Raw genomic sequence first — 57,671 nt, forward strand, 5'->3', positions numbered from 1 at the left:
GAACGGCTATTTGGCACAGCCAAGGAATACCATAATCTGCGCTACACGAGGGAAAAAGGCAAGTCCAAAATGGAGGATAAGATTGGACTGACTTTGGCGTGCTTAAATCTCAAAAAACTAGTTAAAAGGATGGCAAGAAGGCCTTTTTATTTTGTCCAGATGGGGTGGTTTCAGCATTAAAACAGCCATTTTTCTCTAAAAACAGTAAAAAAGACAAACACCAAAACGATGTTTGTCTGCAATCTGAAGAAGAGTTAAATGACTCTTCTTTTTTACATTTATTTGGAAATTATATTATAATAGTTCTATATGTTTTTGAGGTGACAGTATGGACTTATTAAATCGTTTCAATAAAAATTTAAATCGAATTGAGGTATCAATGATTCGTCAATTTGATCAGTCAATTTCTGATGTGCCTGGGATTTTAAAACTGACCTTGGGAGAGCCCGATTTTACAACACCGGATCATGTAAAAGAGGCAGCAAAAGCGGCAATTGATGCGAACCAAAGTCACTATACAGGTATGGCTGGACTGCTGGATTTGCGTGAAGCTGCGGCGGAATTTGTAGCTGAAAAATACAATTTAACTTACAATCCAAATACTGAGGTTTTATCAACGATCGGTGCGACCGAGGCTTTATCAGCTAGTTTAGTGGCCATTTTGGAGGCTGGTGATACTGTTCTCCTGCCTGCTCCTGCCTACCCTGGTTATGAACCTATTGTCAATATGGTAGGAGCAGACATCGTTGAAATCGATACGACTGCTAATGATTTTGTATTGACACCTGAGATGTTGGAAGAGGCGATACTTGAGCAAGGAGATAAGCTAAAAGCTGTCATTCTCAACTATCCTGCCAATCCAACAGGAGTGACTTACTCACGGGAGCAAATTCAGGCTTTTGCGGATGTCATTCGGAAGTCTCCAATTTTTGTCTTGTCTGATGAGGTTTATGCAGAGTTGACATATACTGGTCAGCCTCATACTTCGATTGCGGAGTTCTTGCCAGAACAGACCATTTTGATTCAGGGATTGTCCAAGTCTCATGCTATGACAGGATGGCGGATTGGCTTGATTATGAGTCAGGCTCCGATTATTGCTCAAATAATTAAAAGTCACCAATATCTAGTAACAGCCGCAGCGACAGCTATGCAATATGGTGCAGTGGAGGCCTTAAAAAACGGTAAGGATGATGCCCTACCGATGCGGGCGGAATATGTCAAGCGACGGGATTATATCATCGAAAAGATGACTGACTTGGGCTTTAAGATTATCAAACCTGATGGTGCTTTTTATATCTTTGCCAAAATACCTGCGGAATACAATCAGGATTCATTTAGTTTTTTACAGGATTTTGCTAAGAAAAAAGCAGTTGCCTTTATTCCAGGTGCAGCTTTCGGTAAATACGGGGAAGGGTATGTACGTATTTCTTATGCGGCAAGTATGGAAACAATTCAAACAGCCATGGCTCGTTTGAAGAAATATCTAGAAGAAAATGGAACGAATTGAAACTAGGGGATTAGTCCTTTATAATCGGAATTTTCGAGAAGATGACAAGCTGGTCAAGATTTTTACGGAGAAGGCTGGCAAGCGAATGTTTTTCGTGAAACATGCCTCTAAGTCCAAGCTGGTAGCCTCTATTCAGCCGTTGACACATGCGGATTATATTGTCAAAATTAATGATGATGGTTTGTCTTATATTGAAGATTTTCATCAGGTACAGCCATTTAAATCAATTAACGGTGATATTTTCAAGCTCAGCTATGCTACCTATATCTTGGCCTTGGCCGATGCGGCCTTGCAGGACAAGGTCTATGACCCAGCTCTTTTTGCTTTTTTGGTCAAAACCTTGGACTTGATGGAGTCAGGTCTGGATTATGAAATTTTAACCAATATCTTTGAAATTCAGCTATTGGGTCGATTTGGTGTTAGTTTGAATTTTCATGAGTGTGCTTTCTGTCATCGAGTAGGTCAGCCTTTTGACTATTCCTACAAGTACAGCGGGGTCTTATGTCCGCAACACTATCAACAAGATGAACGACGGGCTTATCTGGATCCTAATGTTCCCTATTTACTTGATCAATTTCAGGCTATTTCCTTTGATGAGCTGGAAACCATCTCCATCAAGCCTGAGATGAAACGAAAATTACGTCTTTTTATTGACCAGTTGTATGAAGAATATGTGGGGATTCACTTGAAATCAAAGAAATTTATAGATGATTTGTCTTCTTGGGGGCAGATTATGAAACCAAGAACAGAAAATGAGGAAACAGAATGAAACGTATTGCAGTAGATGCTATGGGTGGTGACCACGCCCCTCAGGCAGTGGTAGAAGGTGTCAATCAAGCTTTGGCTACCTTTCCAGATATTGAAATTCAGCTCTATGGCGATGAGGCAAAAATCAAGCAGTATTTGACAGCGACAGAACGTGTCAGCATCGTCCATACGACTGAGAAAATCAATTCAGATGATGAGCCTGTCAAGGCCATTCGTCGGAAGAAAGAGGCTTCTATGGTCCTAGCGACCAAGGCTGTCAAGGATGGCCAAGCAGATGCGGTCTTGTCAGCTGGAAATACAGGTGCTCTTTTGGCGGCAGGCGTCTTTGTGGTCGGTCGCATCAAGCACATTGACCGTCCTGGTCTAATGTCTACCTTGCCGACTATGGACGGTAAGGGATTTGATATGATGGACTTGGGGGCAAATGCTGAAAATACAGCTCATCACCTCTATCAGTATGGTATTCTTGGCTCATTTTACGCGGAGCACGTGCGTGGTGTCAAACAACCTCGTGTGGGACTTTTGAACAACGGTACGGAAGATACCAAGGGAACGCCAGTTCACCAAGAAGCCTATAAACTCTTGGCGGAAGACAAGTCGATTAATTTTATTGGCAATGTGGAAGCGCGTGAGTTGCTCAACAGTGTGGCGGATGTGGTCGTGACGGATGGTTTCACGGGAAACGCTGTGCTGAAAACAGTTGAAGGGACTGCAAAATCCATCGTTGGCCAGTTGACTGGCTCAATCAAGACTGGTGGTCTGCGTGCTAAAATTGGTGGTCTACTTGTTAAGCCAACCTTAAAAAAGGCGCTTGGTGCTATGGATTACAAAACAGCTGGTGGGGCAGTTTTGCTAGGTCTAAAAGCTCCAGTTATCAAGGCCCATGGATCCAGCGATGCTCAATCAATTTTCTACACTCTTAAACAGACGCGTTCGATTTTGGAGGCCGGTATTGTGGATAAATCAGTTGCCAAATTTTCTGTAGTGGAGGAAGACAATGAATAGAGAACAAGTCTATCAGCGGGTTGTTGAATTGATTCAAGATGAAAAAGGTGAGGATTTCAATGTTCAACCTGAGTCGACTTTGGCTGATAATATTGCTGCAGATTCTGTTGAAATTATGGAATTTGTGCTAAATTTGGAGGATGAGTTTGGAATTGATATTCCAGATGCTGCAATTGAGCGCTTTGAAACCCTTTCTGATATTATTGATTTTGTTTATGAAGAAACACAAAAACGTTCGTAGTTTACGGGCGTTTTTCTTTACTTTTACAGGAAGATTAAGGTATTTCTTGAATATACGAACAAGCTGTGATAAAATAAACAAAAAGGTTAGAATAATTTGTGAAAGGCGAACATTTTTATGAAAACAGACCTTATCTATTCAGGAAAAGCTAAAGATATTTTTGCTACAAGTGATGATGATCAAATTGTTGCAGTGTATAAGGATCAGGCAACGGCTTTTAATGGTGGTAAGAAAGAACAGATTGCTGGGAAGGGTCGGCTTAATAATCTGATTTCTTCACTTATTTTTGAAAAGTTGAATGAGGCTGGTGTAAAAACGCATTATATCAAGCGTTTATCAGATACGGAACAATTAAATGCGAAGGTGGATATCATTCCTCTCGAAGTTGTATTGCGTAATATTACAGCTGGATCATTTTCAAAACGATTTGGTGTGGAAGAAGGTATTGAGTTAACTCACCCTATTGTTGAGTTTTACTATAAAAAAGATGAGCTAGATGATCCTTTTATTAATGATGAACATGTTGCGTTTCTCAATATAGCTAGCCAAGAGGATATTGCTTATATTAAAGAAGAAACTCGCCGAATCAACGTTTTCTTGAAAGAGCTGTTTGCTCAGATTGGTTTAATGTTGGTAGATTTCAAATTGGAATTTGGATTTGATAAAACAGGACAAATTATATTGGCTGATGAATTTTCACCAGATAACTGTCGTCTGTGGGATGTGGATGGAAACCATCTTGATAAAGATGTGTTCCGTCGTGGTCTTGGAGAGTTGACCGATGTTTATGAGGTTGTTTTAGAAAAATTGCAGAGCGTGAAATAGGGGATTTTAGAAAGGGATTGAAACCGTCCGGAAAATATGATTAGACTGGGAATCCACTAAATGTATTTGGTGATTTCTAAGAATAAGACAGCTTTTCTTGTCGGACTTGGTATCTTGAATATGGCAAAACGTATTTTTGTTGAAAAAAAAGCAGATTTTCAAATTAAGGCAGAAGCTCTTCTCGAAGAATTGGTTCACAATTTGCAGTTGACTAGTCTATCCAATCTTCGATTAGTACAGGTATATGATATTTTCAATTTAGAGGAAGAATTGCTTGAACAAGCGATTAAGCATATCTTCATGGAACAGGTAACAGATAAGGCGTTGTTGGAAGAAGAACTGGGTTTAGAAAGCTCAGTCTATTTTGCCATTGAGGCTCTCCCTGGTCAATTTGATCAACGTGCTGCTAGTAGCCAAGAGGCTCTCCTTTTATTGGGTAGCCGTCAAAATGTACGTGTTCATACTGGTCAGCTTTTTATCTTAAATGGAAATGTACTAGAAGAAGAATTGGCTGCAATTAAGAATTATCTTCTTAATCCTGTTGATTCTCGTTTCAAAGATATGGAATCACCTTTGCTGGAACAGGAATTTTCTGTTTCAGACAGCTCTATTCCAAATTTGGAATTTTTTGCAAACTATAGTGCTGAAGACTTTGCGATGTACAAGCGTGAAGTTGGTTTGGCCATGGAAGTGGAGGATTTATTATTTATCCAAGACTATTTCAAATCAATCGGTCGAGTGCCAACTGAAACAGAGCTCAAAGTCTTAGATACTTATTGGAGTGACCACTGTCGTCATACGACATTTGAAACAGAACTCAGAACGATTGACTTTTCAGCTTCAAAATTCCAAAAGCAATTGCAGGCGACATATGACAAATACATTGCGATGCGTTCAGAACTAGGTCGATCAGACAAGCCTCAAACTTTAATGGATATGGCTACTATTTTTGGTCGCTATGAGCGTGTGAATGGTCGTTTGGATGATATGGAAGTTTCTGATGAGATTAATGCTTGTTCAGTAGAAATTGAAGTGGACGTGGATGGAGTGAAGGAACCTTGGCTTCTCATGTTCAAAAACGAAACACATAATCACCCAACAGAAATTGAACCTTTTGGTGGGGCAGCAACTTGTATTGGTGGTGCTATCCGTGATCCGTTGTCAGGTCGGTCTTATGTCTATCAAGCAATGCGGATTTCAGGTGCAGGAGATATCACTCAACCATTAACTGCAACACGTGATGGGAAATTACCACAACAAATCATTTCAAAAACAGCTGCACATGGCTATTCTTCTTACGGCAACCAAATTGGTCTTGCGACGACCTATGTCCGTGAATACTTCCACCCAGGTTTCGTTGCCAAACGTATGGAACTTGGAGCGGTGATTGGAGCTGCTCCGAAAGAAAATGTAGTCCGTGAAAAACCGGTGGCTGGTGATGTGGTCATCTTACTTGGTGGTAAAACAGGACGAGATGGTATCGGTGGAGCAACAGGTTCATCTAAGGTTCAGACTGTCGAATCGGTCGAAACAGCTGGTGCAGAAGTTCAAAAGGGAAATGCTATTGAAGAACGTAAAATTCAGCGTTTATTCCGAAATGGACAAGTGACACGTCTGATTAAAAAGTCGAATGACTTTGGTGCAGGTGGTGTCTGTGTAGCGATTGGTGAGTTAGCAGATGGTTTGGAAATAGATTTAGATAAGGTTCCACTCAAGTATGCAGGCTTGAATGGAACTGAGATTGCTATTTCAGAATCACAAGAGCGGATGAGTGTAGTCGTTCGTCCAGAGGATGTAGAAACTTTTATCGAAGCCTGTCGTGAAGAAAATATCTATGCTGTTGTAGTAGCTAAAGTGACGGATAAACCAAATCTAGTCATGACTTGGAATGGCCAAATGATTGTTGATTTGGAACGTTCTTTCCTTGATACAAATGGTGTTCGTGTAGTAGTTGATGCAAAAGTAGTTGACAATGCTGTCAACCTTCCCGAATTACGTCAGACATCACCTGAAACCCTAGAAGAGGATTTGAAGACAATTCTTTCAGACCTCAACCATGCTAGCCAAAAAGGATTGCAGACTATTTTTGACTCTTCAGTTGGTCGTTCAACAGTGAATCATCCACTTGGTGGGCGCTATCAGTTGACGCCGACAGAAAGTTCCGTTCAAAAGTTACCTGTCCAAGATGGTGTGACGACAACAGCTTCGGTTATGGCGCAAGGGTACCATCCATATTTAGCAGAGTGGTCTCCATATCATGGTGCAGCGTATGCGGTGATTGAAGCGACAGCTCGTTTGGTTGCAACAGGTGCAAACTGGTCTAAGGCCCGTTTCTCTTATCAAGAGTATTTCCAAAGAATGGATAAACAGGCGGAACGGTTTGGACAGCCTGTAGCGGCTTTACTTGGCTCAATTGAGGCTCAAATTCAGCTAGGTTTACCATCTATTGGGGGTAAGGACTCTATGTCTGGTACCTTTGAAGAACTAACGGTTCCTCCGACTCTAGTTGCTTTTGGTGTAACCACTGCAGATAGTCGCAAGGTTCTTTCTCCTGAGTTCAAAACAGCCAGTGAGAATATCTATTATCTTCCAGGTCAAATTTTATCGGAAGATATAGATTTTACATTCATCAAGTCAAACTTTGAGACTTTTGAAAAATGGCAGAATACTTATTCGATTACAGCAGCGAGTGCTGTTAAGTATGGTGGTGTTTTAGAAAGTATTGCCTTGATGACCTTTGGAAATCAGATTGGTGCGACAATTGAATTAGAAACCGTGGAAACATGTCTGACAGGTCAATTAGGTGGTTTTGTCTTTACTTCTACTGAAGAAATTTCAGGAGCAGTGAAAATTGGACAGACAACAGAAGAGTTTGCACTTGTTGTCAATGGTGTCAAGTTGTTTGGACAAGATGTACAAGCTGCTTTTGAAGGAAAACTTGAAGAGGTCTATCCGACAGAATTTAAACAAAACACTTCTATAGAGGATGTCCCAGCCATTGCGAAAACAACGGTTCGTAGAGCCAAGAAAAAAGTTGATGTTCCACTGGTGTACATTCCAGTTTTCCCAGGAACTAACTCTGAGTATGACTCAGCCAAGGCGTTTGAACAAGCTGGTGCCCAGGTAAATCTAGTACCATTTGTAACCTTAGATGGAAAGAGTATCGAACATTCCGTTGACACAATGGTGGACAATATTGACAAGGCTAATATTCTTTTCTTTGCAGGTGGTTTTTCAGCAGCAGATGAGCCAGATGGTTCTGCTAAATTTATCGTGACTATCTTGCGAAATGCCAAGGTCCGTTCAGCTATCGACAAGTTTATCGAAAAAGGTGGTCTCATTATCGGGATCTGTAATGGTTTCCAAGCCCTTGTTAAATCAGGTTTATTACCTTATGGGAATTTTGAAGAAGTAGTGGAAACCAGTCCAACTCTCTTCTATAACGATGCTAACCAGCACGTTGCAAAAATGGTTGAGACACGCATTGCTAATGTAAATTCTCCATGGTTATCAGGGGTTCAAGTTGGAGATATTCACGCCATTCCAGTTTCTCATGGTGAAGGGAAATTTGTAGTTACAGATGAAGAATTTGAAGTTTTGCGCAACAATGGCCAAATTTTCAGTCAATACGTGGATTTCACTGGTCAACCAAGTATGGATTCAAAATACAATCCAAATGGCTCATATCATGCGATAGAAGGAATTACTAGTGCCAATGGTCAAATCATTGGGAAAATGGGACATTCAGAGCGTTATGAAACTGGTCTCTTCCAAAATATTCCGGGGAATAAAGATCAGGGCTTATTTGCATCAGCGGTTCGCTATTTTACAGAATAAGAAAGTTCAGTCATCATTCTGGTTGAATAAACATAATAAAGGGAATAACATGTACGAAGTTAAATCACTTAATGAAGAATGCGGAGTCTTCGGGATTTGGGGTCATCCGCAAGCTGCTCAGGTCACATATTTTGGACTCCATAGTTTGCAGCACCGAGGTCAAGAAGGCGCAGGGATTTTAGCAAATGATGAAGGACATTTACGTCGTCATCGGGATACAGGGTTGATTGCGGATGTTTTTAAAAAGTCAGAAGACCTAGAACGTCTCACTGGGAGAGCAGCGATAGGTCATGTTCGCTATGCTACGTCAGGTTCAGCTTCTATCCATAACATTCAACCTTTTCTCTTTGATTTTTCAGATATGCAAGTCGGACTAGCTCATAATGGCAATTTGACTAATGCAGTTAGTTTAAAGGCAGAATTAGAAAAAAATGGTTCGATTTTTTCAAGTTCATCTGATACTGAAATTCTGATGCATTTGATTCGTCGCAGTCATAATCCAGACCTGATGGGTAAAATCAAGGAAGCTCTTAATACTGTCAAGGGTGGATTTGCCTACTTGATTATGTTAGAGGATAAAATGGTTGCAGCCTTGGATCCAAACGGTTTTCGTCCATTATCTATTGGAAAGATGAAGAACGGGGCTTGGGTCGTTGCCAGCGAGACATGTGCATTTGAAGTCGTTGGAGCAGAATGGGTTCGTGATGTTGAGCCGGGAGAGATGGTCATTATTGATGATTCAGGAATTTGCTATGATACCTATACGACGGATACACAACTTGCAGTTTGTTCGATGGAATATATCTACTTTGCGCGTCCAGATTCTGTCATTCATGGGATAAATGTTCATACCGCCCGAAAAAATATGGGGCGCCGTTTAGCTCAAGAATTTCAACACGAAGCAGATATTGTTGTTGGTGTGCCTAATTCATCACTTTCAGCTGCAATGGGTTTTGCAGAGGAGTCCGGTTTGCCAAATGAGATGGGGCTGATTAAAAATCAGTACATTCAAAGGACCTTTATCCAGCCTACACAGGAATTGCGGGAACAGGGTGTACGCATGAAGTTATCAGCTGTTTCCAGTGTTGTTAAGGATAAGCGCGTGGTTATGATTGACGATTCAATTGTTCGAGGAACAACGAGTCGTCGTATTGTCCAACTGTTACGTGATGCTGGTGCGAAAGAAGTCCATGTTGCTATCGGTAGTCCAGAACTGAAGTATCCATGTTTTTATGGAATTGACATTCAAACACGTAGAGAACTGATTTCAGCCAATCATTCTGTAGATGAGGTTTGTGAAATTATAGGAGCTGATAGCCTTACCTATCTGTCATTAGATGGTTTGATAGACTCGATTGGTATAAAAACAGATGCACCTAAGGGTGGGCTCTGCGTGGCGTATTTTGATGGAGAATTTCCAACGCCCCTTTATGACTATGAGGAAGAATATCTTCGAAGCTTAGAAGAGAAAACTAGTTTCTACATAGAGAATGTCAAAAGAGATAAATAAGTGTCAATCAATATTGACAACCTTGTAAACCTTGTCAATCAACTGTAAAGTTTTTAGAGGAAAGGAAATAGAATGACGAATAAAAATGCTTATGCTCAGTCAGGAGTGGATGTCGAAGCGGGTTATGAAGTAGTTGAACGTATCAAAAAACACGTTGCTCGGACAGAACGATTGGGTGTCATGGGGGCGCTAGGTGGTTTTGGTGGTATGTTTGACTTAACCAAATTAGATGTGAAAGAGCCTGTTTTAGTATCAGGAACTGATGGTGTTGGTACTAAGCTTATGCTTGCAATTCAATATGACAAACATGACACAATTGGTCAAGATTGTGTTGCAATGTGTGTCAACGATATTATCGCAGCAGGTGCAGAACCGCTTTATTTCCTTGACTATATTGCGATAGGGAAAAATGAGCCAGCTAAATTGGAACAAGTAGTGGCAGGTGTTGCAGAAGGCTGTGTCCAAGCAGGTTGCGGGTTGATTGGTGGTGAAACTGCTGAAATGCCTGGCATGTACGGCGAAGATGATTATGATTTAGCCGGTTTTGCAGTCGGAATCGCTGAGAAATCACAAATTATTGACGGAAGTAAGGTCAAAGAGGGTGATATCTTACTCGGCTTAGCTTCAAGTGGCATCCACTCTAACGGTTATTCATTGGTTCGCCGTGTTTTTGCGGATGTTGATGGTGACGCTCTGTTGCCAGAGCTCAATGGCAAAGCTCTTAAGGATGTCTTACTAGAACCGACACGTATTTATGTCCAACAAGTACTACCATTGGTAAAAAATGAACTTGTAAATGGTATCGCTCATATCACTGGTGGTGGATTTGTTGAAAATATCCCTCGTATGTTTTCAGATGATTTAGCAGCAGAGATTGAAGAAGATAAGATTCCAGTCCTTCCTATCTTCACCGCCCTTGAAACATATGGCAAAATCAAACACGAAGAAATGTTTGAAATCTTCAACATGGGGATTGGTTTGGTGTTAGCAGTCAGTCCTGAAAAGGTTGACAAGGTTCGAGAATCAGTCAATGAAGAAGTTTATGAAATTGGTCGTATTGTAATCAAAGAAGACAAGAGTGTGATAATTAAATGAAGCGAATAGCAATTTTTGCCTCTGGTAATGGTTCCAATTTTCAAGTTATAGCTGAACAATTCAAGGTACATTTTGTTTTTTCAGATCATAGAGATGCTTTCGTTTTAAAGAGAGCTGAAACATTAGGAGTTCCAGCCTATGCTTTTGAACTGAAGGAGTTTGCTGATAAACAGGCATATGAAAAAGCACTCATTGACTTATTGGACAAACACCAGATTGATCTGGTTGTTTTAGCTGGCTATATGAAGATTGTTGGCCCTACATTGCTTGCTAAGTATGAGGGACGGATTATCAATATTCATCCGGCTTATCTGCCAGAATTTCCAGGAGCCCATGGGATTGAAGATGCTTGGAAAGCTGACGTTCCAGAGAGTGGTGTGACGGTTCACTGGGTCGACAGTGGTGTTGATACAGGTCAAATTATTAAACAAGTCCGTGTACCTAGGTTGGCTGATGATCATTTGGAGCAGTTTGAGGAACGGATTCACGCCGCAGAATATCAGCTTTATCCAACAGTTTTAGAAGAGCTGGGGGTGGAAAGGATAGAGTTATGATAAAGAAAATAATCTCATTCGTTTTGGTATTTGTTTTAGCGGCTCTGCTATTTAATAGCTTTATTTTTGCAAACTTAGAAAATCCAGCACGTTTGATATTGGCCTATGGATTATCCTTGATTTTATCAGGATTTTTAATGACTCAAATCAAATAGTAAAAGTGTAGAAGAAGGAGTAAACATGACAAAGCGTGCGTTAATTAGCGTATCTGATAAAAATGGTATCGTTGAATTTGCTAAGGAATTAAACAGTTTTGGCTGGGAGGTTATCTCAACTGGCGGTACAAAAGTAATATTGGATCAGGCGGGTATTCCCACTATTGCCATTGATGATGTGACAGGTTTTCCAGAGATGATGGATGGTCGTGTCAAGACTCTTCATCCGAAAATTCACGGTGGTTTGTTAGCACGTCGGGATTTGGACAGCCATTTGCAAGCTGCCAGCGACCATGAAATTGACTTGATTGATTTGGTGGTAGTCAACCTTTATCCATTTAAAGAAACAATTCTTCGCCCGGATGTAACCTATGATTTGGCAGTGGAGAACATTGACATTGGTGGTCCATCTATGTTGCGCTCAGCGGCCAAGAACCATGCCAGTGTGACAGTTGTGGTAGACCCGGCAGATTATCCAACAGTTTTAGGAGAAATAGCAGAGCAGGGGGAAACTAGCTACTCAACGCGTCAGCGATTAGCAGCGAAGGTCTTTCGTCATACCGCAGCTTACGACGCTTTAATAGCTGATTATTTCACTAAGCAAGTAGGAGAAGAGAAACCTGAGAAACTTACTCTTACTTATGACCTTAATCAGCCAATGCGCTATGGAGAAAATCCACAACAAAATGCGGATTTCTACCAAAACGCACTTCCGACTGCATATTCCATTGCATCTGCTAAGCAGTTAAACGGGAAGGAACTATCCTTCAATAACATTCGTGATGCGGATGCCGCTATTCGTATTATCCGTGATTTCAAGGACCGTCCAACTGTTGTAGCTCTTAAACATATGAATCCATGTGGTATCGGACAAGCTGATACTATTGAAAAGGCGTGGGATTATGCTTATGAGGCTGATCCAGTATCGATTTTCGGAGGAATCGTTGTACTTAACAGAGAAGTAGACGCTGCGACTGCTGAAAAGATGCATCCGATTTTCTTAGAGATCATCATCGCACCGAGCTACTCGGCAGAAGCGTTAGCAATTTTGACCAATAAAAAGAAAAATCTTCGCATTTTAGAATTGGCTTTTGATGCTCAAGATGCTAGTGAAGTAGAAAAGGAATTCACAGGCGTTGTTGGTGGTCTCTTGGTGCAGAATCAGGACGTGGTGGTGGAAAACCCAGCGGACTGGCAAGTTGTGACTGAGCGTCAACCGTCCGAGCAAGAGTGGGCGGCTATGGAGTTCGCCTGGAAGTCTTCTAAGTATGTCAAATCCAACGGAATCATCATCACCAATGACAAGATGACCTTGGGAGTGGGACCGGGGCAAACCAACCGTGTAGCTTCCGTCCGCATTGCTATCGAGCAAGCTAAGGACCGTTTGGAAGGAGCCGTTTTGGCGTCGGACGCCTTCTTCCCATTTGCAGATAACGTGGAAGAGATTGCTGCAGCAGGTATTAAGGCCATCATTCAGCCTGGTGGATCTGTCCGTGACCAGGATTCCATTGACATGGCCAACAAGTACGGCTTGACCATGGTCTTTACAGGAGTCAGACATTTTAGACATTGAGAAATTTGGAGAAAGAGGAACACCCCAGCTGGAGAAGTTGGGGTGGATTTTGGTATAATTTTGATATATTCGCTGAAATTAGGAGGTAGTTTATGGAATTTACAGCTGACAAAATTTTGATTAAGGATTTCTTTTCAGGTAATAAGCAATACACAATACCAAGATACCAGAGAGAATATTCTTGGGAAGAAAAACAATTAGATGATTTCTATAGGGATATTGTAGATAATATTAATTTTTCTGAGGAAAGTAAGAATACAGATTACTTTTTTGGGACAGTAATGCTAGTTGGAGACATGATACAACATAAAGAGCCTTTGCAAATTGTGGATGGCCAACAAAGAATAACTACTATGACTATATTTTTTTCAGCTCTTGCAAAAGTCGCAGAAAAATTTGATAAAAAAATATCCAATAACATATGGAGATATATTATTGGGTTCGATGAAGATGGTGAAGATTATAAAGTATTAGAAAATTTGACGGCCTCCCCATATTTTGAAGATAAGATACAGAGTCGAAATTCAGAAGGTATTTATAGTGATAGTATATTAGAGGGAACAGAGCAGTATAAAATTCAATATGCATATGATTTCTTTTTAAAGAAATTAAGTACAGATGTAAATAATTTTTCTCAACAATATGGTTTGGCTGAAATTGAAATAATCAAAATAATACGAAGTCAGTTAACTGGGAGCCAGGTGATATATATATGTTCTCATACAGAAGAAGATGTTAATAAGATTTTTGAAAATATTAATTCAAAAGGTCAAAAACTTTATACACTAGATTTGATAAAAAATGAAATATTTTCAGTTGAAAATGAGTTAGTACCGATAGATAAAGCCAAAGAAATCTGGAGCCAAATTAAGAATAATTTAATAAGTGACAGAGAGGCAATATCTGTCGATACGTTTTATAGACATTTTTGGATTTCAAACTATGGGCAAAGTAAGATGAGTGATTTATATGATAACTTCTTATCAACTATTAAGCCAGAAGATTACTATAAATATTTAAAGAAATTGAGAGATAGCTCTAGAAACTATATGTTAGTGGTATCGCCAACAGATAATATGTTTCAGGGGCATAGTATTTCAAAAAAAGATATTGCAAGGGTAAAAAATATACTGAATAATATTACTGTCAATTTCAGAATAACTCAAGCAAGAATTTTTATTCTAGTTGCATATGAAAAATATATGAACAATCAAATTAAATTTAAAGATTTTCAAAATATAATTGAGTTTATAGAGGAATTTCATTATGTGCATAATGCGATTTGCAAACAAAGAAATAATAAACTTGAGAACAAATATGGATCTTATGCAAGAAAGCTGAGGAAAGCAGCTGATAGGGGTGACTGGAATAGGGTAATTAATGGTTTTAAAGACGATTTTAAATCTTTGTTGCCAGATAAAAAGACATTTATAGATCATTTTGTTTCTCTAACATATAAGAAAAAATCGTCAACAGCAAAACAAAACCAACTAAATGTTGTAGCTAAGTATAGTATAAAAAAATATGAAGAGATTTTGCATGGTAGTGCAGACTATGATTATCTCAATGAATCAATAGAGCATATAGTATCTGAATCAGAGAATCCAAATATTTGTTGTCATATTGGGAACTTAACGCTTTTAGAAGAAAATTTAAATAAAAAATCGGATGATGAAAAACTTAGTAAAAAAATTGAATTATATGGTGAGTCCAAATATTGTTCCACAAGGAAATTTTTAGAAGAATATTCGGACAAATTTAGTCAGACTGATTTTGATAATAGAGCTAGAACAATAGGAGAAGTAATATACAATGGAATAATTGTGACGGATTAGACATTATTTAATATAAAGGGACTGGAAATGGATATTGTCAGTATCCAATCCAGTCTTTTTTCCATTCCCGAACATTCTCCTGTTTTTTCTATTAAAATCCGTCTGTTTTTGCTATACTGTTTATAGAAAATCCGTTTTTGAGGTATAATAAATGAAACTTTTGGTTGTTGGGTCTGGTGGTCGTGAACACGCGATTGCAAAGAAGTTGTTGGCATCTGAACAGGTAGAACAGGTCTTTGTTGCTCCTGGAAATGATGGCATGACTTTAGATGGGATTGAATTAGTGAATATCGGTATTTCCGAACATTCTGCATTAATTAACTTTGCAAAGGAAAATGATATTGCATGGACTTTTGTTGGTCCAGATGATGCTCTGGCAGCAGGTATCGTTGATGATTTTGAGCAGGCTGGGTTAAAGGCATTTGGTCCGAGTCGTCTCGCCGCGGAGCTAGAGTGGTCAAAAGACTTTGCTAAGCAAATCATGGTCAAATACGGCATTCCTACAGCAGCCTTTGGCACATTTTCCAACTTCGAAGAAGCCAAAGCCTACATCGAAGAGCAGGGCGCACCCATCGTGGTCAAGGCGGACGGCTTGGCACTGGGCAAGGGCGTGGTCGTAGCGGAAACCGTCGAACAGGCGATCGAAGCGGCACGGGAGATGCTCTTAGACAACAAGTTCGGTAACTCGGGTGCCCGCGTAGTCATCGAGGAGTTTTTGGAGGGTGAGGAGTTCTCGCTCTTTGCCTTGGTCAACGGCGACCAGTTCTATATCCTGCCGACAGCCCAGGACCACAAGCGTGCCTTTGACGGCGACCAAGGTCCTAATACAGGTGGCATGGGTGCCTACGCTCCAGTGCCTCACCTATCTCAAAGTGTGGTGGACACAGCAGTTGACACCATTGTCAAGCCTATTCTTGCGGGCATGATTGCTGAAGAGCGACCTTATCTTGGCGTGCTCTATGCTGGCTTGATTCTGACCGATCAAGGTCCTAAAGTCATTGAGTTCAACGCTCGGTTTGGCGACCCAGAAACTCAGATTATCCTACCTCGCTTGACCTCTGATTTTGCTCAGAACATTGACGACATCCTCCACAAACGCACGACACAGCTGACTTGGCTAGATAGTGGCGTGACGCTTGGGGTAGTGGTGGCATCAAATGGCTATCCTTTGGATTATGAAAAAGGTGTGGTCTTGCCAGCAAAGACCGAGGGAGACATCACGACTTACTATGCAGGGGCTCGTTTTGCGGAAAATAGCAGAGCACTGCTTTCAAACGGCGGTCGGGTCTATATGCTGGTTACCACAGCAGACACCGTCCAAGAAGCCCAAGAAAAAATTTACTCGGAGCTGAAAAGTCAAGATACCACAGGCCTCTTTTATCGGACAGATATTGGAAGCAAGGCCGTGAAATAAGGGATAAAGAAAAGGAAGTACAAGCATGAACATTCCAATTTCCATCATCATGGGCTCTAGTTCCGACTGGAAAACCATGAAAAAAGCAGCCGATGTGCTGGACAAATTTGGCGTAGCCTATGAAAAGAAAGTGGTCTCTGCCCACCGCACACCCGACCTCATGTTCCGTCATGCCGAAGAGGCGCGTGGCCGTGGCATCAAGGTCATCATCGCAGGAGCGGGTGGTGCGGCTCATTTGCCGGGTATGGTGGCAGCAAAGACAACCCTGCCTGTCATCGGTGTCCCTGTCCAATCTCGTGCCCTAAGTGGTGTGGATTCGCTCTATTCTATCGTTCAGATGCCGGGCGGTGTGCCTGTTGCGACCATGGCAATCGGTGAAGCAGGTGCGACCAATGCAGCTCTGACAGCTCTTCGCATTCTCTCCATTGAAGACCAAACCATTGCAGCTCAGCTGGCAGACTTTGCCAAGGAACAGGAAAAAATTGCGGAGGCGATGACAGATGACCTCATCTAAAACAATCGGAATTATCGGCGGCGGTCAGCTGGGGCAGATGATGGCTATTTCCGCTATTTACATGGGTCACAAGGTGATCACGTTGGATCCTGCGGCGGACTGCCCAGCCTCCAAGGTCAGCGAGGTTATCGTCGCTCCCTATCATGATGTGGCGGCCCTCAAACAGTTGGCGGAGCGGTGCGATGTCCTGACCTACGAGTTTGAAAATGTCGATGCCGACGGACTGGACGCGGTCATCAAAGACGGCCAGCTCCCTCAAGGGACAGACCTCCTTCGTATTTCCCAAAACCGCATTTTTGAGAAGGATTTTTTGGCCAAAAAAGCTGGCGTGCAAGTCGCCCCCTACAAAGTCGTCACTTCTAGCCTAGACCTAGAAGGTTTGGATCTCAGCAAAAACTACGTCTTGAAAACAGCCACTGGGGGCTATGATGGACATGGTCAGAAGGTTATTCGAGAAGAGGCGGACTTGGTAGAGGCTAGTCAGTTAGCTAACTCTGCCGAGTGTGTGCTGGAAGAGTTTGTGAATTTCGACCTGGAAATCTCCGTCCTTGTGTCTGGGAATGGCTCCGACTACACAGTCTTTCCTGTGCAGGAAAATATCCATCGCAATAATATTCTTTACAAAACTATCGTGCCAGCCCGTATTTCAGATGAACTAGCTGAAAAAGCCAAAACAATGGCCTTGCAAATAGCAGATAAACTTCAATTAGCAGGCACCCTTTGTGTTGAAATGTTTGTGGGAGGGCAGGAAATTCTTGTGAATGAGATTGCCCCTCGACCACACAATTCAGGACACTATTCTATTGAAGCTTGTAATTTTTCACAGTTTGATACCCATATACAGGGTATCCTTGGTCAACCCCTACCTCCTATCCGCCTGCTCTCTCCAGCCGTTATGATCAACGTCCTCGGACAAGACATGGAAGCAGCACAAGCCTTTTCTCAAGAAAATCCTAACGCATATCTTCATTTTTATGGTAAACTAGAAGCGAAGCACAATCGCAAAATGGGACATGTGACGGTGTTGACGGATGATGTTGAGGTAGAGTTGTAGGGGATTTCGAAATTCAAGTAAAACCCAATACATTTAAAGATAGAAAGGAGAGAGGGCAAGTTCGAGTATTTTAACTCGGTCTAAAAGTGTCGGAAAAAAGATAAACGGTCTTGTGTGCTAGCACACAGTGGCAGTTTCCTATTTTTCTCTTGCTTTCTTAAAGCCCTCTGTATCATATAATGATCAATCGTTATTCCCGCCCGGAGATGGCGGCTATTTGGAGTGAAGAGAACAAGTACAAGGCTTGGTTGGAGGTGGAAATCCTCGCTGATGAGGCCTGGGCTGAGTTGGGTGAGATTCCCAAGGAAGATGTGGCCTTGATTCGTGAGAAGGCGACTTTTGACATCGACCGCATTTTAGAGATTGAAGAGGAAACTCGTCACGATGTGGTGGCTTTCACGCGTGCGGTGTCGGAAAGTCTTGGTGAGGAACGCAAGTGGGTCCACTACGGTCTGACGTCGACTGACGTGGTGGATACGGCTTACGGCTACCTCTACAAGCAGGCCAACGACATTATCCGTCGCGACCTTGAAAACTTTACCCATATCATCGCCGACAAGGCGCGTGAACACAAGTACACCATTATGATGGGGCGGACTCACGGTGTCCATGCGGAGCCAACGACCTTCGGTCTGAAGTTGGCGACTTGGTATAGTGAAATGAAACGCAATATGGAGCGTTTTGATGTGGCGGCTAAGGGCGTTGAGGCTGGTAAAATTTCAGGTGCGGTTGGTAACTTTGCCAACATTCCTCCATTTGTGGAAGAGTATGTTTGTGCCAAATTGGGCATTCGTCCGCAAGAAATTTCGACCCAGGTCCTTCCTCGTGACCTCCACGCAGAATATTTCTCAGCCCTAGCCTTGATTGCAACGTCTATCGAGCGTATGGCGACAGAAATCCGTGGACTACAAAAATCTGAACAACGCGAAGTCGAAGAGTTCTTTGCCAAAGGCCAAAAAGGTAGCTCTGCTATGCCCCATAAACGCAACCCTATCGGCTCTGAAAATATGACTGGTCTGGCTCGTGTGGTGCGTGGTCACTTGGTGACGGCTTTTGAGAATGTGGCTCTCTGGCACGAACGCGATATTTCCCACTCGTCAGCGGAGCGGATTATCACGCCGGATACGACTATTCTTATTAACTACATGCTCAATCGTTTTGGCAATATTGTTAAGAATTTGACGGTCTTCCCTGAGAATATGAAACGCAATATGGAGTCGACTTTTGGCTTGATTTACAGCCAGCGTGTCATGCTTAGTTTGATTGAAAAAGGTATGACCCGTGAGGAAGCCTATGACTTGGTGCAACCAAAAACGGCACAATCTTGGGATAATCAAGTGGACTTCAAGCCCCTTCTTGAAGCGGATGAGCGCGTGACAGCCAAACTCAGCCAGGACGAAATCGATGAACTCTTCAACCCAGACTACTATGCTAAGCGGGTGGATGATATCTTTGCTCGACTTGGATTATAAAAAAATCAAAATTCTTTGGATTTTCCAGAGAATTTTTTGTTTACTTACGAATAAACAAGTGTAGGAAAAATGAAAGGAGAAAGAATATGAAGAACCTTTTTCGTCAAACATTGGGGCGTTGTGAATTAAACCTAGGTTTTTTGAAATTTGGTTATCGTGGTAAAGTCTTCCATTGGTAATAATACCTGAAATACATATATTTTCTAAAATAGTTATGAATCTGATGCTACCGAATAAGAATATAAGTATTGGTTGACTAGAATGGAAAGATTGATTTTGTCTTATTAAATAATAATTATAATAGATAGGAGATAAATATGCATAAATTGTTTGGAAAAATTGCTTCTCGTTTTGAACTTAATTTTGGTTTCTTAAAATTTGGGTACAAAGGCAAGAGATTCTATTGGTAATCATATAAAATAAAGTGAAAATTTGGAAACAAAAGAAGTTAGACGTGTATCTATTTACGCGTCTAGCTTAGTTTATAAAAACAGAGGAAAAGAAATGAAGGAATTATTAAAACCTGTTTTTCGTTCAATTTTAAGTAAGAGAGAAATAGTATTATTTTTAATTTGTATGACATATCCGTTGATAACTGCTTTAGTCAGTATTTTTCAAGCTGGTATTGCAAGTTACGCTGAAGGAGAACAGATTTCGTTTATCATGTTTTGGCAGATAATCGTGCATACTCAGTGGCAACTCACAATTCCAACATTATTGTTAAGTTACAGTGTGATGAGTGTCTTTAGAAATGAAATTTCTTCAAAACGTCTGTTTTTATTTAAAGATATCGAAAAACCACTCATATTTAAAGCGAAGATCTATAACCTGATGAAAATTTTAGGAATTTTTATTATTGGTACATTTATCACATCATTTATTTGTTATTATGTGTTCATGTTGCCTCATAACTATATTTCAGGACATTTCTTCCCAAGTTCCCCACAATCACTATCACATCATTTATTGATTATTTTAGCCCGAATAGCAGTATATGTTATTGTTATTCTTTTAGTAGCTAATCTTTCTATACGGTATAATGTTGCAGCATCAGTGCTTGGAGGAGTACTCTTTATGCTATTTTCAAATGTAGCTCCTCAATTATCGTTAGGTAAATTCTTATTTCCAACAGGGTATGCTGAGTTGGGTGGCTCAACCTTATTTGCTGTATTTGGATTAATTTTTATTAGTGGTATCTATTGTTGCGCTTTCTATTATTTAGGAATGAGGGCATTTGAAAAAATAGAATATTAGGAGATAGTTTGTGAATACACATGCTAAAAATAATAAAATATTTTATTTGATAATAGTTGTTGCACTTATTATGTTAGCTGGTTTAATAGCAAATATTGGCAATGTTGCATTAATAATGTTGGAAAATCTACAGAATGATAGTGGTCATTTATTTGTTAAGTTAGTAGGAATGAGTACAGGATTTATTTTAATTCCCACTTTTATTTCAAAGAAAATCGGAATCGAGTTTGAAGAGGAATTGGTTCCGTTTAGCAAAAATCAGTCTATTTTGATACTCGTTATCATTCTTCTGATGAATTCAATTTTTATTAAATCAGATGAAATTTTTACAGCACTGATTGTTGCAATCTGTGAGGAATACTTATTTCGATATGTCGCGTTTCATATTTTATTTAAGGAATATCATACTTTTTTCACTATTATAGTGACCTCATTGCTTTTTGGGTTATTACTTCATATAAATGGAGATTTTTGGTTAAATGCGATGATTAAAGTACCTGCAGGTTATCTGTTGTCTAGGGTAGGTCTGAAATTTGGTTTACAATATTCTATTGCCATTCATTGGTTACACAATGTAGTGGTTGGGAAAATTATTTAAGGAGAAGAATATTTATGTTGTTTGTTGTTTCCATGTTATATGCTGCTTTAGTATTTATATCCATAACATTTTTGAGCGATATGCCCCTAATTATTTTAGCTGGTCTTCTATATGTGTTACCACTTATCGTTAGTGTTGTTGTTACGAATAAATTGATAAAACAATCTAAGAATACAGGCATAGCGAAACTGATCATGGTACCACTATTATCACTACTATTTTATATTTCTTTTGGTATTTTTGCTGAACAAAGTGGAGAATGGCAACAATATATTTTACAAAACACAGTACAGACAAGTAATTTTACAGTGGAGGTAAGTAATTCTCTACTTAATCCTTCTCAATTAATTTTTGCCACAATTCTATATTTTAGTATATTTGGATTAAATTACTATTATCAGATGCATAGAAATACAACACTAGTGGAGGCATAGTATGTTAAAAATAGAGAATCTATCAAAAAGGTTTTCAGGAAATGATTTCTACTCTTTAAAAGATGTGAATCTAACGATTAATCAAGGAGATATTGTAGGATTAATCGGGAAAAACGGAGCAGGAAAGTCCACTTTATTGAAATTAATTGCAAAATCTCTAAGACCTACGGATGGGAGCATTGAGTATTTTGGATATAATATTCATCAGACAAAGCATATTCTGTCAAATTTTGGAATCATGATTGAACCAGTTTTTTATCCAGAAATGACAGTAATGGATAATTTGAAATTTTATCTAGATATTCATGGAAAAAAAGAACAATATTCTAATATTGAGAAAACACTTCGTTTAGTTGATTTATGGGAAGCAAGAAATAGGAAACCGAAAGGCTTTTCATTTGGAATGAAACAAAGGACAGCCTTGGCTATAGCCCTGGTATCGGAGCCAGAATTTTTGTTGCTTGATGAACCATTTGTTGGACTAGATCCATTAGGAGTAAATCAATTAATTTCGATACTAAAACAGTGGTCACAAGAACGAAATATTTCAATGATTATCTCTAGTCACCAATTAGGAGAATTAGAGGCTTTATGCAATCGTTATGTATACATTGAAGGAGGCAGGCTTGAAACGGAAATGCAGATTCAATCTGCTCCAAGTGTTATTATTCAATTGAAAGATGATTTATCAGAAGTCCAATTACCTCTTGAACTGTTTGAAAGTATCCAAGATGGTAAAATTGAGGTTACAATCGATTCGGAGGCGGATTATTTGAATCAATTAATGTATACACTATCCAGTCAAAAAGCCATTAAAAAAATTGAAATAAAAGAAAACCATTTGAAAGATTATTTTGAGATGGGAGACTAAAGATATGATGTTTTTTCCAGAATTACGCTCAACTTTAAGTCGTAAAGAAACCAAGATATTTCTGTCACTTTGTTTAACGCCAGTTTTATATTTGATATCAACATTGTTGAATTCTAGAATGTTCTCTTTTGCGGGCCCTGAAAATATTAAAATCGCATTTTTTGATTTTTATTATGGCCAATTTAATCTACAGTTCAACTCGATCATCCCATCTATTGCATTAGCTTTTGTTTCAATCAGTATGATGCGTCAAGAGGTTCAATCAAAAAGACTGTTATTATATAAGGATATAAATAGATTTAAAATTCTACTGATGAAATTATTAAGTATGCTTACAGTAATTTTGATTTATAGTATAGGGTACTTTATCATTTCGCTCGGTGTGTACTATCTTCAAGTTGCACATCTGCCGTATGGGAGTTTAAATTTTTGGAGTCAAGATTTTAATTATTCTATTCTTTCAGTAATCTCAGTAATTTCGTCATATGTTATTGTTGGGGTTGTGACAAGTGTGTGTGCGCTATATTTCAGGAACGGTATTACATTAATCATTGCGTTAATCCTTAATACATTAATGAGTATCGCAATATTCTTTCCATCATTGGCCCCATTCTTTCCGAGTGGTTATGTCACTGTCTTTGAAAAATCAAATATTACCATAGGCTGTTTAATGTTATTGGGCGTAGGCATTATTTATTGTCTATTCTCTTATGTTGCAGGTGCATTTCGTATGAAAAATTTGGAATTTTAGTACTATGAAAAAAATAGTCAGGCTAATATATCGTCATCTGAAAAAGAATCTATTCATTTTAGGTATTTTATTAAGTATAACAGGTGTAATTTTGGGACTATTTGTACCAAAAGTTATCGGACAGTTCCTAGATCGGCACTTCCTTGTTGATTTATTAGAACATCCTATCAAACTGATTGGTTATCTTTCACTTTTTATCTTAATTAATGTAATAAAAGTTTTTGGAAACTATTTGATTTGTAGGGTTGGAAATTTGGCGATAAAGGAGGTACAAGTAACAATATATTCTGATTTGTTACACTCGGAAGTTTCTGCATTGGATCACTTTCAATCAGGGGACATTGCCAGTCGTCTAACCAATGATATGTCTGCTGTTTTAAATTTTATAACGGTAGTTCTTCCGAATTTATTCATGAATGTTCTTATTCTACTAGGCTCTATTTATTTTCTTTGGACTATTAGTTCCTCTCTCACTCTCATGAGTCTACTGCTGATGCCTCTTATAGCTTTAGTAATGGTGCCAATGAGCCACAAATTAGAGAACAGCTATTCAAATTATCAAAAGGGTTTGGGTGAGATTTCTAGCCGTATCAGTCATAAATTTACTCATTTCCGTTTGATGAAGGCTTTTCAAGGAGAAGAATCTGAATTACATAGTATGACAGGAGCTTTTGACCGTTTAGCTCTCAGTTTTGAAAACATAATAAAATATTCAGTTGTGCAACATTCGTTAGTTAGTAGCTTAATGATGGGATTAATTATCTTGATGTTACTTGTTGCGGGAATGGAAGTAACAGAGGGAGTGATGACAGTAGCAACACTAACAACCTTTGTTTTATACATGATGCAACTGATTGAACCTGTGATTGATATGGTTTCATCTTTGAATGAATTGACAGAATTTAAAGCAATTTCTAAGAGACTGGTAGAATTATTAGAACAGAGTAAGGAAGAACAACCATTAACTGAATTGATGATTCAAGATGCTTCCATTCAATTGAAAGATGTTCATTTCTCATACAATGAAGATCAAGTATTGAATGGTCTTTCCGTGGAAATCCCTGCGGGCTCGCATGTGGCTGTTGTTGGTCCAAGTGGTGCTGGGAAATCAACGATTTTTTCTTTGTTGATGAAGTTTTATGAAGATTACCAGGGAGATATTTTGATTGGTGGTCACTCGCTATCGTCAATTTCTGCAAAACAAGTGAGAAGCATGATTTCTTATATTCCACAGGACAATACGCTTTTCCATGGAACGATTAGGGAAAATCTTATATATGGTAAAAATGAAGCTGTATCGGAGGAACGAATTTGCTTTATTTTAAAAGAGTTAGGTCTCAATAAGTTAGTTTCGGAGATGGAACAAGGCTTAGATACACAGATTCTAGAAAATGGTGCAGGTCTGTCAGAGGGTCAAAAACAACGCTTAAATATTGCGAGAGCGTTGTTACTAGAGCACCCTATCTATCTTCTAGACGAAGTAACAGCAAGCTTAGATAATGTGACGGAACACATCATTAGCAAAGCGATTGATCGTCTAACAGTTGGAAAGACACGCTTGACTATTGCTCACCGCCTACATACTGTAAAAGGAGCTGACGCTATTCTCGTCTTGGATAAAAATGGGCAGGTTTCTGATTATGGGAACCATCAACAGCTAATGACTCGTAGCCATTTGTACAATGATTTTCTAAGAAACTTACCAAATGCAAGTTAATAAAGCGGGAGTTGATAGCTCCTGTTCTTATTTTTTTTTCAGTTAAGTCTTGACTCAACCCTAGGGGAATAGTGTATGCTTTATGTATTAACAAATATGGAGAATTAAGATGCGAGTAAAAGATGTGGAAAGGTTGACAGGGCTGTCAACTAAGGCAATACGTCTCTATGAGGAGAAGGGATTGATTTCTGTGGAGAGAAATCCGGTCAACGATTATCGTGACTATTCAGTGGAAAATGTGCGGCAACTTCGTTTGATTAAGTTGCTCCGCTATTTCGATTTTTCTTTATCAGAGTTAGAAGAATCTTTTACATGGTCAGAAGAAGAGTTGAAATCGGCTTTGTTGAGAAAAAAGCAAACCATCATTCAGAAGCAAGAAAGATTGACGAATAAGATTGATTTGCTAGACCAAGTGGTCAAAGACTTGGGGAAGAATGATGGTTGGCTTGAAGAAATACAGAATTCTATTACTTATGTGGAAAGCGATGATTTCCAAGAGTTGAAAAAAGACATAGAATATGCCATGCTACCGAGTATTTGGATGACTCTTTTGCAGACGTTCATATTATCCGGTCCGATTCTTTGGTTGTTTACAAGAATTCAACAAGGCCGCCAAGAAAACCTACTCTTACTATCTATTCTCTCGCTTTTTGCTTCCGCCTGGATAACACTCCTGTGGAGAGATTATCTTGTGAATTGGTGGAAGAATCGGGACAAGGTTTGTAAGAAAAACCGCAGTCAAGTTTGGTGGATTCCCATAGCACTAGTTTCCCTTGTGGTCGGGATTGCCTGCTTTATCTTTGTTAGCTGGTTGATAGAAACTTTTTTTCTACCAAGTGATTGGCTCTTTTATGAGTATTCGATTGGTCTGAGTAAGGTTTTTATATTATTTGTCATGACTTCTCTTATATTACTTTTTGGAAAACTGGTGAGACTGTTGAGGCTGTCATGGAAATATCTACTTGCTCTGATAGGAAGTTGTATCTTGTTGATGGCTCTGCTAATTAGTACAACAACAGCTGTCACTAATAATCGTATCATTGAAATTAATCTGATTGTTCCGTCCAAAGAATTTGTTTACAGCGATGTCAAGTCGGTCTGGACAGGATTTGGGACAAAGTTGTTTACACTAGATGAGACTAAACGACAGGGAACATTTAGCTACTGTATTGATTTAGATGGGGAAGAAAAAATGTTCATGCAACCGACTGTCAATCAGAAATTAGTGTCAGATGACACCTATATTGAGCTAGAAGAATTTGATCAGCGACTGATGGAATTGGGAATTTCCAAAGAAAGTTCGGCAGAAGGTAGTCAGTACAATGATTTGGATCCACATTATGTAGAGCGATTTTTACGGATTATTGAAAATAAATAGTATTGAGGGATCATTCTGATTCATCTCTCTGCAGTTTGAAAAGCTTATTCCTCATCATTGTGAAGATAGCGAAACTTCAAGGAAGGGGCTGGGAAAATTCGAAATCCAACTAATATTTTTTAACTTTTTAAAAATTTCTATTGCACAATAATAAGAAAGAGGATCTAGACATTAATTTAGCTAGATTCTTTTTTTTTTAAAGAGTGTAGTTTGATTTATATTTGGAAAAGATTGTAACAATATGTTTAAGGATTAAATACTTTATATAAAATACCTAAGCAAGTTTCAATGTTACAAAAGGTACATCTGGTTTAATTTAGTATACTTTTGACTACGAATAACACGAATAGTATTAATATTTTTTAAATTTTTGATAGTTTGTCTTTTTCTTACGAATAAATAGGTGAGGGGGAATTAAAACTCTTACTTATTTAAAAAATGTAAAACATCTAAAAAAAAATAAAATAGTTTACGAATAAGTAAGTGAGAGGAAGAATTCCCTCAAGGAGATGCGCACTTGAAAACAAATCAAATAGTACTGATTTATGAAAAGACAAGTGTAAGAAAATGAAAGGAGGAAATTTGATGATTAGTTACATGTTTCCGCTTGTATGGCTCAGAACCTTGTTTAAAAACTACTAATACTAATGAAAAATAATATTTTTCATTAATTATGCAATGATATATCAGGGAGGTGAATATGAGTATAGAAACATACAAGAGCATTGATAAAATTGATTATCAAGATTTGGAGAACAAAGATTTAGTTGAGTGTTGCGGCGGGATGATCATTTTTCCATATTTTATAAGACGGAGATCACAGCCAGTCACACCAAGGAAAAATCATTACTTAACTATAATTTTATAACAGAATAAATAGTTATTGAAAGATATTCCGCCCTAGTTTGTCTAGAAATATTGAAGGTGATATTTTTCAGGAGATAATTCAAAGAAGAATTAAAGTTGACTACTAAAAATTAATGGTGGAATTATCGCAATTACAACATCAGTAGTTTGACCTTAAAAAGGTTGCAACATAGATTTCTAAAAATTGAAAATAAAGAATATATATAAGGAGAAAATAATATGACTAAATTTGAAACATTAGATAACTTGAATACAAACTTTGTAACATTATCAGAAAATGAATTGATGGAATTGGAAGGTGGTATTGCTCCCGCAATTATTTACGGTGGAGCAGTTGCAGGAGGATTATTGCTGGGCTGGCTTCTAGGTTAAGTTTTTAGGTATTATTATGAAAAGATACTTACATTTAGTTATATTTTGCATCATTTTTTTTATGGTAGTACTATATGATGCAAATTTAATAAATTATGGCATTGGAATATCATTACCAATAGCTACAGCAATTTTCTTAATGGTAGATGAGTCAGTAAATAATAATCAAAAGAAAGAGGATAATAAATGAATAATATTGAATTAACAAATAATCTTGCTACAAACTTTTCAACACTTACAGAAGATGAGTTAATTGGAACAGAAGGCGGGAGTGTATTAGCAGTAGCTATTGGACTTGCAGGTTTTGCATATACAATTGGAAAAGATCTGAAGAGAAAGTACGGTTAATTGATTTATGGATTCCTTATGAAAAGTAAGAAGTTCTTCTTAATCAGCATCATTTTTGATAATATAGTTATCTTTTTGAATTGAAGTAAGTACTAATAGAGAAAAACATCAGATTGGTGATTGTCTCATATTGATTTGGAAGATGAGTTCAGAACTCAAATTTATCAATAAAATTGGAAGTTTTTAAATGCATGAAATCGTATTACTAAAATATGATTTTATGCTTTTTTTATACAGATTCTTTGGTAAAGTAGTTTTGTTATTTATTTAAATAATAAGTTACTTATACAATGTATTATCTTAACTACCCTGTTTATCGTAAAAATTAATTGTTAATGTAGGAAGTTATTGTCTATTTCTATCTGCTAGTGGCTACTTTGAATTGAAATATTTTAGTAATTTTTTTCTTTTTTACGAATAAATTAATTGAGGAGGCTCTTCTCAAAAATTGTGGTGAAAAAGGGAATAGGTATGAAATTTGGAAAACGTCATTATAGAGCACAAGTAGATACACGAGACTGTGGTGTAGCAGCGCTTGCTATGATCTTGGAATATTATCGTTCTCATCATTCTTTAGCAAGTTTGCGAGAAATGGCAAAGACAACTATGGAAGGCACGACAGCATTTGGTTTAGTAAAGGTTGCTGAAGAGCTAGGGTTTGAGACGCGTGCGATTAAGGCAGATATGTCTTTGTTTTCGATGAGGGAAGCGGTCTATCCTTTCATTGCCCATGTGGTAAAAGATGGCACGTTACTACATTATTATGTTGTCATTGGGGCAGATAAGAAATATATCTATATTGCAGACCCGGATCCATCAGTGAAATTAACAAAGTTATCCCATGAACAATTTGAAAAGGAGTGGACAGGAGTTTCGCTATTCATGGCTCCCAAACCGGAGTATCAACCTCATAAAGAGAAGAGTCATGGGTTACTTTCTTTCATTCCATTGTTGACTAAACAAAAGGGATTGATTACAAATATTGTTCTCGCAACGCTTTTGGTTACTTTCATCAACATTGTGGGCTCCTATTATTTACAATCCATTATTGACACTTATGTTCCAAATCAGATGAAAACAACATTAGGTGTCATTTCAGTCGGTTTGGTGGTTGTTTATGCCCTGCAACAATTGTTATCTTATGCCCAAGAGTATTTATTAATCATTCTTGGCCAACGACTCTCTATTGATGTGATTTTGTCTTATATTAGACATGTTTTTCATCTACCAATGTCATTTTTTGCTACTCGGCGAACTGGGGAAATTGTTTCACGATTTATAGATGCCAATTCTATTATTGATGCTTTAGCTAGTACCATTCTATCAATATTTTTGGATGTATCGATTGTTGTGGTTGTTTCGGTAGTGCTGTTTAGTCAGAATGTCTATCTTTTCTTTATTTCCTTATTGGCATTGCCAATCTATACTCTAATCATTTTTGCGTTTATGAAGCCATTTGAAAAGATGAATCAAGAAGTGATGGAAAGTAATGCAATTCTTTCTTCGTCTATTATTGAAGATATCAATGGTATTGAAACCATAAAATCATTGACAAGTGAGAAACAACGTTATCAGAAAATTGATAGAGAATTTGTAGATTATTTACAAAAATCATTTGCATACAACAAGGCCGAAGGGCAGCAAAAAGTGTTAAAGCGCTTGGCCCAACTCGTATTAAATGTAGCTATTCTTTGGTTAGGAGCCTGTCTAGTTATGGATCAGAAAATGACTTTGGGGCAGCTAATCACCTTCAATACCTTATTGGTCTATTTCACGAATCCATTGGAAAATATAATCAATTTACAAACAAAACTACAGACAGCTCAAGTTGCCAATACCCGATTGAACGAGGTCTATTTGGTTGAATCGGAATTTGCTGAAAAGAAATCCGTGACGGACCTTTCGTTACTTTCGGGGGATATTGAATGCAACAAAGTGCATTATAAATATGGCTATGGTAGGGATGTTTTGACAGATATTAATTTGAAAATTAAACGAGGGGAAAAGGTCTCCTTTGTTGGAGTTTCTGGTTCTGGGAAGACGACGTTGGCTAAAATGATGGTGGATTTTTATGATCCTTATAAGGGTGAGATTCGATTAAATAATGTCAACATTAATCAAATCGATAAGCAAACACTTCGTCAGCATATCAATTATCTTCCACAGCAACCCTATGTTTTTAATGGGACAATTCTCGAAAATCTATTGCTAGGTGCAAAAGAGGGAACAAGTCAAGAAGATATTTTGTGGGCTGTTGAAATGGCATGTATTAGAGAAGATATTGAAAAAATGCCACTGAATTACCAAACGGAATTGACTTCTGATGGAGCTGGAATTTCCGGTGGACAACGGCAGCGAATTGCCTTGGCGCGTGCCCTTCTTACGGATGCCCCTATTATGATTTTGGATGAGGCAACCAGTAGTCTGGATATTTTGACAGAGAAGCGTATTGTGGACAACCTATTGTCATTGGACAAAACTCTAATTTTTATTGCACATCGGTTAACCATTGCAGAGCGTACTGAACATATTGTTGTGCTAGATAAGGGAAGAATTGTAGAACAAGGGAGTCATAAGGAATTGTTGGACAAGCAAGGGTTCTATGAATATTTAGTAAATAGTTAGGAGAGTGAGATATGGACCATCATCTGTTAGAAAGTGCAGAATTTTACAACAGACGTTATCATAATGCAGCCAGTAGAGTGATTGTTCCTAGTTGTGTATTGTTTTTGTTTCTCATTCTTTTTTCAATCCTTGCTAAAAAAGAAATAACCATTTCAACAAGAGCAACGGTAGAACCTGTACAACGATTAGCACAGATTCACTCAACCAGTAATCATCAGATTCTGAGGAATCATTTATTCGAAAATCAAGAGATTTCAGTTGGAGATTTATTAGTAGAATATCAATCAGAGAATGAACAAATCCAAGAAGACAAGGTCAAAGAAAACATAGCTGTTTTGAAAAATCAGATTTTTCAACTCAATGTCTTGAAGAAAAGTTTAGAATCGGGAAGTAATCAATTTGAGAAAGAAGATCAATATGGTTATTCTCAAATGTTTAAGGATTATTGCAATCAATTAGAAACATTGGCAAGTACAATTGACCAACAAAATGCAACGATTGCATCTCAAAATCAAGCCGCAAAACAATCACAATTGGAATTGGAAAAAGTAATGCATCAAACGGAGAAAGCCTTAGCAGATTATAGAGAATTGAAATGGGCCATTCAGTCTGATGGTGTCATTGATGAGGAGAATGTTGGCTATTCAATCTATGCACAGTATCAGCTAGCACAATCAGAGGATGCAGTTGCCAGTCAAGAATCATTCGTCGCTCAAATCGATAGTCAAATCAGTCAAGTAGAGACTCAACTGGCCAGTTATAAATTGCAATATGCTGGTGCAGGAGTGCAACAATCGTATACGAATAGCTTGGATAGTCAGTCGGCATCATTGGAAGCTCAATATTTAACCAAGGTTGGTCAGGAAATGACCTTGTTGTCCTCTCAATTAAGAGAACTAGAAGCGACACTTACGGTTCAAAAACAAGCAATGGATAAGACAAAAATTATTGCTGATCAGGCAGGGGTCGTTCATTTAAATACAGAAGTTGAGGGCTCAATGATGATTCCAGAAGGAACAATTATTGCATATGTTTATCCAGTTCTAACGGAAGCTAAGAAAATGAAGATTACAGCATATATTCCTTCGAAAGATATTGCAAGCATCTCATTAAAGGATAATATCCAGTTTTCAATACAAGGGAAGGGAGTTAAGCAACTAGCACTGCAGTCCAACATATCAGAAATTGCAAGTACTGCCATTCAAACGGAAGCTGGTAATTTTTTCAAAGTTGAAGCAGAAACCAGAATATCAACAGAAATGGCTGAACAATTGAGGTATGGAATGGAAGGCCAATTTGTCGTAATTACAGGTAAGAAGACTTATTTTCAATATTTCATAGATGAATTTTTAGGTAAGGAATAGAAGAAGGGGCATGTCTATCAGATTGATAGACAAGTCCTTTTTTATACTAGTCGTGAAAGTTTCCGCGCTTTGAAGTTAGTGAATTTCATTCTCATAGTAATAAATGATATTAAGGAAAAATTGTGGATTGTTTACGAATAAGTAAAGTGAGGGAGCTATCCTTCACATGTCACAATGAATGGAAAGGAGGGGAAGGATATACTGAGGTATGTATGTAATGTGCAAGGGCGTAACATACCAAATATTTGCTTGAAAATACAATTCATCAATTCAATGTCAATTAACGGGCCTCCAGTTGTTGAGTAAGATAGTTCAGAGAGCAAATTGTAATCTGATTGAAAACTAACACAGATATATTACAAATAATAAGGAGGAAAAAATAGATGTTTGGTGAATTAGAAATGAAGTACCCATTGGTAATGGATGAACAACTACAAGATTCTTCAGGAGGTAGCATCTTTTTAGGAGTTGCAATAGCAAGTGGTGTTGCAATTGCTGGAACCTATATTTTTGGAGCATTAGATGGTGCTTTTGAAGCGAAAGCGAAACGAAGAGGCTACTAGATGGGGAATATGCTACAGTCGATTGATTTAGGGTTTCAAAAGCTGAATCAGCTTTATGATCAACAATCTCCTGTTGTAAAAATAGTTACTTTTGTTGCTGGGGTTATTCTTGTATATTGCCTAGCAACACTGGTGTTAGGACCTGTTTATTCTGCTGGGAAAGACTTTGGTCGCTATGTTTACAATGCACTGTTTAGGTAAGAAAGGAAAATAAGCAATGAATAATTTTGGAAAACTGGAAAATCAGTTCCTGTGTCTAAGTGATACTGATTTACAATATGTAAGTGGCGGTAGTTATAATTTTAAAGTTGATGTTGATAAGTTAGTAGATTATGCAACTCGTGCTTTTGGTAGTATTTATAATGCAGGAAAAAGCTTTGGTCGCAATTGGTATAATGCATTTTACTAATCGTGTATTGATTCAAAAATGGAAAAGTGAAGAGTAGCAGACTGTATCTTAAAATAAAAAACTAGAAAAAGGATATAAGACAGGAGCGTAAATAAAAAAAATAAGCTCAACTATTCATTTTTAGTTTCCCTTAAGCTTGGCGAGTTATACTAAATCCAAGCTAGAAATAGCTCATCACTTTCAGTATTGTCATCCGTAAGAGCTAAAGCTCAAACGGCTGGCATATCTTTTCACCTAAAGGTGTCCCTAGCTCTAAGTCGTAAGCGACAAGGGCTAGGTATCATATAATCTCCGAGATAGCTGACGGTCTCCCGTCAGCTGTTTTTGTCCTTTAAAAGCATAATGAAGGAAGGAGATAAGAGGATTGGATAAACTAAAAAGGGCGCATTTGCGCCTTTTTGTGTAAAAAATTATTTAATAACTCCACCTTCTACAACAAGATCATCAGCTTGAGCAGCATCACCATATACTGGTTGAAGAGTTTCTTGGTAGGCTTTATGGAAGAATTCTTCCTCACCAAGTTTTTCAATTGTTTGGTTGATGAAATTAAGCAATTCGGTGTTTCCTTTTTGGACGGCAGGGGCGATAGTGTCTACATCTCCTAGCGCTTTTACACCAACTTCAAAACCTTTATTTTCCAAGGCCCATGCGAGAACTTCAGTGTTGTCTGTACTCATGGCATCGCCACGTCCGTCTAAGAGGGCAGCATAGGCTTCGCTGTATTGGTTGTATTTTTGAAGTTTGACTTCTGGATAATTCTCTTCGAAATAAAGTTCAGCTGTGGTACCTTTGCTGACGATAAGCGTTTTACCATTGAGTTGTTCTGGATCAGTAATGACAGCAGAGCTTGGAGATACGATACCGAGGGATACTTTCATGTAAGGAAGGGCGAAGTCAACCTGTTCTTTTCGCTCATCTGTTACTGTAAAATTGGCTAGGATGATGTCAACCTTGGCAGAAGTGAGATACTCCACACGGTTTGCGGCTTCGACAGGAACGTATTCTACTTCAACGCCCAATTCTTTTGCCAAACGGTTGCCTAGATAGACGTCATATCCTTGGTATTCACCATTTGCATCCACATAGCCGAATGGTTTCTTGTCACTGAAAACACCGATTTTGACTGTTCCACTTTCTTTGATTTCTTCAAGTGTACGTGCGGTTGCCCCACTTGTGGAACTGCTGGAATTAGTTGAAGAACTGCTTGCGTTACTGCAGGCAACTAAAATAACTGCAGCTAAGACACTAAAAATAGCAAAAATAGGTTTAAAGATTTTCATAAAATTCTCCTTTTAAAAATGATTAAAGTCAAAAGTTGTTAGAAAGGCTTGAGCCCGTTGCGTTTGTGGATGTTGGAAGAAATTCTGAGCGGTATTTTCTTCGATAATTTCTCCTTTGTCCATGAAAATGATGCGGTCAGCAATGGCGCGTGCGAATTCCATTTCATGCGTCACAATCAGCATGGTCCGTCCTTCTTTTGCCAAATCATTGATGAGAACCAAGACTTCCCGAACCATTTCTGGGTCAAGAGAAGCAGTGACCTCATCAAATAATATTATTTCAGGATGCATCAGGAGGGAACGAATGATAGCTACCCGTTGCTTTTGCCCGCCAGATAATTCTCTGGCATAGCTATGTTTTTTATGCTCTAGTCCTACCCGTTTTAGCAAGGTCTCGGCTTCTACTTCAACCTCTTCTTTTTTTCGTTTTAAGGCTTTGACAGGAGCAAGGGTCAGATTTTGTAAGACATCCATGTGTGGGAATAATTCATAATCTTGAAAAACCATACCGATTTTTTGCCGAATATCCTGTAGAGAAAGTGTTCCAGACAGAATAGATTGGCCATCTAGTAAAATATCGCCCTCTTGAATGCTTTCCAGCTTGTTAATACAGCGTAGTAGTGTACTCTTCCCACAACCAGAGGGGCCTAAGATGACGACGACTTCCCCTTCCTTGACCGATAAGGAAAGATGATTGAGAATGGTTTGCTGACCAAAATTTTTAGTAATATTTTGTAATTCTAAGACAGGTTGACTCACGACTTCACTCCTTCCAAATCGATTCAAGATAGCGAGAAAATGCAGATATTGGGAAACAAATCATAAAGTAAATACAGAAAATCACTCCGTAAATCCATAAGGACACGCTTGGAGAGCTAGTCCTGTAAAAATCAATAATCTGTTGCCCGATTTTATTGACCTCAACCACGCCAATGAGGATAGTCAAGGAGCTGGTCTTAATCATGCGGGTGACCAAGTTAATTGCCTGTGGGAGTAGTCTGCGTAGAACTTGAGGAATGATGACATAGCGATAAAGACTCCCTTTACTCAAACCAAGTGCTAGCCCACTGTCGAATTGGTGTTTAGGTAGAGAAGTGATGGCTCCTCGAACTAAATCTCCCATTTCAGCTGTCCCCCAAAGCGAGAATACTATAATCGCGGCCAATTCACCTGAAATATTGATATTGAATCCCCGTGCTAATCCAAAGTAGAAAAGGAAGAGTAGAACCAGCTGTGGAACAATTCGAATGGTTTCTAAGTAAATTCTGAATATCCATACTATCAGTCTATTTTTTGATGTCATGATGATTCCTACTAATAGCCCTGCAACGCTTGAAATGCCAATGGAGAGAAAGGAAATCCAGAGTGTGACACTCAGTCCGACTAATAGTCGTTGTAAATTATTCCCCTCCAGTAAGACTTTAATGCCCATATCCTGCATGGCGAATCCTCCTTTCAAGATAATAGAAGAAGAGCGAAAGCGGTAGCAAGATGATTAAATAGGAACTCACTAGGAGAAAGAGCGCTTCGTCAGTTTCGTATTGTAGTCCGATCAAATCTTGAGCGACGTACATGAGGTCGGCTAAGGCAATAATGGAGAAGACGGAAGTTTCTTTTATTAGAAAGATAATATTAGCACTAAATGAAGGCAAGGCGATAGCTAGTGATTGAGGTAGCAAAATATATAGGAAAATTTGCCAGTTTGTTAGCCCCAAACTAGCTCCGATTTCTATCTGACTTTTCTTGATAGCTTCAAAGCCACTGCGGAAAGATTCTGCCATGTAAGAACCACCAAGAAAAATCAAACCAGCAATTGCACAAACTTCTGCATCAAGTACAATTCCCAATCGCGGTAAACCATAGTAGAGGAAGAAAAGTTGAATGACCAAAGGGGTATTTCGTGACAATTCAACATAAGCTGTAGAAATCTGTTGAAAAACTGGAATACGGTAATAACGGATGATACTAATAATCAAACCCAAGCCCAAAGCTCCTATAATTCCGAGGAATGCGAGTCTGACCGTTAGAATGAATGCCTCTTGATAGAGTGGGACAGATTCTCGAATAAAGGTCCAATCCAGAATGTGCACCTCCTTTGTGAAGTATTTCGTTAATAGTAACATAGAAACCTCTGCTTGAAAATTTTGTTTTTTTAAAGAGGGATATAAGTTTTTCCTATCAGTCAATTTGCTATGTTATAATAGAGGTATGACAAGAATTTTAGATATGGAACCGATGCAGGACGAGGAATACGTTGAGCGTACCTTACGTCCGCAAAAATTAAATGAATATATTGGACAAGATAAGGTCAAGGATCAGCTGAAGATTTTTATTGAAGCTGCCAAATTACGGGATGAAGCCTTAGACCACACTCTTCTTTTTGGACCTCCAGGGTTGGGTAAGACCACCATGGCTTTTGTTATTGCCAATGAGTTGGGAGTTAATATCAAGCAGACCAGCGGTCCTGTTATTGAGAAAGCTGGCGATTTGGTTGCATTACTCAATGATTTGGAACCGGGAGATGTTCTCTTTATCGACGAAATTCATCGTATGCCGATGGCGGTTGAGGAAATACTCTACAGTGCCATGGAGGATTTTTACATTGATATTATGATTGGAACTGGAGAAGCGAATCGCTCAGTACACCTGGACTTACCACCCTTTACTTTGATTGGTGCTACCACACGTGCAGGGATGTTATCCAATCCACTGAGGGCTCGTTTTGGTATTTCTAGTCACATGGAGTATTATGAGTTGGCTGATTTGACTGAGATAGTTGAACGCACAGCAGATATTTTTGAGATGGAGATTACCCACGAAGCAGCGATTGAGTTGGCTCGTCGATCAAGAGGGACCCCTCGTATCGCTAATCGCCTCCTGAAGCGGGTACGGGATTTTGCCCAGATTATGGGAGATGGGTTGATTGATGAAACGATCACTGATAAAGCCTTAACGATGTTAGATGTGGACCGTGAAGGGTTGGACTATGTGGATCAAAAGATTCTCCGTACCATGATTGAGATGTATGGCGGTGGTCCCGTCGGTCTCAATACCCTTTCGGTCAATATCGCCGAGGAGCGTGAGACGGTGGAGGACATGTACGAGCCTTACCTGATTCAACAGGGCTTCCTCATGCGGACCCGGACGGGGCGGGTTGCGACCGCCAAGGCTTACGAGCACTTGGGTTATCCCTATACGGAAAAATAATGGCAGAGCAGATGAGACAAGTAGCTAGCTTATTTGGAGACTGGCCTGAAACGATTATCTGGACCTGTCTAGAAGGTACTATGGGAGACATTTATGTTGATGATAGTCAGTCTCCCCAGTCAGCTCTAGCTCTTTATGGACGGCAGAGCTTCTTTGGTTTTTTAGCTGGCCAGCCACATCGAGACTTGCTAAAAATCTGCGAAGGTAAGGATATGATTCTAGTCCCTCAAAACCAAAACTGGTCTGACTTGATAGAAGGGACTTACGGAGACGGGATTCGGTCCTTTACTCGCTATGCTACGAAAAAGGACACTGAGTTTGACCTTGGGTATTTACAGTCTTTGGTAGAGAATTTGTCAGCTGATTTTCAGTTATATCCGATTCATTCAGAGCTTTACCAGACTTGTTTACAGGAGGAATGGTCACGCGATTTGGTTGGCAATTATGTGGATGTGGCACAATTTTTGGACTTGGGTCTGGGATATGTCATCTTGCATAAGGGACAGGTGGTCTCAGGGGCTTCATCCTATGCCAGCTATTCAGCTGGAATTGAGATAGAAGTGGATACTAGGGAAGATTATCGAGGTCTGGGTTTGGCAAAAGCCTGTGCGGCTCAGTTAATTTTAGCTTGTTTAGACCGCGGACTCTATCCAAGCTGGGATGCCCACACCTTGACATCCTTGAAACTAGCTGAACACTTGGGTTATCAATTGGACAAGCCCTATCAAGCATTTGAATGGAGATAAGATGACACCGACATTTATTTGGGATTTGGATGGAACACTTCTGGATTCGTATGAAGCGATTTTGGCTGGAATTCAGGAAACCTATGAGCAATATGAACTTCCTTTTGACCGTGAAGAGGTGAGAAAATATATTCTCCGCTATTCTGTTAAAGACTTGCTGGTGCGTGATGCAGATAAGTATGGTCTGAATAGTGATGAACTCAACCGTGTACGAGCGACTTCCTTGAAGGAGAAAAATACGCAAATTCCTTTGATGACTGGTGCGCGTGATATTTTAGATTGGACTGTGGAGCAAGGGATACAAAATTTTGTCTATACCCATAAGAGTGACAATGCCTTTCAGGTGTTGGAAGATTTGGGTGTCCGACACCATTTCACAGAAATCTTGACAAGCGATTCTGGCTTTGCCCGCAAACCAAGTCCAGAAGCTCTGCTATTTCTCATAGACAAGTACGGTCTGGAAAAGGCACATACTTACTATATTGGTGACCGTCTGCTTGATGTGGAGACAGCTATTCATGCGGGAATACACAGTATCAACTTGCAGATTGACGGGATAAAAGAGAACAAAAAGATCACCAATTTACAGGAAATTGTGGAGCTAAATTTTAGTTAGAGGCGGAGTTTATATCTCAGCCTCTATTTTTATGTGCACATCGTTCACTCTATTCATATTGTTAACGGTATCAGGCTGTGGAAGTTAGAAAATATATTGTGAAATTATTAACAAATTTGTTATAATATACAAAAATCAATTTAGGAGAAGAATCTGTGAACGATAAGGAATTTGGGCAACGTGTGAGATATTTACGGGAGAAACTAGCAATTACGCGTGAAGAATTCTGTGAGGATGAACTAGAATTATCTGTTCGTCAATTGAGTCGTATAGAAGCGGGACAATGCAAACCAACTTTTTCAAAGATAGGTTTTATAGCAAGCAGGTTGAATATGGGTTTATATGAGCTTATGCCGGATTATGTCCAACTTCCAGAACGCTATTCGCGTCTAAAATATGAGGTATTACGAACTCCTACCTATGGAGACCAATTTTTGGTAGAGCAACGCAATCAAATGTTGACAATCATTTATGATGAATATTACGATGAGCTCCCAGAAGAAGAAAAAATAGCTATTGATGCTTTTCAGTCGACAATTGATGTATTTGAAACACGGTCTAATCAATTTGGAAAAGAGATTTTGGACGATTATTTTGAGCAAGTTCATCGTAAAGAAAAGTATTCGATAAATGACTTGTTAATCATTCGACTATATCTTGAGCATATTAGAAATAGGGACACTGACGCAACAATCTATCACTATTTTTCCTCACTTGTTACCCACCTGCCTAATCAACAGGAGGTAATGGATTTAAAAGAGTTATTTATTCTAAGGGATGTTATATTAATCTCAATAGGGATTTTAGGGGATCGAGAAGACTATGAGAAAATCCCGTCTCTTTTTGATGCTTTAGATAAAATAATGTTTTTAACTCAAGATTTTCAAAAGAAACCTATCTTAAACTTATTGAAGTGGAAATACGAGCTCCACGTTAATAAGAACCGAGATGCCGCACAGAGTTACTTTGAAGAGGCTACCCTTTTTGCGAAGCTAATTGGAAATGATTATCTAGTTCACAAAATTAAAGAAGACTGGGAAGAGGATTCACGACTTTAGGACAAAAATGTCCTGTTAACTTTACCTAGCTTCCATTAAACTATAATAAAAAAAGTTTAAAGGAGATAGCTAGTGATTACAGTTTTAAAATCAATCTGTGTGTTTGGTACTGGTTGGCTTGGCTGGTGGGGATTGTAAAATATGTCATAAAAAGCTAACTACGTAGTTAGCTTTTTTGTTATACTAGACAATATATAGGAGGTGGCTATGTTAGAAAATTGGTTAAACACCAAACAAGGTCAGGTTTTTCATTACAAGATGGAAAAGATTGAGTATGCCCTAGAACTGCTAGGGAATCCCCAGTTTGTAGTTCCGGTCATTCATGTCGCTGGAACTAATGGCAAGGGATCGACCATTGCCTTTATACGCCAGCTATTTCAAGCACATGGTATGCGTGTTGGAAGTTTTGTATCCCCTCACATGGTGAGTGTGCACGACAGGATTTGTATTGACAGCCAGCCCATTTCAGACCATGATTTTCAGCACTATTTACAGAAAGTCTACGACTTGGAGCAGGAAGTCGCCACTCGTTATGAGCCTTTTCGCTATTTTGAGGTCATGGTGCTCATTATGTTCCTCTATTTCGAAGCTCAACAACCCGATGTGGCACTAGTAGAGGTGGGCATCGGAGGACTTTTGGATACGACCAATGTCGTGGCACCAGCCCTAAGCGTGATCACTTCAATCGGCATGGACCATCAGGATTTACTAGGCTCGACTTTAAGGGAAATAGCAGAGCAGAAAGCAGGGATTATCAAAGAAAACGTGCCTGTCGTCCTTGGACCACTTTCTCCTGAAACCACAGTTATCTGTCGCCAAATTGCCCTTGACAATCAAGCACCTGTCTACCAATTTGGTCAGGAATTCACCTATAAAGCAAGACAGTTCAGCAATCCGGACATCGACCTGTCAGAATTGGTTCTGGGTCTGGCTGGCCATCACCAAGAAGAGAATGCGGCCGTAGCCCTACAAACTTTTCTACTCTATATGACCAATATCCAAAAAGACATTCAGCCTCAGTTGATTCAACAAGCTCTTGCCCAAACCAGCTGGCCTGGTCGTTTGGAATTGGTTGCTCAAGAGCCGAAAATCTATTTGGACGGAGCCCACAATGTCCCAGCGATCGAACGTCTGGTTGAATTTATTCAAGAACAAGAAGAACCTGTTACTATTCTCTTTTCAGCCCTTCGGCGTAAGGACTTTCAAGAAATGTTGGGGTTGTTAGAGAAAAGACTGCCTCATGTTCCTCTTATTTTGACCAGCTTTGCTTATGACGGTGCCTTGTCCGAGGAGAATCAACAAGATCGAGACTTTGTTGCGGATTATCAACAATTTATTGAGAAGTGGCAATCTGAAGGGCAAGGGATTTTGATTATCACAGGTTCCCTTTACTTTATCTCGGAAGTTCGTCGGAAGTTTATAAAATAAGCAACTTTTCAAATCGAACGGTTGAACATTGTAGAAAAAAGCTTCTCAAAGGAACAAAAAAACGCCAAAGAGCCTTATTTTTTGCGGATTAGCATGGAGTGAAAATGTTTAGAACTCCCGATAGGAAATGACATTGGGAGGGCTTTTTGATATAATAAGAAAAGCAAATCTGAGGAGAAAAAAATGACAGAATTAGAAATAGTTTCTGAGGTCGTTGATCACGAAGCAACCTATCGACGTAGCCGTAGAGCATCACGCAAGCAGTCAGTTAAGCTAAACAAAGAATTTGGTAATACAATATTAAAAACAAAGGTTTGGCCAGCGCTTGTCTGGAGTATTGTCTTAAGTTTTTGTAGCGTAGCAAACCCGTTGCTAACATCGTTTGCGACCAACATACAGACTCAGAATTTATATGCAGGAATGGCCATGATGAATGGCCAAATTCCATATGGTGATTTTTTTGGAACAAGTGGTTTATTATTTTACTTATTGGCCTTATTAGGGAATGTGGGTGGAAATTTTATCATTTTTGGCGTTCTCCAATTCATCGCATTGCTGATAGCGGGAGTCTATTTTTATAAGATTATTGCTTATTTTAGCCGGTCTGAAAAAGTTGCCCTTAGTGCAAGCCATTGGTTTTATATATTCATCTTTGCTCTTGGCTTCGGAGGATTGTATGCTGAGATGTTTGCACTCCCTTTTATATTAACCAGTATCTGGTTTTTAATTCGTTACTTTGAGAACGCAATAACTGACGAAGCATTTATTCTTTATGGCATAGATGCAGCCCTCGTTTTTCTTATCTACCCGAAAAGCTTAATTCTTTGGGTAGTAGCAGGTATAGTTTTAGTTGTATACAATGTTCAGCACCATCAGGTGGCTCGCGGATTTTACCAATTATTAGCAGCTGTTTTTGGATTTCTGCTTATTTTGTATTCGGTCGGGTATTATGCATTTGAAGCACAAGTTTTAGGAACAGCAATTCAGCAGACCTTTCTATATAATCTTCGTTTAGATTTTCAACATGCGACAGTACTTATGGATTTGACAATTGTCATTCTTTTCCTCCTACTGTCTGGATTTGTAAAAAATGCTATCCATACCTTATTTTCATTTAGACAAGAAAAATATACTTACATTAAGGTCTTAATGTTACTAGTATTCACTATCCAATTAATTTTCATCGTTGGAAGTGCACATTTTCAGTGGAGTCAATTGGTCCTACTTTTGCCATATGGATTTGGGATGGCGGTAATACATAATCAGGAGGAACCTGAGGATACTAAGAGTAGTTATGCGCGTCGTCATTTCTTTCTACCAGTATTTATTGGATTAGGAATTCTTGCACAACCTGCCTATATTTACTTAGTTCAAGGAGGTTTAAGAGCCGATCGTCAAGAAGTTGCCCAGTACATCAGTAGCCAAACAGAAAACTCAGACAAAGTTTATGTTTGGGATAATAGTGCAGGTGTTTACCTCTCAAGCCAGCGCTTATCAGCAACAACTATTACAACATCCGATCCGTATTTAGATACAGACGTTAACAAAAATAGTCTGATTTATGATTTGAATAAGAGTGAAGCAAAATATGTGGTTGTAAATAGATATCTTTCTATGCTAGACAATGTGAAAATAATTATCGAATCACAATATAAAGCTATTCAAACAACAGACCATTTTATTATTTATCAAAAGAATGAATGATTGCTCAGGCAGTCATTTTTTCTTTAGCCTATCTGGGAAAAGGAGGGAAAGTGGATATGTGGTATAATGGAAAAATAAGCATTCGGGAAAAATTATTAAAGAAATGTAGGAGAAATGATGTCACATATTATTGAACTACCAGAAATACTAGCCAACCAGATTGCGGCTGGTGAGGTCATTGAGCGACCAGCCAGTGTGGTTAAGGAGTTGGTGGAAAATTCCATTGACGCAGGGGCTAGTCAGATTGAAATTAGTGTTGAAGAGGCTGGTCTCAAAATGATTCAAATTACGGATAACGGTGAGGGGATTGCCCCTGATGAAGTAGCGCTTGCCCTCCGCCGTCACGCCACCAGTAAGATAAAAAATCAATCGGATTTGTTTCGTATTCGCACCCTCGGTTTTCGTGGAGAAGCTCTGCCCTCCATTGCTTCTGTCAGTCATATGATCATTGAGACAGCTACGGCAGACTCTGGACACGGACTTCATTTGGAGGCCAAAGGTGATGTCATCGAGAAAGAGGAGCCAGTTAGTCGTCCAGTTGGCACACAGATTACTGTTTCGGATTTATTTTACAATACCCCTGCTCGTCTCAAATACGTTCGCAGTCAACAGGCTGAATTATCACATATTGTTGATGTTGTAAATCGATTGAGTCTAGCTCATCCGGAAATAGCTTTTGCCTTAGTAAATGAAGGACGAGAATTAATTAGAACTGCAGGGACAGGGAAACTTCGTCAGGCAATTTCAGGGATTTATGGGATTGCTTCTGCCAAAAAAATGGTTGAAATTGAGGCAGAAGATCTGGATTTTCAGATTTCAGGTTATGTTTCCTTGCCAGAGTTGACTCGTGCCAACCGCAACTATATTTCCATTTTCATCAATGGTCGCTATATCAAGAATTTTTTGCTGAATCGAGCGATTTTGGAAGGTTTTGGCAGTAAGTTGATGGTTGGACGCTTTCCGCTGGCAGTCATTTCTATAGAAATTGACCCCTATCTTGCTGATGTCAATGTGCATCCGACCAAGCAGGAAGTTCGTATCTCCAAGGAAAAAGAACTCATGACCTTGATTCGAGAGGCGATTAGTCAAGCGCTTAAAGAGCAGGACTTGATACCAGATGCTCTTGAGAATTTAGCTCAGTCAAGTACTCGACCAAAAGTAAAAGCAGAGCAAGGCACCTTACCACTCAGAGAGCCAAAAATCTATTATGATACGATTAAGCAAGACTTCTTCTTAAAACCAGACGTGGTCGCTGAGGATGTCAAACCTCTCGAAGAGGAAAGGCAAGAGATTGTTGAGTCGCCTGTCGAAAATAAACCTACATCTGTTCAATTTGCAGAACGTCAGTCGGTGGAATCAGAAAACCAGGAGCATCCTAATCTAAGCACAAAAGAATTGGCAAAACTGGCAGATAAATTAGACCGGGAGGAAACATCGACATTTCCAGAGTTAGAATATTTTGGTCAAATGCATGGGACGTATTTATTTGCGCAAGGCAAGACAGGACTTTATATCATTGACCAGCATGCCGCACAAGAGAGGGTCAAATACGAATACTACCGTGAGAAAATTGGACAGGTTGACAATTCGGCTCAACAGTTATTGGTGCCCTATATTTTTGAATTTCCGCAGAATGATGCCCTTGACCTCGTTCACAAAATGGATGCCCTTCGTCAAGTTGGTGTCAACTTGGAAGAATATGGAGCTAATCAATTTATTCTGCGTGAACATCCTATTTGGATGAAGGAAGAAGAGATTGAGTCTGGCATTTATGAGATGTGCGATATGTTGCTCTTGACGGATCAGGTGTCAATCAAGCAGTATCGGGCAGAACTGGCTATCATGATGTCTTGTAAACGGTCGATCAAAGCCAACCATGCTTTGGATGATTATTCGGCGCGTGATTTACTGAGACAATTGTCTTACTGCCAAAATCCCTATAACTGCCCGCACGGTCGCCCAGTCTTAGTGCATTTTAGCAAATCGGATATGGAAAAAATGTTCCGTCGCATTCAGGAAAATCACACGAGTTTGCGAGAATTGGGCAAGTATTAACATAGTTGAAAAAGTTGACACATTAGTAAAGGAAGTATATGTACGACTATATTAAAGGAATTTTAACAAAAATAACTGCAAAATATATTGTGGTAGAAACGCAAGGAGTAGGCTATATCTTGCAGGTTGCTAATCCCTACGCCTATTCAGGACAAGTCCAGCAAGAAGTGACTGTCTATACTCATCAAGTGATTCGAGAAGATGCTCATTTGCTCTATGGATTTGCTACAGAAAATGAAAAATCCGTCTTTCTGAGTCTGATTTCAGTATCAGGTATTGGTCCAACAACGGCTCTGGCTATTATTGCTGTTGATGATAATGATGGACTTGTTCGTGCTATTGAGCAGAAGAGCATTACCTACCTGACCAAGTTTCCAAAGATTGGCAAGAAAACAGCCCAGCAGATGATTTTGGACTTGGAAGGCAAGTTTGTCATGAGCGAAGAAGCGGGTCCTGTTCAACAAGTAGCACCATCCAGTGAAAATATCGCTCTTGATGAAGCTATGGAAGCCATGGAAGCTCTTGGCTACCGACCAGCCGAACTCAAGAAAATCAAGAAATTCTTTGAAGGCACCAACGACACCGCAGAAAACTACATCAAGTCAGCCCTTAAAATGCTGATGAAGTAATAGGATACTAAGGCGTTAAGCGATACAAAGCAAAATAGAAAAGCTGACGCAGAGGCTTTAGCATCTAGGAAGTCTTTATCTTTTTGCAAAGTATCGTAGCCGTGTTCAACTAACGTACCAGTATGATGGTTGCTGAATTAAGTAGCTAAAAGTATTAAGTAAACCGTATGTGAAAAGGAGTTTCTATGTCCAGTTGTGCTTGGGTTAATCTAAATAATCCACTTTATATTGCTTACCATGATGAAGAATGGGGCAGGCCACTTCACGATGAGCAGTCTTTGTTTGAGTTGCTTTGCTTGGAATCCTACCAAGCTGGACTTTCCTGGGAAATTGTTCTCAATAAACGCCAGGCTTTTCGCTCTGCTTTTTTCAACTATGATATTCAAAAGGTTGCGGCCATGACAGATAGCGAGTTAGATAGCCTTCTGACCAATCCAGACATCATTCGTCATAAGGCAAAGCTGTACGCTACCCGCGCCAATGCTCAGGCCTTTCTTCGAGTACAGGAGGAATTCGGTACGTTTGATACGTATCTTTGGGAATGGGTGAACGGTGCAACAATTGACAACCCTGTCAAGTCCTTCCGAGAATTGCCGACCAAGAACGACTTGTCTGAGCGGATTTCAAAAGATTTGAAGAAACGAGGTTTCAAGTTTGTAGGGCCTGTCTGTATTTACTCTTATTTGCAGGCATCAGGTCTGTTGAATGACCATGAAGAAACCTGTGAAACTGGAAAGAAATTACGAATTAATTAGATGAGCGAGCAATCGTATCTTAGTTAGGGGAGGAACATGAAAGCAGAATTAATTGCTGTTGGAACAGAAATATTGACAGGTCAAATTGTGAATACGAATGCTCAATTCTTGTCAGAAAAATGTGCAGAGCTAGGTATCGATGTATACTTCCACACTGCTGTAGGTGATAATGAACAGCGACTATTGTCTGTACTTGAAATTGCAAGTAAACGGAGTGATATGGTCATTTTATGTGGTGGTCTAGGGCCAACTGAAGACGACTTAACTAAGCAAACTTTAGCGACATTTTTGCAAAAAGAGTTGGTTGTTGACGAACTAGCGATAGCAAAATTAGATCGTTTCTTTGCCAGTCGACCAGGTCGTGTTCGCACACCTAATAATGAGCGTCAAGCACAGATTGTAGAGGGAAGTCAGGCGCTACAGAATCCAGCTGGTTTAGCTGTTGGTGGTATGATTGAGCAAGATGGTGTGACCTATATTGTTTTGCCCGGACCACCAAGTGAACTCAAGGCCATGTTTTCTGAGAGTCTGTTACCTTTTTTGACTCAATCTCAGCAGCAACTTTACTCGCGTGTCCTACGCTTTTTTGGAATAGGTGAAAGCCAGTTGGTGACTGTTTTAGCGGATTTGATTGACAAGCAGACAGACCCGACTCTTGCGCCTTATGCAAAAGTTGGAGAGGTGACGCTTCGTTTATCTACGAAGGCAGATAGTCAGGAAGAAGCGAACGTGCGTTTGACTCAGTTGGAAGAAGAGATATTGCATCGTGACCATTTGAGAGATTTTTTCTATGCATATGGGGATGATAATAGTTTGGTTAAAACCGTAGCGACTCTTTTAGAGGAAGAGAAACAATCTTTGGGCATCCTAGAGCATGGAACAGGTGGTTTATTACAAGCAGAATTGAGTCTGGCTTTGGCTGGTCAGCCGTATTATAGCGGAGGAAAAATCATCGGTCAGCTAGGGACAGAATCGGGCGGGTTATCAGAAGAAGCAAGTCGTATTCGAGAGGAACTACAAGCTGATTTAGGGCTAGTTGTGTCGGTGGCAGTCAAACCAGAATCAACAGTAGACAACGTACTTGCTAAAGTATATCTAGCCTTGGCCAGTACCTCGGGTATTTCCAAAAAAGAGGTAGATTTAGGAGGTTATTCATGGCAATACCTTCGCCAGCTTGCTTGTCTGCAGGCCTGGGATTTTGTACGAAACACTTTGTGAAATAGCAGATATTTGCTATAATAGTTTGACTAAGAAAAGAGGAGAAAATCATTGGCTAAGAAACCAGGAAAAAAACTAGAAGATATTACAAAAAAATTTGGAGATGAACGTAAAAAAGCGCTGGATGATGCACTGAAATCCATTGAAAAAGATTTTGGTAAGGGTGCTGTTATGCGTCTCGGTGAACGTGCAGAGCAAAAGGTTCAAGTTATGAGCTCAGGTAGTCTGTCTATTGATATTGCGCTTGGGGCAGGTGGTTATCCCAAAGGGCGTATCATTGAAATTTATGGTCCAGAAAGTTCAGGTAAGACAACAGTTGCTCTTCATGCTGTGGCTCAAGCACAGAAAGAAGGTGGAATTGCAGCCTTTATTGATGCAGAACATGCTTTGGATCCAGCCTATGCAGCAGCCCTAGGGGTAAATATTGATGAATTACTTTTGTCGCAACCAGACTCAGGTGAACAAGGTCTTGAGATTGCAGGTAAGTTGATTGATTCTGGCGCGGTTGACTTGGTTGTTGTTGACTCGGTTGCAGCCCTTGTACCACGTGCAGAAATCGATGGCGATATTGGTGATAGTCATGTTGGTTTGCAGGCTCGTATGATGAGTCAGGCCATGCGCAAACTCGGAGCATCCATCAACAAAACTAAGACAGTAGCTATTTTCATCAACCAGTTGCGTGAAAAAGTCGGTGTCATGTTTGGTAACCCTGAAACAACACCTGGTGGACGTGCGCTTAAATTCTATGCATCTGTCCGTATGGATGTTCGTGGAAACACACAAATCAAAGGGACAGGCGACAAGAAAGATCAAAACGTTGGTAAGGAAACCAAGGTGAAGATTGTGAAGAACAAGGTGGCTCCACCATTTAAAGAAGCTGTTGTTGAAATCATGTACGGTGAAGGAATTTCTCGCACAGGTGAATTGATTGAGATTGGTAGCAACCTCGGCATCATCCAAAAAGCAGGTGCTTGGTATTCATATAATGGAGAAAAAATTGGCCAAGGTTCTGAAAATGCTAAGAAATTCTTAGCAGATAATCCAGCAATCTTTGATGAAATTGACCGCAAGATTCGTGTTCATTATGGATTGATTGAAGCAGATGAAGAACAAGAAGTAGTGGAAGCAGAAGAAAAGACGATTGCTGTTGAAGATATACAAGATGTTGTACTTGATCTAGATGGTGGCATTGAGTTAGAAGATTAGGATGTTGAAATGGGAGGGAAAGATTTCTCCCTTTTCTCTTTTTTAGGTGAATAACCACGAAAGAAACGTATATTTTGAGGAATTTTAGTTGGGATTTCCGAATTTTCGCCAATAAATTTTGAGTTTTTCTAAAAAATAGGTCTACAGACTGAGTATTTATATGGTATAATGTAATATAATGTGCTTAATAAAATGTAGCAAAGGAGTGACTACATGATAAAAATTTATACAGTATCTAGTTGTACCTCTTGTAAAAAAGCAAAGAATTGGTTGAATGCACATCAACTATCCTATAATGAACACAATTTGGGAAAAGAGGCAATTACAAAAGAAGAAATTCTTAACATCTTAACAAAGACTGAAAATGGGATTGCAAGCATTGTATCTTCGAAAAATCGTTATGCAAAAAGTTTAGATTTTGATATTGAGGAGTTAAGTGTGAACGAAGTAATCGATTTGATTACCTCTAATCCTCGCATTTTAAAAAGTCCAATATTAATTGATGAGAAAAGACTCCAAGTTGGCTATAAGGAAGATGATATCCGTGCATTTTTACCTCGTTCTGTAAGAAATGTTGAGAATGCACAGGCCCGCATGAGAGCAGCTTTATAAATTGTGTTGAGAGAGCTCTAAAATAAAGGGTTCTCTTCGTTTATTTATTTGAGAAAAATGTTCAAATATGGTATAATGACTAGACCATAGAATGAAAGAAGGTGTAAGTATGGGATTCACGGAAGAAACTGTCCGTTTTCGTCTAGATGATACAGATAAGCAGGAAATCAGCAAAACATTGATTAGTGTTTATCGTTCTTTGGAAGAGAAGGGCTACAATCCAATTAACCAAATCATCGGTTATGTATTGAGCGGGGACCCTGCTTATATTCCGCGTTATAATGACGCGCGTAACCAGATTCGTAAGCATGAACGTGATGAAATCATTGAGGAATTGGTACGCTATTACCTGAAAGGGAATGGGATAGACCTTTAATGAGAATATTGGGATTAGATGTTGGTTCTAAAACTGTAGGGGTCGCTATTTCAGATCCATTAGGTTTTACAGCTCAAGGTTTGGAAATCATTCCGATTGATGAAGACAAGGGTGAATTTGGCTTGGAACGTTTGACAGAGCTTGTTGAACAATACAAGGTTGATAAGTTTGTTGTTGGCTTACCAAAGAATATGAATAACACAAGTGGCCCTCGAGTAGAAGCTAGTCAAGCTTACGGTGATTTATTAACTGAGCGATACAAACTTCCAGTAGAATATCAGGACGAACGGTTGACAACTGTTGCAGCAGAGCGAATGCTAATTGAACAAGCAGACATTAGTCGAGGAAAACGTAAAAAAGTTATTGACAAATTAGCAGCTCAGCTGATTTTGCAAAATTATTTAGATAGAACATTTTAAAGGAGACACCTATGGCACACCATCACGATCATGAACATGACCATAATCACGACGAACCTGAATTGATTACTTTAGTAGACGATCAAGGTAATGAAACACTTTTTGAAATCTTGTTGACAATTGACGGTCAGGAAGAATTTGGAAAGAACTACGTCCTCCTGATTCCTGCTAGTGCAGAAGAAGATGAGAACGGAGAAGTTGAAATCCAAGCCTACTCATACATTGAAAATGAGAACGGCACAGAAGGAGACTTGCAACCAATTCCAGAAGACGCAACAGCAGAATGGGATATGATTGAAGAAGTCTTCAACAGCTTTATGGAAGAGGAATAAAAAGGTCCAGTGGACCTTTTTATCATGAGCCTGAAAACAAGAAAGCGAATTAAGGTCCAGTGGAGTGGAACAGTCTGGGAAGAGACTGTTCCAGCCCGAGCTAAGAAACAGTAAGGCGAGGAATGTATCATGAGCCTGAAAACAAGAAAGCGAATTAAGGTCCAGTGGAGTGGAACAACAGTCTGGGACGATTCGTAATTTCATCTGGAATCAATACCATTTTGATAAGACAACTGATGTTGATATTGTATTCTTTGACGAAGGAATATCCTCTGAAAAAACTTTAGAAATAGAGAACCATTTGTATTATATGTATCCACAATATAAATGGGAATTAAAAAATCAGGTCTTTATGCATATTCACAGTCCGAACAGTCTTCCTTACCAGTCATCAAAAGATGCAATTGAAAAATTTCCAGAAAGATGTACAGCTGTTGGTGTACGACTGCTAAAAGAGGGAACCATGGAATTGTTCGCCCCATTTGGACTGGAGGATATCTATCAATATAGAGTACGGCCTACCCCTCATTTTTTAGCGGACAAAAACCGTATGCAGCTGTATAAAACGAGAGCTTCTAAGAAGAACTGGGATTACAAATGGCCGCAAATGATCATTTCATTTGAAGAATAGCTAAATAGATAAGTTCTATTTGGCCTTTTTTTATTTATCCAAATGTATATTCGCGTTGCTTGAATGATGAGAGCAAAATGACCACATTCTAAAAAGAGGACATAAATGTCATGTAAAGTATTGCTTGTTTTCGATAAACTATAGCCAACGAATTAAGAAAAAACTAAGAGGTTAATAGTTTATGAAATTTGAACAAACTTATGCAAAGGTTAGTGGTATTGTACATAAGGCTCGTCAAGAATTTTATATCAAGTTATGGGAAAAGTCAGACTGGGATCAAGAAGGAATGATGGTATTATATGAATTATTAGAAAAACAACCCCAGTTATATGATGATAAAGAAAAATTATATGTATATTTTAAAGTAAAATTTAGAAATCATATAAAGGATGTTATACGCAAGCAAGAAAGTTATAAAAGAAAATTTGACAGAATGGCACATGAAGACATCCATGACCTATCCCATGTTGTGAAATCACCTGGACTGGTTAACGATGAATTTATTCTTCTGCAAGATATGTTACAGTCTTATCGGCAACAGTTAAATTCAGAACAACTAGAGCAATACGAAAAATTGATGGCAGGGCAGAGTTTTAGTGGCCGAAAACAAATGATTCGTGATTTGCAAGACTATTTAGCAGATTTTAAATAAGCTAGGTCAAGACTGGATAGTATGCATTTTTTCTATCAACTTAGGACGTGTAAAATACCATGATAGGCTATGTGAGATGTCTATGACAGTTTCTCCATTGAATAATAAAAATGAACAAGAAGCCCTCGCTAAGTCAAGAATCTTAGCAAGGGCTTTTGGTTTACGACTTATTGATTTTAATAATCAAAGACAAAACGGATGCGCTCTACTGACGAGCTCTCCCAAAAGCCCAGCCTCCGATTGCTAAAAGAAACAAGGTGATTCATCTAAATTAATTACATATTTACTTTGAATGAAGCAATATCGATTCTTTGTGACTGAATTTTTGTTTTTTACGCAAGGAACCACCTGCCCCTTCGGACAGGTGGTTTCCCACATATCAACCAATCCTCCCTGTAGGGATCGAACCTACGACCCACGGATTAAGAGTCCGCTGCTCTGCCAGCTGAGCTAAGGAAGGATAAAAAATAAAAATGCTGTATTGGTACCGGTTATCCATGATTTGTATTGATCCCGCACGCTAGAAGCAGGTGGGTGACGCGTTTCTGACTTAGTTGCTTCTGGGTGTGCCAGCTTGCATACTGTCAGAGGATCTTTGTCTCCCTAATAATACAAAAATAGTCGGTCAACACATAGGTATGAATTCGTATACCACAGCAGTTCTTATCTATAATCTAATCTTACCACTTTTTTTAGAAAAATCAAGAGAAAAAATTAAAAAATGTAAGCGTTACCAACACGTTATTGGTTAAAAACCTTGTGTTATCAAGGTTTTATCTATTATTTTTTTTCAAATTTTTTATCTTTTCTTGGGTCATACCCAAGGCACGCTCGTATTTACCGGTGTCATTGGCGGTAAAGTAGTCTGCATTCAGTAACTTATCGGGCAGGTATTGTTGGTCCACCCATTTTTCAGGATAGGCATGCGGATACTGGTAGCCAATAGCATTTCCCAGCTCCTTACTACCGGCATAGTGACCGTCCCGAAGATGATTTGGAATGGGCAGATGGCCGTTTTTCCGCAAATCAGCCAGAGCTGCATCCATAGCCTGATAGGCAGAATTAGACTTGGGCGAGAGAGCCAAATCAATGACCACATTGGCAATCAAAATCCGTGCTTCTGGGAAGCCGATTTTTTGGGCGGCTTCAAGGGCAGTCACTGTATGAATCTGTGCCTCTGGATTGGCCAAGCCAATGTCTTCATAGGCAATGACCGTCAAGCGACGGGCCAGGCTAGGTAGGTCTTCAGCCTCAATCAAACGAGCGGCGTAGTGGAGGCTGGCATTGACATCACTACCCCGAATAGATTTTTGCAGGGCGGAGAGAATGTCGTAGTGGGCATCGCCGTTCTTGTCCATGCTGATGTAGGACTTTTGCAGGCTATTTTCCACAGCATCTAGGTCAATGTGGCGACTACCATCATCACTTTCCTTGGTCGAAAGCACAGCCAATTCTAGCGAATTATAGGCAGCACGTAAATCACCGTTGGTGGCGTTGGCTAGGAAGTCTAGAGCCTCAGGCTCAATGGTAATAGGGAAGTCAAAGCCACGTTCGCTGTCTGTCAGAGCCAGTTCCAGGGCTTGTCGGATGTGACTGGTTTGCAAAGGCTGCAATTCAAAAATCTGCACCCGACTGCGAATGGCAGGCAGAATTGAGAAAAATGGATTTTCCGTCGTTGCCCCAATCATGATGATATTGCCATTTTCCAAAAGAGGAAGCAGGAAGTCCTGTTTGGTCTTGTTGAGGCGGTGGATTTCATCGAGCATGAGGACCAGGCCACCAGAAAATTTAGCTTCTTCAGCGATTTCCTGTAGGCGTTTTTGGTTGTCTGTCGTGGCATTAAAGGTTCGAAAGGCATACTTGGTCGTACCAGCAATGGCGGACGCAATCGAGGTCTTGCCAATCCCTGGCGGACCGTAGAGAATCATGGACGACAGCATATTGGCATCAATCATGCGACGGATAATCTTTCCAGGGCCGACCAGGTGTTCCTGACCGATGACTTCATCAATGGATTTGGGCCGCATACGAAGGGCGAGATTGGCTGGCATAGGCTTCCTTTCAGTACATTTATGGTATAATCATTATACTACAATTTTAAGATTTGGAGAGAAACGAAGATGACGGAGTTGACGGTGAGTGTTTTGGAAGAATACTTGCGTGACCACTATGGGACGACAGTTCCAGAGCAAAGTCTCTTTATGAAATTAGTGGAAGAAATTGGTGAAGTGGCAGAGCTACTGAATCAACGTGCAGGCCGCAAGATGGTGGATAGCGAAGACGACAGCTCTGCTCGTTTGGTAGAAGAATTAGCTGACGTTATTCACTATGCTGTAGCCTTAGCAGCGGTGAATCAACTAGATTTAACCAAGTCCATTTTGGAGAAAGACGAGCGGGCTTCCGTCAAATACGGTCGAGAAATAAATTTATTGGAATTTATAGAAAAGAGGAAATAAAATGGCGAAACATGGCTTTTTAGATGTGCTGGAAGCAGCATTGGATAAACATTTTACCTACGATTATGAGCTTAACTGGGACAAGAAAAACCACGCAGTTGAGTTGGCTTTCATCTTGGAAGCACAAAATACGGCTGGGATTGAAACGGTGGACGACGAAGGCAATGCTTCTGCGGAGGATATTTTCCTAGAGGAGTATGTCCTTTTTTACAACCAGGACAAGTCTCGCTTTGACGAGGAAGACTATCTGGTCGCTCTGCCATTTGACGCCAAGAAGGGCTTTTCAGCAGAGTTTCTGGCCTACTTCGCAGGTTTTCTCAAGGACACCGCCGACCAAGGTTTAGACGACCTCATGGACTTTTTGGCGGACCCAGAAGCCCAAGATTTTGCGATTTCTTGGGACGGAGAGGCTTTTGAAAAAGGCAGAGCAGACTTGTTGGAGGGAGAATTTTACCCATATCCGAGGTATTGAGTTGGTTCATGAAATGTTACTGGCTCCAAAACCTTTTGAAATGATGAAGTCTGGTCAGAAGACCATTGAGCTACAACTTTATGATGAGAAGCGCAAGTATATACAAATTGGAGATCGCATCCGTTTTTATTGTACAGAAAATCAGACGCAAACGATCGAGGTGCAAGTATTAGATCTTCACATATTTGATAATTTTGCTCAGTTATACAAAGAACTGGATTTATTGTCTTGTGGGTATACGCAAAACAGTATCAGAGGCACGAAACCCGAAGATATGGAAGATTACTATTCACGAGAACAATTAGAACAGTACGGAGCAGTTGGTATAGAATTGAGGGTAATAGATTCTATTTGACATTCCATTTTCTCTGTTGCTTGACTGCGGGCGAAACTTTTGCTATTATAAAAATAGAAAAGGCGTTGAGTTCCAGCTCAACGCCCTGACAGGACCATAACGATGGTTCAGCTTTTGGACAAAATAGACCGCCAGCTTGAAATCTGGGGCGGTCTATTTTTTATCTAGCATGGTTACGATGATTGTAATGATCAAACCAAGCATATTTACAAATAAATTTGATAAATATAAATCCAGAGATTTCCGACGTGAGAGTTTTGAAACGATATTTTTCAAAACTCGAGCTAGTGCGTGCCCTAGACAAATCTTATAGGATTTGTCGTTGCCAGATGAGTAAGTTTACTTACCGTCTGGCATGGGCTAGCCTTTCCGTTGGCTTTTGTGTCTATTTGCATAGGCACCACCACCTTTCAGAAATCAGAACCACCGCTCAGATTTTCCTGTCATTTCATTTATTCGAAAATTATTTTGATTTTACTTACCTTATAACATTAACTTGTAAAATGGGCTAGAAATCGGTACAATAATACAGTGATTGACGCATAGAAAAGAAAAGGAAACAAACATGAACTCATGGCAAGAATTAACGATTCACGTGCATCGTGATGCAGAAGAAGCAGTTTCAAATCTGATGATTGAAACGGGCAGTCAGGGGGTAGCCATTAGCGACTCGGCTGACTATGTGGGACAGGAGGACCGTTTTGGTGAACTCTATCCCGAGGTGGAGCAGTCAGATATGATTGCGATTACGGCCTATTATCCTGATACTGTAGATATTGAGGAAGTTAAGGCAGACTTGGCGACTCGCATGGCGGATTTGACAGGCTTTGGCTTGGAGATTGGTCAGGTCAGCCTAGAAAGTCAGGAATTGGCAGAGGAAGACTGGGCGGACAACTGGAAGAAATACTATGAGCCAGCTCGCATTACCCACGATTTGACCATTGTGCCGTCTTGGACGGACTATGAGGCGACAGCTGGGGAGAAGATTATCCGCTTGGATCCAGGCATGGCTTTCGGTACAGGAACCCACCCGACGACCAAGATGAGCCTTTTTGCTCTTTCTCAGGTCCTGCGTGGTGGTGAAACGGTCATCGACGTCGGCACAGGTTCAGGTGTCCTTTCCATTGCTAGCTCCCTCCTAGGTGCCAAGAAGATTTATGCCTATGACTTGGATGAGGTGGCGGTGCGTGTAGCTCAGGAAAATATTGACCTTAACGCCAATACTAGCAATATTCATGTTGCAGCGGGCGATTTGCTTCGTGGCGTAGACATTGAAGCGGAAGTTATCGTTGCCAACATCTTGGCGGACATTCTCATCCATCTGACCGAGGATGCCTACCGTCTGGTCAAGGACGAGGGCTACCTGATTATGAGCGGCATCATCGCGGACAAGTGGGACATGGTGCGAGCATCTGCGGAGGCGGCTGGCTTCCTCCTTGAGACTCACATGATGCAGGGCGAGTGGAATTGCTGCGTCTTTAAGAAGACGGCTGACCGATCAGGTGTGATTGGAGGCTAAGATGCAGCAGTATTTTGTCAATGGCAGAGCGCCGCAGGGCATGTTCCAGATTAGCGATAAGGACACCGCCAAGCATATGTTTTCTGTTATGCGATTGCAGGCAGATGACCAGATTGTCCTAGTCTTTGACGACGGGATTAAACGCTTGGCACGGGTAGTAGACAGCCAGAGCCAATCTGTTGAAATTATTGAAGCATCGGCAGACAACGTCGAATTACCTGTTTCCGTTACCATTGCTCTGGGCTTTCCCAAGGGAGATAAGCTCGAATTTGTCTCCCAAAAGGCAACGGAATTAGGCATGACAGCCCTCTGGGCCTTTCCAGCTGACTGGTCTGTGGTCAAATGGGACGGTAAAAAATTAGGTAAAAAAGCAGAGAAGCTAGAAAAAATCGCCCAAGGCGCAGCCGAGCAGAGCAAACGCAATCGCATTCCAGCTGTTCGTTTATTTGAGAAAAAATCGGATTTCCTAGCTCAACTAGCAGGTTTTGACCAGATTATCTTAGCCTACGAAGAGGCTGCAAAAGAGGGCGAACAAGCCAACCTAGTAAAAATCTTGTCTGGCTTAGAAGCTGGACAATCAGTTCTGGTTATCATCGGTCCAGAAGGCGGCGTATCGCCTGAGGAAGTAGCCGCATTTGAAGGAGCAGGAGCGGTCAAGACAGGTCTAGGACCGCGTATCTTACGAGCGGAGACGGCTCCACTCTACGCCCTTTCTGCTATTAGCTACGTAACGGAATTGTTGAGGTAGATTCATGTTTGCCTTAGGTACGATTATCAATACGGCGGCCATTGCCCTAGCAGGTTTGCTAGGATCTTGGTTTGGGCATTTACTAAAAGAACGGCATCAGTCGGGGTTGACGATGGCGAGTGGTGTTGCTGTTCTTTTTCTGGGGATTTCTGGTAGTTTAGAGGGGTTACTGACAGTTGTAGATGGTCAGATCACAAGTCAGAATAGTATGCTTCTGGTCATTAGTTTGGCGTTAGGAACCTTGGTGGGGGAAGTACTCCATATCGAAGGTTGGTTTGAGCAACTTG

The 57,671-nt window shown here is 39.7% G+C and carries 59 protein-coding genes, 1 tRNA gene, 1 other RNA gene and 1 pseudogene (1 of these 62 running past the window's edge); 55 read left to right on the plus strand and 7 right to left on the minus strand.

Translation table 11 applies throughout. The annotated features are described in order from the left end of the window. The 32 genes and pseudogenes from K6V48_RS12080 to K6V48_RS02625 form a co-directional block, all read left to right on the plus strand. A pseudogene (locus K6V48_RS12080) lies at positions 1-258 on the plus strand (IS5/IS1182 family transposase); the annotation flags it as partial. A 70-nt stretch (positions 259-328) separates the two neighbouring features. Then, positions 329-1,507 carry a pyridoxal phosphate-dependent aminotransferase gene (locus tag K6V48_RS02475; RefSeq protein WP_222367749.1) on the plus strand — a complete coding sequence of 393 codons (1,179 nt, stop codon included), beginning with the start codon at positions 329-331 and terminating at the stop codon, positions 1,505-1,507. After that, on the plus strand, positions 1,494-2,276 hold the full coding sequence (recO, locus tag K6V48_RS02480; protein WP_222367752.1) for a DNA repair protein RecO: 783 nt from the start codon (positions 1,494-1,496) through the stop codon (positions 2,274-2,276). The genes K6V48_RS02475 and recO overlap by 14 nt, the downstream gene beginning before the upstream one ends. Next, positions 2,273-3,280 carry a phosphate acyltransferase PlsX gene (gene plsX / locus K6V48_RS02485; RefSeq protein ID WP_222367764.1) on the plus strand — a complete coding sequence of 336 codons (1,008 nt, stop codon included), beginning with the start codon at positions 2,273-2,275 and terminating at the stop codon, positions 3,278-3,280. The genes recO and plsX overlap by 4 nt, the downstream gene beginning before the upstream one ends. Next, positions 3,273-3,521: a phosphopantetheine-binding protein gene (locus K6V48_RS02490; protein ID WP_222367765.1), complete on the plus strand. Its 249-nt coding sequence runs from the start codon at positions 3,273-3,275 to the stop codon at positions 3,519-3,521. The genes plsX and K6V48_RS02490 overlap by 8 nt, the downstream gene beginning before the upstream one ends. Before the next feature lie 117 nt (positions 3,522-3,638). Then, entirely contained in the window at positions 3,639-4,346 is a 708-nt protein-coding gene (purC, locus tag K6V48_RS02495; RefSeq protein ID WP_222367769.1) for a phosphoribosylaminoimidazolesuccinocarboxamide synthase, read from the plus strand. Positions 4,347-4,466: 120 nt separating this feature from the next. After that, the gene (locus tag K6V48_RS02500; RefSeq protein ID WP_222367931.1) at positions 4,467-8,183 is read left to right on the plus strand and encodes a phosphoribosylformylglycinamidine synthase; all 3,717 of its coding nucleotides are present in this window, start codon (positions 4,467-4,469) and stop codon (positions 8,181-8,183) included. Positions 8,184-8,232: 49 nt separating this feature from the next. Next, on the plus strand, positions 8,233-9,693 hold the full coding sequence (gene purF / locus K6V48_RS02505) for an amidophosphoribosyltransferase (protein WP_222367771.1): 1,461 nt from the start codon (positions 8,233-8,235) through the stop codon (positions 9,691-9,693). Between the two features lie 72 nt (positions 9,694-9,765). Next, the gene (gene purM / locus K6V48_RS02510; protein WP_222367773.1) at positions 9,766-10,788 is read left to right on the plus strand and encodes a phosphoribosylformylglycinamidine cyclo-ligase; all 1,023 of its coding nucleotides are present in this window, start codon (positions 9,766-9,768) and stop codon (positions 10,786-10,788) included. Further along, positions 10,785-11,342 carry a phosphoribosylglycinamide formyltransferase gene (gene purN, locus K6V48_RS02515; RefSeq protein ID WP_024405024.1) on the plus strand — a complete coding sequence of 186 codons (558 nt, stop codon included), beginning with the start codon at positions 10,785-10,787 and terminating at the stop codon, positions 11,340-11,342. The genes purM and purN overlap by 4 nt, the downstream gene beginning before the upstream one ends. Beyond that, positions 11,339-11,497, plus strand: a complete 159-nt coding sequence (locus K6V48_RS02520) for a phosphoribosylaminoimidazolecarboxamide formyltransferase (RefSeq protein WP_105127391.1) — start codon at positions 11,339-11,341, stop codon at positions 11,495-11,497. Before purN ends, K6V48_RS02520 begins: the two co-directional genes overlap by 4 nt. 25 nt (positions 11,498-11,522) lie before the next feature. Further along, entirely contained in the window at positions 11,523-13,070 is a 1,548-nt protein-coding gene (gene purH, locus K6V48_RS02525) for a bifunctional phosphoribosylaminoimidazolecarboxamide formyltransferase/IMP cyclohydrolase (protein ID WP_172090060.1), read from the plus strand. Positions 13,071-13,162: 92 nt separating this feature from the next. Beyond that, positions 13,163-14,905, plus strand: coding sequence for a DUF262 domain-containing protein (locus K6V48_RS02530; protein WP_160864437.1), 1,743 nt, complete (start codon positions 13,163-13,165; stop codon positions 14,903-14,905). A gap of 151 nt (positions 14,906-15,056) precedes the next feature. Continuing rightward, positions 15,057-16,319, plus strand: a complete 1,263-nt coding sequence (purD, locus tag K6V48_RS02535) for a phosphoribosylamine--glycine ligase (protein ID WP_222367775.1) — start codon at positions 15,057-15,059, stop codon at positions 16,317-16,319. Between the two features lie 25 nt (positions 16,320-16,344). Further along, a complete protein-coding gene (purE, locus tag K6V48_RS02540; RefSeq protein WP_024383089.1) occupies positions 16,345-16,833 on the plus strand; it encodes a 5-(carboxyamino)imidazole ribonucleotide mutase in 489 nt (162 codons plus the stop codon). Further along, entirely contained in the window at positions 16,820-17,887 is a 1,068-nt protein-coding gene (gene purK, locus K6V48_RS02545; protein WP_222367777.1) for a 5-(carboxyamino)imidazole ribonucleotide synthase, read from the plus strand. Before purE ends, purK begins: the two co-directional genes overlap by 14 nt. A gap of 179 nt (positions 17,888-18,066) precedes the next feature. Beyond that, positions 18,067-19,359 (plus strand): adenylosuccinate lyase, encoded by a 1,293-nt coding sequence (purB, locus tag K6V48_RS02550; RefSeq protein ID WP_222367778.1) that lies wholly within the window; start codon positions 18,067-18,069, stop codon positions 19,357-19,359. 504 nt (positions 19,360-19,863) lie between these two features. After that, on the plus strand, positions 19,864-20,613 hold the full coding sequence (locus tag K6V48_RS02560; protein ID WP_222367786.1) for an amino acid transporter: 750 nt from the start codon (positions 19,864-19,866) through the stop codon (positions 20,611-20,613). Between the two features lie 10 nt (positions 20,614-20,623). Beyond that, positions 20,624-21,211 (plus strand): CPBP family intramembrane glutamic endopeptidase, encoded by a 588-nt coding sequence (locus K6V48_RS12005; RefSeq protein WP_172006754.1) that lies wholly within the window; start codon positions 20,624-20,626, stop codon positions 21,209-21,211. Positions 21,212-21,225: 14 nt separating this feature from the next. After that, complete coding sequence (locus K6V48_RS02570; protein ID WP_222367790.1) at positions 21,226-21,645, plus strand: Msa family membrane protein; 420 nt, start codon at positions 21,226-21,228, stop codon at positions 21,643-21,645. A gap of 1 nt (position 21,646) precedes the next feature. Beyond that, a complete protein-coding gene (locus K6V48_RS02575; RefSeq protein ID WP_222367814.1) occupies positions 21,647-22,516 on the plus strand; it encodes an ABC transporter ATP-binding protein in 870 nt (289 codons plus the stop codon). 4 nt (positions 22,517-22,520) lie between these two features. Next, positions 22,521-23,267: a hypothetical protein gene (locus K6V48_RS02580; RefSeq protein WP_222367817.1), complete on the plus strand. Its 747-nt coding sequence runs from the start codon at positions 22,521-22,523 to the stop codon at positions 23,265-23,267. 4 nt (positions 23,268-23,271) lie between these two features. Then, a complete protein-coding gene (locus tag K6V48_RS02585) occupies positions 23,272-24,984 on the plus strand; it encodes an ABC transporter ATP-binding protein (RefSeq protein WP_222367819.1) in 1,713 nt (570 codons plus the stop codon). Positions 24,985-25,093: 109 nt separating this feature from the next. Further along, on the plus strand, positions 25,094-26,362 hold the full coding sequence (locus K6V48_RS02590) for a MerR family transcriptional regulator (RefSeq protein WP_222367821.1): 1,269 nt from the start codon (positions 25,094-25,096) through the stop codon (positions 26,360-26,362). 1,086 nt (positions 26,363-27,448) lie between these two features. Further along, positions 27,449-27,601 carry a class IIb bacteriocin, lactobin A/cerein 7B family gene (locus K6V48_RS02595; RefSeq protein WP_079269043.1) on the plus strand — a complete coding sequence of 51 codons (153 nt, stop codon included), beginning with the start codon at positions 27,449-27,451 and terminating at the stop codon, positions 27,599-27,601. A gap of 61 nt (positions 27,602-27,662) precedes the next feature. Continuing rightward, positions 27,663-27,791, plus strand: coding sequence for a hypothetical protein (locus K6V48_RS11775; protein ID WP_261311026.1), 129 nt, complete (start codon positions 27,663-27,665; stop codon positions 27,789-27,791). Then, complete coding sequence (locus tag K6V48_RS02600; protein WP_172006749.1) at positions 27,788-27,949, plus strand: hypothetical protein; 162 nt, start codon at positions 27,788-27,790, stop codon at positions 27,947-27,949. The genes K6V48_RS11775 and K6V48_RS02600 overlap by 4 nt, the downstream gene beginning before the upstream one ends. Before the next feature lie 471 nt (positions 27,950-28,420). Next, positions 28,421-30,574: a peptide cleavage/export ABC transporter ComA gene (gene comA, locus K6V48_RS02605; RefSeq protein WP_222367823.1), complete on the plus strand. Its 2,154-nt coding sequence runs from the start codon at positions 28,421-28,423 to the stop codon at positions 30,572-30,574. 11 nt (positions 30,575-30,585) lie between these two features. After that, on the plus strand, positions 30,586-31,938 hold the full coding sequence (locus K6V48_RS02610) for a bacteriocin secretion accessory protein (RefSeq protein WP_222367825.1): 1,353 nt from the start codon (positions 30,586-30,588) through the stop codon (positions 31,936-31,938). A gap of 383 nt (positions 31,939-32,321) precedes the next feature. Beyond that, positions 32,322-32,501 (plus strand): hypothetical protein, encoded by a 180-nt coding sequence (locus tag K6V48_RS02615; protein ID WP_024392853.1) that lies wholly within the window; start codon positions 32,322-32,324, stop codon positions 32,499-32,501. Then, complete coding sequence (locus K6V48_RS02620) at positions 32,502-32,702, plus strand: hypothetical protein (protein ID WP_024392852.1); 201 nt, start codon at positions 32,502-32,504, stop codon at positions 32,700-32,702. A gap of 16 nt (positions 32,703-32,718) precedes the next feature. Further along, the gene (locus K6V48_RS02625; protein WP_024392851.1) at positions 32,719-32,910 is read left to right on the plus strand and encodes a hypothetical protein; all 192 of its coding nucleotides are present in this window, start codon (positions 32,719-32,721) and stop codon (positions 32,908-32,910) included. Positions 32,911-33,320: 410 nt separating this feature from the next. Here K6V48_RS02625 and K6V48_RS02630 read toward each other — a convergent pair whose 3' ends face one another. From K6V48_RS02630 to K6V48_RS02645, 4 genes are read right to left on the minus strand one after another with little or no spacing between them, the layout of a single operon-like run. Beyond that, a complete protein-coding gene (locus tag K6V48_RS02630; RefSeq protein WP_024392850.1) occupies positions 33,321-34,190 on the minus strand; it encodes a cysteine ABC transporter substrate-binding protein in 870 nt (289 codons plus the stop codon). Positions 34,191-34,202: 12 nt separating this feature from the next. After that, positions 34,203-34,949 (minus strand): amino acid ABC transporter ATP-binding protein, encoded by a 747-nt coding sequence (locus tag K6V48_RS02635; protein ID WP_172085536.1) that lies wholly within the window; start codon positions 34,947-34,949, stop codon positions 34,203-34,205. Positions 34,950-34,953: 4 nt separating this feature from the next. Further along, positions 34,954-35,631, minus strand: coding sequence for an amino acid ABC transporter permease (locus K6V48_RS02640; RefSeq protein WP_222367827.1), 678 nt, complete (start codon positions 35,629-35,631; stop codon positions 34,954-34,956). Further along, entirely contained in the window at positions 35,612-36,313 is a 702-nt protein-coding gene (locus K6V48_RS02645) for an amino acid ABC transporter permease (protein ID WP_404830130.1), read from the minus strand. The genes K6V48_RS02640 and K6V48_RS02645 overlap by 20 nt, the downstream gene beginning before the upstream one ends. Before the next feature lie 85 nt (positions 36,314-36,398). Between K6V48_RS02645 and ruvB the strand changes: the two genes are divergently transcribed. The 17 genes from ruvB (at position 36,399) to K6V48_RS02730 (ending at position 51,834) form a co-directional block, all read left to right on the plus strand. Next, positions 36,399-37,397 carry a Holliday junction branch migration DNA helicase RuvB gene (gene ruvB / locus K6V48_RS02650; protein WP_024392846.1) on the plus strand — a complete coding sequence of 333 codons (999 nt, stop codon included), beginning with the start codon at positions 36,399-36,401 and terminating at the stop codon, positions 37,395-37,397. After that, positions 37,397-38,143: a GNAT family N-acetyltransferase gene (locus K6V48_RS02655; RefSeq protein ID WP_222367828.1), complete on the plus strand. Its 747-nt coding sequence runs from the start codon at positions 37,397-37,399 to the stop codon at positions 38,141-38,143. Before ruvB ends, K6V48_RS02655 begins: the two co-directional genes overlap by 1 nt. Position 38,144: 1 nt before the next feature. Next, positions 38,145-38,759, plus strand: a complete 615-nt coding sequence (locus tag K6V48_RS02660) for an HAD-IA family hydrolase (protein ID WP_222367830.1) — start codon at positions 38,145-38,147, stop codon at positions 38,757-38,759. A 155-nt stretch (positions 38,760-38,914) separates the two neighbouring features. After that, entirely contained in the window at positions 38,915-39,817 is a 903-nt protein-coding gene (locus K6V48_RS02665) for a transcriptional regulator (protein WP_222367832.1), read from the plus strand. A 207-nt stretch (positions 39,818-40,024) separates the two neighbouring features. After that, positions 40,025-41,245: a bifunctional folylpolyglutamate synthase/dihydrofolate synthase gene (locus K6V48_RS02670; RefSeq protein ID WP_222367835.1), complete on the plus strand. Its 1,221-nt coding sequence runs from the start codon at positions 40,025-40,027 to the stop codon at positions 41,243-41,245. Positions 41,246-41,428: 183 nt separating this feature from the next. Beyond that, a complete protein-coding gene (locus tag K6V48_RS02675; protein WP_222367838.1) occupies positions 41,429-42,949 on the plus strand; it encodes a quinol oxidase in 1,521 nt (506 codons plus the stop codon). Between the two features lie 117 nt (positions 42,950-43,066). Next, positions 43,067-45,004, plus strand: coding sequence for a DNA mismatch repair endonuclease MutL (mutL, locus tag K6V48_RS02680; RefSeq protein ID WP_222367841.1), 1,938 nt, complete (start codon positions 43,067-43,069; stop codon positions 45,002-45,004). A gap of 38 nt (positions 45,005-45,042) precedes the next feature. After that, positions 45,043-45,633 (plus strand): Holliday junction branch migration protein RuvA, encoded by a 591-nt coding sequence (gene ruvA, locus K6V48_RS02685; protein WP_222367843.1) that lies wholly within the window; start codon positions 45,043-45,045, stop codon positions 45,631-45,633. A gap of 185 nt (positions 45,634-45,818) precedes the next feature. After that, complete coding sequence (locus tag K6V48_RS02690; protein ID WP_222367845.1) at positions 45,819-46,388, plus strand: DNA-3-methyladenine glycosylase I; 570 nt, start codon at positions 45,819-45,821, stop codon at positions 46,386-46,388. A gap of 36 nt (positions 46,389-46,424) precedes the next feature. Further along, positions 46,425-47,606 carry a competence/damage-inducible protein A gene (locus tag K6V48_RS02695; RefSeq protein ID WP_222367848.1) on the plus strand — a complete coding sequence of 394 codons (1,182 nt, stop codon included), beginning with the start codon at positions 46,425-46,427 and terminating at the stop codon, positions 47,604-47,606. Positions 47,607-47,657: 51 nt separating this feature from the next. Further along, a complete protein-coding gene (recA, locus tag K6V48_RS02700; RefSeq protein WP_222367849.1) occupies positions 47,658-48,812 on the plus strand; it encodes a recombinase RecA in 1,155 nt (384 codons plus the stop codon). A 213-nt stretch (positions 48,813-49,025) separates the two neighbouring features. Then, positions 49,026-49,424 (plus strand): transcriptional regulator Spx, encoded by a 399-nt coding sequence (spx, locus tag K6V48_RS02705; protein ID WP_024392835.1) that lies wholly within the window; start codon positions 49,026-49,028, stop codon positions 49,422-49,424. 109 nt (positions 49,425-49,533) lie between these two features. Then, a complete protein-coding gene (locus tag K6V48_RS02710; protein ID WP_024392834.1) occupies positions 49,534-49,800 on the plus strand; it encodes an IreB family regulatory phosphoprotein in 267 nt (88 codons plus the stop codon). Then, a complete protein-coding gene (gene ruvX, locus K6V48_RS02715; RefSeq protein WP_222367851.1) occupies positions 49,800-50,219 on the plus strand; it encodes a Holliday junction resolvase RuvX in 420 nt (139 codons plus the stop codon). The genes K6V48_RS02710 and ruvX overlap by 1 nt, the downstream gene beginning before the upstream one ends. Positions 50,220-50,230: 11 nt before the next feature. Then, a complete protein-coding gene (locus K6V48_RS02720) occupies positions 50,231-50,551 on the plus strand; it encodes a DUF1292 domain-containing protein (protein WP_024392832.1) in 321 nt (106 codons plus the stop codon). 169 nt (positions 50,552-50,720) lie between these two features. Next, entirely contained in the window at positions 50,721-51,182 is a 462-nt protein-coding gene (locus K6V48_RS02725; protein WP_222367852.1) for a nucleotidyltransferase family protein, read from the plus strand. A 181-nt stretch (positions 51,183-51,363) separates the two neighbouring features. Further along, positions 51,364-51,834, plus strand: coding sequence for a sigma-70 RNA polymerase sigma factor region 4 domain-containing protein (locus tag K6V48_RS02730; RefSeq protein WP_024392830.1), 471 nt, complete (start codon positions 51,364-51,366; stop codon positions 51,832-51,834). A 387-nt stretch (positions 51,835-52,221) separates the two neighbouring features. On the opposite strand, the gene K6V48_RS02735 is transcribed toward K6V48_RS02730, so the two are convergent. The 3 genes from K6V48_RS02735 to K6V48_RS02745 all read right to left on the minus strand — a co-directional run bounded on the left by K6V48_RS02735 (position 52,222) and on the right by K6V48_RS02745 (position 53,885). Continuing rightward, positions 52,222-52,294 (minus strand) — tRNA-Lys (locus K6V48_RS02735). A gap of 9 nt (positions 52,295-52,303) precedes the next feature. Then, positions 52,304-52,497, minus strand: a non-coding RNA gene (gene ssrS, locus K6V48_RS02740) — 6S RNA. A gap of 110 nt (positions 52,498-52,607) precedes the next feature. After that, the gene (locus K6V48_RS02745; protein ID WP_222367853.1) at positions 52,608-53,885 is read right to left on the minus strand and encodes a replication-associated recombination protein A; all 1,278 of its coding nucleotides are present in this window, start codon (positions 53,883-53,885) and stop codon (positions 52,608-52,610) included. A 69-nt stretch (positions 53,886-53,954) separates the two neighbouring features. Here K6V48_RS02745 and K6V48_RS02750 point away from each other — a divergent pair, with 69 nt between their 5' ends. The 6 genes from K6V48_RS02750 to K6V48_RS02775 all read left to right on the plus strand — a co-directional run. After that, on the plus strand, positions 53,955-54,290 hold the full coding sequence (locus K6V48_RS02750; RefSeq protein ID WP_222367855.1) for a MazG nucleotide pyrophosphohydrolase domain-containing protein: 336 nt from the start codon (positions 53,955-53,957) through the stop codon (positions 54,288-54,290). A gap of 1 nt (position 54,291) precedes the next feature. Next, complete coding sequence (locus K6V48_RS02755; protein ID WP_172066474.1) at positions 54,292-54,762, plus strand: DUF3013 family protein; 471 nt, start codon at positions 54,292-54,294, stop codon at positions 54,760-54,762. A 1-nt stretch (position 54,763) separates the two neighbouring features. Then, the gene (locus tag K6V48_RS02760) at positions 54,764-55,117 is read left to right on the plus strand and encodes an ASCH domain-containing protein (RefSeq protein WP_222367857.1); all 354 of its coding nucleotides are present in this window, start codon (positions 54,764-54,766) and stop codon (positions 55,115-55,117) included. 565 nt (positions 55,118-55,682) lie between these two features. Continuing rightward, entirely contained in the window at positions 55,683-56,636 is a 954-nt protein-coding gene (prmA, locus tag K6V48_RS02765; RefSeq protein ID WP_222367859.1) for a 50S ribosomal protein L11 methyltransferase, read from the plus strand. A gap of 1 nt (position 56,637) precedes the next feature. Beyond that, the gene (locus K6V48_RS02770; protein ID WP_222367861.1) at positions 56,638-57,384 is read left to right on the plus strand and encodes a 16S rRNA (uracil(1498)-N(3))-methyltransferase; all 747 of its coding nucleotides are present in this window, start codon (positions 56,638-56,640) and stop codon (positions 57,382-57,384) included. Between the two features lie 4 nt (positions 57,385-57,388). After that, positions 57,389-57,671 carry the 5' end (the start) of a DUF554 domain-containing protein gene (locus K6V48_RS02775; protein WP_222367864.1) on the plus strand. It continues 434 nt past the right edge of the window, so 283 of the gene's 717 nt are visible here — the first part of the coding sequence; it begins with the start codon at positions 57,389-57,391; the stop codon falls past the right edge of the window.

The sequence above is a fragment of the Streptococcus suis genome (genome assembly GCF_019794555.1).
Lineage (GTDB): Bacteria > Bacillota > Bacilli > Lactobacillales > Streptococcaceae > Streptococcus > Streptococcus suis_AB.

What these genes read in the sequence shown, in the direction of transcription:
- K6V48_RS02475 (WP_222367749.1), top strand. Translation starts at nt 329, where the DNA reads ATGGACTTATTAAATCGTTTCAATAAAAATTTAAATCGAATTGAGGTA.
- recO (WP_222367752.1), top strand. Translation starts at nt 1,494, where the DNA reads ATGGAACGAATTGAAACTAGGGGATTAGTCCTTTATAATCGGAATTTT.
- plsX (WP_222367764.1), top strand. Translation starts at nt 2,273, where the DNA reads ATGAAACGTATTGCAGTAGATGCTATGGGTGGTGACCACGCCCCTCAG.
- K6V48_RS02490 (WP_222367765.1), top strand. Translation starts at nt 3,273, where the DNA reads ATGAATAGAGAACAAGTCTATCAGCGGGTTGTTGAATTGATTCAAGAT.
- purC (WP_222367769.1), top strand. Translation starts at nt 3,639, where the DNA reads ATGAAAACAGACCTTATCTATTCAGGAAAAGCTAAAGATATTTTTGCT.
- K6V48_RS02500 (WP_222367931.1), top strand. Translation starts at nt 4,467, where the DNA reads ATGGCAAAACGTATTTTTGTTGAAAAAAAAGCAGATTTTCAAATTAAG.
- purF (WP_222367771.1), top strand. Translation starts at nt 8,233, where the DNA reads ATGTACGAAGTTAAATCACTTAATGAAGAATGCGGAGTCTTCGGGATT.
- purM (WP_222367773.1), top strand. Translation starts at nt 9,766, where the DNA reads ATGACGAATAAAAATGCTTATGCTCAGTCAGGAGTGGATGTCGAAGCG.
- purN (WP_024405024.1), top strand. Translation starts at nt 10,785, where the DNA reads ATGAAGCGAATAGCAATTTTTGCCTCTGGTAATGGTTCCAATTTTCAA.
- K6V48_RS02520 (WP_105127391.1), top strand. Translation starts at nt 11,339, where the DNA reads ATGATAAAGAAAATAATCTCATTCGTTTTGGTATTTGTTTTAGCGGCT.
- purH (WP_172090060.1), top strand. Translation starts at nt 11,523, where the DNA reads ATGACAAAGCGTGCGTTAATTAGCGTATCTGATAAAAATGGTATCGTT.
- K6V48_RS02530 (WP_160864437.1), top strand. Translation starts at nt 13,163, where the DNA reads ATGGAATTTACAGCTGACAAAATTTTGATTAAGGATTTCTTTTCAGGT.
- purD (WP_222367775.1), top strand. Translation starts at nt 15,057, where the DNA reads ATGAAACTTTTGGTTGTTGGGTCTGGTGGTCGTGAACACGCGATTGCA.
- purE (WP_024383089.1), top strand. Translation starts at nt 16,345, where the DNA reads ATGAACATTCCAATTTCCATCATCATGGGCTCTAGTTCCGACTGGAAA.
- purK (WP_222367777.1), top strand. Translation starts at nt 16,820, where the DNA reads ATGACCTCATCTAAAACAATCGGAATTATCGGCGGCGGTCAGCTGGGG.
- purB (WP_222367778.1), top strand. Translation starts at nt 18,067, where the DNA reads ATGATCAATCGTTATTCCCGCCCGGAGATGGCGGCTATTTGGAGTGAA.
- K6V48_RS02560 (WP_222367786.1), top strand. Translation starts at nt 19,864, where the DNA reads ATGAAGGAATTATTAAAACCTGTTTTTCGTTCAATTTTAAGTAAGAGA.
- K6V48_RS02570 (WP_222367790.1), top strand. Translation starts at nt 21,226, where the DNA reads ATGTTGTTTGTTGTTTCCATGTTATATGCTGCTTTAGTATTTATATCC.
- K6V48_RS02575 (WP_222367814.1), top strand. Translation starts at nt 21,647, where the DNA reads ATGTTAAAAATAGAGAATCTATCAAAAAGGTTTTCAGGAAATGATTTC.
- K6V48_RS02580 (WP_222367817.1), top strand. Translation starts at nt 22,521, where the DNA reads ATGATGTTTTTTCCAGAATTACGCTCAACTTTAAGTCGTAAAGAAACC.
- K6V48_RS02585 (WP_222367819.1), top strand. Translation starts at nt 23,272, where the DNA reads ATGAAAAAAATAGTCAGGCTAATATATCGTCATCTGAAAAAGAATCTA.
- K6V48_RS02590 (WP_222367821.1), top strand. Translation starts at nt 25,094, where the DNA reads ATGCGAGTAAAAGATGTGGAAAGGTTGACAGGGCTGTCAACTAAGGCA.
- K6V48_RS02595 (WP_079269043.1), top strand. Translation starts at nt 27,449, where the DNA reads ATGACTAAATTTGAAACATTAGATAACTTGAATACAAACTTTGTAACA.
- K6V48_RS11775 (WP_261311026.1), top strand. Translation starts at nt 27,663, where the DNA reads ATGGTAGTACTATATGATGCAAATTTAATAAATTATGGCATTGGAATA.
- K6V48_RS02600 (WP_172006749.1), top strand. Translation starts at nt 27,788, where the DNA reads ATGAATAATATTGAATTAACAAATAATCTTGCTACAAACTTTTCAACA.
- comA (WP_222367823.1), top strand. Translation starts at nt 28,421, where the DNA reads ATGAAATTTGGAAAACGTCATTATAGAGCACAAGTAGATACACGAGAC.
- K6V48_RS02610 (WP_222367825.1), top strand. Translation starts at nt 30,586, where the DNA reads ATGGACCATCATCTGTTAGAAAGTGCAGAATTTTACAACAGACGTTAT.
- K6V48_RS02615 (WP_024392853.1), top strand. Translation starts at nt 32,322, where the DNA reads ATGTTTGGTGAATTAGAAATGAAGTACCCATTGGTAATGGATGAACAA.
- K6V48_RS02620 (WP_024392852.1), top strand. Translation starts at nt 32,502, where the DNA reads ATGGGGAATATGCTACAGTCGATTGATTTAGGGTTTCAAAAGCTGAAT.
- K6V48_RS02625 (WP_024392851.1), top strand. Translation starts at nt 32,719, where the DNA reads ATGAATAATTTTGGAAAACTGGAAAATCAGTTCCTGTGTCTAAGTGAT.
- K6V48_RS02630 (WP_024392850.1), bottom strand. Translation starts at nt 34,190, where the DNA reads ATGAAAATCTTTAAACCTATTTTTGCTATTTTTAGTGTCTTAGCTGCA.
- K6V48_RS02640 (WP_222367827.1), bottom strand. Translation starts at nt 35,631, where the DNA reads ATGCAGGATATGGGCATTAAAGTCTTACTGGAGGGGAATAATTTACAA.
- K6V48_RS02645 (WP_404830130.1), bottom strand. Translation starts at nt 36,313, where the DNA reads ATGTTACTATTAACGAAATACTTCACAAAGGAGGTGCACATTCTGGAT.
- ruvB (WP_024392846.1), top strand. Translation starts at nt 36,399, where the DNA reads ATGACAAGAATTTTAGATATGGAACCGATGCAGGACGAGGAATACGTT.
- K6V48_RS02655 (WP_222367828.1), top strand. Translation starts at nt 37,397, where the DNA reads ATGGCAGAGCAGATGAGACAAGTAGCTAGCTTATTTGGAGACTGGCCT.
- K6V48_RS02660 (WP_222367830.1), top strand. Translation starts at nt 38,145, where the DNA reads ATGACACCGACATTTATTTGGGATTTGGATGGAACACTTCTGGATTCG.
- K6V48_RS02670 (WP_222367835.1), top strand. Translation starts at nt 40,025, where the DNA reads ATGTTAGAAAATTGGTTAAACACCAAACAAGGTCAGGTTTTTCATTAC.
- K6V48_RS02675 (WP_222367838.1), top strand. Translation starts at nt 41,429, where the DNA reads ATGACAGAATTAGAAATAGTTTCTGAGGTCGTTGATCACGAAGCAACC.
- mutL (WP_222367841.1), top strand. Translation starts at nt 43,067, where the DNA reads ATGTCACATATTATTGAACTACCAGAAATACTAGCCAACCAGATTGCG.
- ruvA (WP_222367843.1), top strand. Translation starts at nt 45,043, where the DNA reads ATGTACGACTATATTAAAGGAATTTTAACAAAAATAACTGCAAAATAT.
- K6V48_RS02690 (WP_222367845.1), top strand. Translation starts at nt 45,819, where the DNA reads ATGTCCAGTTGTGCTTGGGTTAATCTAAATAATCCACTTTATATTGCT.
- K6V48_RS02695 (WP_222367848.1), top strand. Translation starts at nt 46,425, where the DNA reads ATGAAAGCAGAATTAATTGCTGTTGGAACAGAAATATTGACAGGTCAA.
- spx (WP_024392835.1), top strand. Translation starts at nt 49,026, where the DNA reads ATGATAAAAATTTATACAGTATCTAGTTGTACCTCTTGTAAAAAAGCA.
- K6V48_RS02710 (WP_024392834.1), top strand. Translation starts at nt 49,534, where the DNA reads ATGGGATTCACGGAAGAAACTGTCCGTTTTCGTCTAGATGATACAGAT.
- ruvX (WP_222367851.1), top strand. Translation starts at nt 49,800, where the DNA reads ATGAGAATATTGGGATTAGATGTTGGTTCTAAAACTGTAGGGGTCGCT.
- K6V48_RS02720 (WP_024392832.1), top strand. Translation starts at nt 50,231, where the DNA reads ATGGCACACCATCACGATCATGAACATGACCATAATCACGACGAACCT.
- K6V48_RS02730 (WP_024392830.1), top strand. Translation starts at nt 51,364, where the DNA reads ATGAAATTTGAACAAACTTATGCAAAGGTTAGTGGTATTGTACATAAG.
- K6V48_RS02745 (WP_222367853.1), bottom strand. Translation starts at nt 53,885, where the DNA reads ATGCCAGCCAATCTCGCCCTTCGTATGCGGCCCAAATCCATTGATGAA.
- K6V48_RS02750 (WP_222367855.1), top strand. Translation starts at nt 53,955, where the DNA reads ATGACGGAGTTGACGGTGAGTGTTTTGGAAGAATACTTGCGTGACCAC.
- K6V48_RS02755 (WP_172066474.1), top strand. Translation starts at nt 54,292, where the DNA reads ATGGCGAAACATGGCTTTTTAGATGTGCTGGAAGCAGCATTGGATAAA.
- prmA (WP_222367859.1), top strand. Translation starts at nt 55,683, where the DNA reads ATGAACTCATGGCAAGAATTAACGATTCACGTGCATCGTGATGCAGAA.
- K6V48_RS02770 (WP_222367861.1), top strand. Translation starts at nt 56,638, where the DNA reads ATGCAGCAGTATTTTGTCAATGGCAGAGCGCCGCAGGGCATGTTCCAG.